The organism is Pseudomonas sp. SG20052 (assembly GCF_031766055.1).
Classification (GTDB): domain Bacteria; phylum Pseudomonadota; class Gammaproteobacteria; order Pseudomonadales; family Pseudomonadaceae; genus Aquipseudomonas; species Aquipseudomonas mandelii.
In genome coordinates, this window is sequence record NZ_CP134498.1 from 6009047 (window position 1) to 6065800 (window position 56754).

Annotated in this window: 55 protein-coding genes and 1 pseudogene (2 of these 56 only partly in view); 27 read left to right on the forward strand and 29 right to left on the reverse strand. The window is 60.3% G+C overall.

Features of this window, described 5'->3' with window-relative positions; genetic code table 11:
- On the forward strand, positions 1 to 1388 hold the 3' portion of the coding sequence (dxs, locus tag RHP74_RS27615) for a 1-deoxy-D-xylulose-5-phosphate synthase (protein WP_010467331.1). 511 nt of this gene lie to the left of the window's left edge; 1388 of the gene's 1899 nt are visible here — the last part of the coding sequence; the start codon falls outside the window, past its left edge; its stop codon occupies positions 1386 to 1388.
- A gap of 163 nt (positions 1389 to 1551) precedes the next feature.
- Positions 1552 to 3435: a TonB-dependent receptor domain-containing protein gene (locus RHP74_RS27620; RefSeq protein WP_311096741.1), complete on the forward strand. Its 1884-nt coding sequence runs from the start codon at positions 1552 to 1554 to the stop codon at positions 3433 to 3435.
- 105 nt (positions 3436 to 3540) lie between these two features.
- Here RHP74_RS27620 and RHP74_RS27625 read toward each other — a convergent pair whose 3' ends face one another.
- From RHP74_RS27625 to nrdR, 12 genes and pseudogenes are all read right to left on the reverse strand, one after another.
- Positions 3541 to 4341: a cobalamin-binding protein gene (locus tag RHP74_RS27625; protein ID WP_311096742.1), complete on the reverse strand. Its 801-nt coding sequence runs from the start codon at positions 4339 to 4341 to the stop codon at positions 3541 to 3543.
- On the reverse strand, positions 4341 to 4760 hold the full coding sequence (locus RHP74_RS27630) for an MFS transporter (protein WP_282411589.1): 420 nt from the start codon (positions 4758 to 4760) through the stop codon (positions 4341 to 4343). The genes RHP74_RS27625 and RHP74_RS27630 overlap by 1 nt, the downstream gene beginning before the upstream one ends.
- On the reverse strand, positions 4757 to 5374 hold the full coding sequence (gene ribA, locus RHP74_RS27635) for a GTP cyclohydrolase II (RefSeq protein WP_027924335.1): 618 nt from the start codon (positions 5372 to 5374) through the stop codon (positions 4757 to 4759). Before ribA ends, RHP74_RS27630 begins: the two co-directional genes overlap by 4 nt.
- A 251-nt stretch (positions 5375 to 5625) precedes the next feature.
- Entirely contained in the window at positions 5626 to 6363 is a 738-nt protein-coding gene (locus RHP74_RS27640) for a transporter substrate-binding domain-containing protein (RefSeq protein WP_311096743.1), read from the reverse strand.
- Positions 6364 to 6385: 22 nt separating this feature from the next.
- A complete protein-coding gene (locus RHP74_RS27645; protein ID WP_008033735.1) occupies positions 6386 to 6889 on the reverse strand; it encodes a phosphatidylglycerophosphatase A in 504 nt (167 codons plus the stop codon).
- On the reverse strand, positions 6886 to 7851 hold the full coding sequence (gene thiL, locus RHP74_RS27650) for a thiamine-phosphate kinase (protein WP_311096744.1): 966 nt from the start codon (positions 7849 to 7851) through the stop codon (positions 6886 to 6888). The genes RHP74_RS27645 and thiL overlap by 4 nt, the downstream gene beginning before the upstream one ends.
- A 21-nt stretch (positions 7852 to 7872) precedes the next feature.
- Positions 7873 to 8373 (reverse strand): transcription antitermination factor NusB, encoded by a 501-nt coding sequence (gene nusB / locus RHP74_RS27655; RefSeq protein ID WP_077749235.1) that lies wholly within the window; start codon positions 8371 to 8373, stop codon positions 7873 to 7875.
- Positions 8370 to 8846: a 6,7-dimethyl-8-ribityllumazine synthase gene (gene ribE, locus RHP74_RS27660; RefSeq protein ID WP_003185938.1), complete on the reverse strand. Its 477-nt coding sequence runs from the start codon at positions 8844 to 8846 to the stop codon at positions 8370 to 8372. The genes nusB and ribE overlap by 4 nt, the downstream gene beginning before the upstream one ends.
- Positions 8847 to 8937: 91 nt before the next feature.
- Positions 8938 to 10028 (reverse strand): annotated as a pseudogene (gene ribBA / locus RHP74_RS27665) (bifunctional 3,4-dihydroxy-2-butanone-4-phosphate synthase/GTP cyclohydrolase II).
- Positions 10029 to 10044: 16 nt separating this feature from the next.
- Positions 10045 to 10707: a riboflavin synthase gene (locus RHP74_RS27670; RefSeq protein ID WP_010467322.1), complete on the reverse strand. Its 663-nt coding sequence runs from the start codon at positions 10705 to 10707 to the stop codon at positions 10045 to 10047.
- A gap of 46 nt (positions 10708 to 10753) precedes the next feature.
- Entirely contained in the window at positions 10754 to 11887 is a 1134-nt protein-coding gene (gene ribD, locus RHP74_RS27675; RefSeq protein WP_311096745.1) for a bifunctional diaminohydroxyphosphoribosylaminopyrimidine deaminase/5-amino-6-(5-phosphoribosylamino)uracil reductase RibD, read from the reverse strand.
- Positions 11884 to 12348, reverse strand: a complete 465-nt coding sequence (gene nrdR / locus RHP74_RS27680) for a transcriptional regulator NrdR (RefSeq protein WP_003228656.1) — start codon at positions 12346 to 12348, stop codon at positions 11884 to 11886. The genes ribD and nrdR overlap by 4 nt, the downstream gene beginning before the upstream one ends.
- Positions 12349 to 12476: 128 nt before the next feature.
- On the opposite strand from nrdR, the gene RHP74_RS27685 reads away from it, so the two are divergent.
- The 3 genes from RHP74_RS27685 to trxA all read left to right on the forward strand — a co-directional run bounded on the left by RHP74_RS27685 (position 12477) and on the right by trxA (position 14653).
- Positions 12477 to 12941 carry a YbaY family lipoprotein gene (locus tag RHP74_RS27685; RefSeq protein WP_042932997.1) on the forward strand — a complete coding sequence of 155 codons (465 nt, stop codon included), beginning with the start codon at positions 12477 to 12479 and terminating at the stop codon, positions 12939 to 12941.
- The gene (locus RHP74_RS27690; protein WP_311096746.1) at positions 12938 to 13594 is read left to right on the forward strand and encodes a 50S ribosomal protein L11 methyltransferase; all 657 of its coding nucleotides are present in this window, start codon (positions 12938 to 12940) and stop codon (positions 13592 to 13594) included. The genes RHP74_RS27685 and RHP74_RS27690 overlap by 4 nt, the downstream gene beginning before the upstream one ends.
- Before the next feature lie 186 nt (positions 13595 to 13780).
- Positions 13781 to 14653, forward strand: a complete 873-nt coding sequence (gene trxA, locus RHP74_RS27695; protein ID WP_077749238.1) for a thioredoxin — start codon at positions 13781 to 13783, stop codon at positions 14651 to 14653.
- On the opposite strand, the gene RHP74_RS27700 is transcribed toward trxA, so the two are convergent.
- Complete coding sequence (locus RHP74_RS27700; protein ID WP_010467317.1) at positions 14650 to 14997, reverse strand: hypothetical protein; 348 nt, start codon at positions 14995 to 14997, stop codon at positions 14650 to 14652. The two genes, trxA and RHP74_RS27700, sit on opposite strands and share 4 nt — an antisense overlap.
- Positions 14998 to 15131: 134 nt before the next feature.
- Between RHP74_RS27700 and RHP74_RS27705 the strand changes: the two genes are divergently transcribed.
- The 5 genes from RHP74_RS27705 (at position 15132) to RHP74_RS27725 (ending at position 19297) form a co-directional block, all read left to right on the forward strand.
- The gene (locus tag RHP74_RS27705) at positions 15132 to 15710 is read left to right on the forward strand and encodes a DUF2796 domain-containing protein (RefSeq protein WP_077749239.1); all 579 of its coding nucleotides are present in this window, start codon (positions 15132 to 15134) and stop codon (positions 15708 to 15710) included.
- Between the two features lie 165 nt (positions 15711 to 15875).
- Positions 15876 to 16586, forward strand: coding sequence for an ABC transporter ATP-binding protein (locus tag RHP74_RS27710; protein WP_010467315.1), 711 nt, complete (start codon positions 15876 to 15878; stop codon positions 16584 to 16586).
- 1 nt (position 16587) lies between these two features.
- On the forward strand, positions 16588 to 17853 hold the full coding sequence (locus tag RHP74_RS27715) for an ABC transporter permease (protein WP_102593808.1): 1266 nt from the start codon (positions 16588 to 16590) through the stop codon (positions 17851 to 17853).
- Between the two features lie 11 nt (positions 17854 to 17864).
- Positions 17865 to 18377 carry a DUF3299 domain-containing protein gene (locus tag RHP74_RS27720; protein ID WP_042932995.1) on the forward strand — a complete coding sequence of 171 codons (513 nt, stop codon included), beginning with the start codon at positions 17865 to 17867 and terminating at the stop codon, positions 18375 to 18377.
- A 221-nt stretch (positions 18378 to 18598) separates the two neighbouring features.
- Positions 18599 to 19297: an OmpW family protein gene (locus RHP74_RS27725; RefSeq protein ID WP_010467312.1), complete on the forward strand. Its 699-nt coding sequence runs from the start codon at positions 18599 to 18601 to the stop codon at positions 19295 to 19297.
- A 75-nt stretch (positions 19298 to 19372) separates the two neighbouring features.
- Here the strand turns inward: RHP74_RS27725 and RHP74_RS27730 are convergent, their stop codons facing one another.
- Both RHP74_RS27730 and RHP74_RS27735 read right to left on the reverse strand, forming a co-directional pair.
- Positions 19373 to 20302, reverse strand: coding sequence for an NAD-dependent epimerase/dehydratase family protein (locus RHP74_RS27730; protein WP_010467311.1), 930 nt, complete (start codon positions 20300 to 20302; stop codon positions 19373 to 19375).
- On the reverse strand, positions 20295 to 21179 hold the full coding sequence (locus RHP74_RS27735; RefSeq protein ID WP_010467310.1) for a sugar nucleotide-binding protein: 885 nt from the start codon (positions 21177 to 21179) through the stop codon (positions 20295 to 20297). Before RHP74_RS27735 ends, RHP74_RS27730 begins: the two co-directional genes overlap by 8 nt.
- Before the next feature lie 308 nt (positions 21180 to 21487).
- Here RHP74_RS27735 and RHP74_RS27740 point away from each other — a divergent pair, with 308 nt between their 5' ends.
- Positions 21488 to 25813, forward strand: coding sequence for a DEAD/DEAH box helicase (locus RHP74_RS27740; protein ID WP_311096747.1), 4326 nt, complete (start codon positions 21488 to 21490; stop codon positions 25811 to 25813).
- Between the two features lie 97 nt (positions 25814 to 25910).
- Here the strand turns inward: RHP74_RS27740 and RHP74_RS27745 are convergent, their stop codons facing one another.
- Positions 25911 to 28028, reverse strand: coding sequence for a mechanosensitive ion channel domain-containing protein (locus RHP74_RS27745; RefSeq protein WP_311096748.1), 2118 nt, complete (start codon positions 28026 to 28028; stop codon positions 25911 to 25913).
- Positions 28029 to 28385: 357 nt separating this feature from the next.
- Between RHP74_RS27745 and RHP74_RS27750 the strand changes: the two genes are divergently transcribed.
- From RHP74_RS27750 to RHP74_RS27770, 5 genes are all read left to right on the forward strand, one after another.
- Positions 28386 to 29588 carry an MFS transporter gene (locus RHP74_RS27750; protein ID WP_145310013.1) on the forward strand — a complete coding sequence of 401 codons (1203 nt, stop codon included), beginning with the start codon at positions 28386 to 28388 and terminating at the stop codon, positions 29586 to 29588.
- Between the two features lie 124 nt (positions 29589 to 29712).
- Positions 29713 to 30639, forward strand: coding sequence for a DUF72 domain-containing protein (locus RHP74_RS27755; protein WP_010467306.1), 927 nt, complete (start codon positions 29713 to 29715; stop codon positions 30637 to 30639).
- Positions 30636 to 31433 (forward strand): endonuclease/exonuclease/phosphatase family protein, encoded by a 798-nt coding sequence (locus RHP74_RS27760; RefSeq protein WP_145310016.1) that lies wholly within the window; start codon positions 30636 to 30638, stop codon positions 31431 to 31433. Before RHP74_RS27755 ends, RHP74_RS27760 begins: the two co-directional genes overlap by 4 nt.
- Positions 31430 to 32725, forward strand: coding sequence for a cardiolipin synthase ClsB (gene clsB / locus RHP74_RS27765; protein ID WP_311096749.1), 1296 nt, complete (start codon positions 31430 to 31432; stop codon positions 32723 to 32725). The genes RHP74_RS27760 and clsB overlap by 4 nt, the downstream gene beginning before the upstream one ends.
- Positions 32712 to 33713 carry a lysylphosphatidylglycerol synthase domain-containing protein gene (locus RHP74_RS27770; RefSeq protein WP_311096750.1) on the forward strand — a complete coding sequence of 334 codons (1002 nt, stop codon included), beginning with the start codon at positions 32712 to 32714 and terminating at the stop codon, positions 33711 to 33713. Before clsB ends, RHP74_RS27770 begins: the two co-directional genes overlap by 14 nt.
- A gap of 65 nt (positions 33714 to 33778) precedes the next feature.
- On the opposite strand, the gene RHP74_RS27775 is transcribed toward RHP74_RS27770, so the two are convergent.
- The 3 genes from RHP74_RS27775 to RHP74_RS27785 all read right to left on the reverse strand — a co-directional run bounded on the left by RHP74_RS27775 (position 33779) and on the right by RHP74_RS27785 (position 36936).
- Positions 33779 to 34537, reverse strand: a complete 759-nt coding sequence (locus RHP74_RS27775; RefSeq protein WP_010467301.1) for a S9 family peptidase — start codon at positions 34535 to 34537, stop codon at positions 33779 to 33781.
- On the reverse strand, positions 34527 to 35636 hold the full coding sequence (locus RHP74_RS27780) for a DUF3182 family protein (RefSeq protein ID WP_311096751.1): 1110 nt from the start codon (positions 35634 to 35636) through the stop codon (positions 34527 to 34529). Before RHP74_RS27780 ends, RHP74_RS27775 begins: the two co-directional genes overlap by 11 nt.
- A gap of 304 nt (positions 35637 to 35940) precedes the next feature.
- Positions 35941 to 36936: a GlxA family transcriptional regulator gene (locus RHP74_RS27785; protein ID WP_311096752.1), complete on the reverse strand. Its 996-nt coding sequence runs from the start codon at positions 36934 to 36936 to the stop codon at positions 35941 to 35943.
- A 104-nt stretch (positions 36937 to 37040) separates the two neighbouring features.
- Here RHP74_RS27785 and RHP74_RS27790 point away from each other — a divergent pair, with 104 nt between their 5' ends.
- The 10 genes from RHP74_RS27790 (at position 37041) to RHP74_RS27835 (ending at position 46350) form a co-directional block, all read left to right on the forward strand.
- Positions 37041 to 37595, forward strand: coding sequence for a cysteine hydrolase family protein (locus RHP74_RS27790; RefSeq protein ID WP_311096753.1), 555 nt, complete (start codon positions 37041 to 37043; stop codon positions 37593 to 37595).
- Between the two features lie 282 nt (positions 37596 to 37877).
- Complete coding sequence (locus tag RHP74_RS27795; protein WP_010467297.1) at positions 37878 to 38459, forward strand: YjfI family protein; 582 nt, start codon at positions 37878 to 37880, stop codon at positions 38457 to 38459.
- A gap of 24 nt (positions 38460 to 38483) precedes the next feature.
- Complete coding sequence (locus RHP74_RS27800; RefSeq protein WP_010467296.1) at positions 38484 to 39182, forward strand: PspA/IM30 family protein; 699 nt, start codon at positions 38484 to 38486, stop codon at positions 39180 to 39182.
- Positions 39183 to 39342: 160 nt separating this feature from the next.
- A complete protein-coding gene (locus RHP74_RS27805) occupies positions 39343 to 39906 on the forward strand; it encodes a rhomboid family intramembrane serine protease (RefSeq protein ID WP_077749252.1) in 564 nt (187 codons plus the stop codon).
- A gap of 71 nt (positions 39907 to 39977) precedes the next feature.
- The gene (locus tag RHP74_RS27810; protein ID WP_145310028.1) at positions 39978 to 41012 is read left to right on the forward strand and encodes an ion channel; all 1035 of its coding nucleotides are present in this window, start codon (positions 39978 to 39980) and stop codon (positions 41010 to 41012) included.
- Positions 40999 to 41673, forward strand: a complete 675-nt coding sequence (locus tag RHP74_RS27815; RefSeq protein WP_311096754.1) for a DUF2491 family protein — start codon at positions 40999 to 41001, stop codon at positions 41671 to 41673. Before RHP74_RS27810 ends, RHP74_RS27815 begins: the two co-directional genes overlap by 14 nt.
- A gap of 15 nt (positions 41674 to 41688) precedes the next feature.
- On the forward strand, positions 41689 to 42117 hold the full coding sequence (locus RHP74_RS27820; RefSeq protein ID WP_010467290.1) for a DUF350 domain-containing protein: 429 nt from the start codon (positions 41689 to 41691) through the stop codon (positions 42115 to 42117).
- 18 nt (positions 42118 to 42135) lie between these two features.
- Positions 42136 to 42855, forward strand: a complete 720-nt coding sequence (locus tag RHP74_RS27825) for a DUF1190 domain-containing protein (protein WP_010467288.1) — start codon at positions 42136 to 42138, stop codon at positions 42853 to 42855.
- Positions 42856 to 42867: 12 nt separating this feature from the next.
- Positions 42868 to 44025 carry a glutathionylspermidine synthase family protein gene (locus tag RHP74_RS27830; RefSeq protein ID WP_311096755.1) on the forward strand — a complete coding sequence of 386 codons (1158 nt, stop codon included), beginning with the start codon at positions 42868 to 42870 and terminating at the stop codon, positions 44023 to 44025.
- A 120-nt stretch (positions 44026 to 44145) separates the two neighbouring features.
- The gene (locus tag RHP74_RS27835) at positions 44146 to 46350 is read left to right on the forward strand and encodes an OsmC domain/YcaO domain-containing protein (protein WP_010467284.1); all 2205 of its coding nucleotides are present in this window, start codon (positions 44146 to 44148) and stop codon (positions 46348 to 46350) included.
- A gap of 69 nt (positions 46351 to 46419) precedes the next feature.
- Here the strand turns inward: RHP74_RS27835 and RHP74_RS27840 are convergent, their stop codons facing one another.
- Together RHP74_RS27840 and RHP74_RS27845 are read right to left on the reverse strand one after the other, a co-directional pair.
- Positions 46420 to 46947, reverse strand: a complete 528-nt coding sequence (locus tag RHP74_RS27840; RefSeq protein ID WP_010467282.1) for a single-stranded DNA-binding protein — start codon at positions 46945 to 46947, stop codon at positions 46420 to 46422.
- 9 nt (positions 46948 to 46956) lie between these two features.
- The gene (locus RHP74_RS27845) at positions 46957 to 48354 is read right to left on the reverse strand and encodes an MFS transporter (RefSeq protein ID WP_010467280.1); all 1398 of its coding nucleotides are present in this window, start codon (positions 48352 to 48354) and stop codon (positions 46957 to 46959) included.
- Positions 48355 to 48545: 191 nt separating this feature from the next.
- On the opposite strand from RHP74_RS27845, the gene uvrA reads away from it, so the two are divergent.
- Positions 48546 to 51380: an excinuclease ABC subunit UvrA gene (gene uvrA / locus RHP74_RS27850; RefSeq protein ID WP_010467278.1), complete on the forward strand. Its 2835-nt coding sequence runs from the start codon at positions 48546 to 48548 to the stop codon at positions 51378 to 51380.
- A gap of 65 nt (positions 51381 to 51445) precedes the next feature.
- Here uvrA and bfr read toward each other — a convergent pair whose 3' ends face one another.
- From bfr to rpmJ, 8 genes are all read right to left on the reverse strand, one after another.
- Entirely contained in the window at positions 51446 to 51910 is a 465-nt protein-coding gene (bfr, locus tag RHP74_RS27855; protein WP_010467276.1) for a bacterioferritin, read from the reverse strand.
- 149 nt (positions 51911 to 52059) lie between these two features.
- A complete protein-coding gene (locus RHP74_RS27860; RefSeq protein WP_010467275.1) occupies positions 52060 to 53514 on the reverse strand; it encodes a catalase in 1455 nt (484 codons plus the stop codon).
- Positions 53515 to 53723: 209 nt separating this feature from the next.
- The gene (gene rplQ / locus RHP74_RS27865; RefSeq protein WP_008145500.1) at positions 53724 to 54110 is read right to left on the reverse strand and encodes a 50S ribosomal protein L17; all 387 of its coding nucleotides are present in this window, start codon (positions 54108 to 54110) and stop codon (positions 53724 to 53726) included.
- Positions 54111 to 54152: 42 nt separating this feature from the next.
- Positions 54153 to 55154 carry a DNA-directed RNA polymerase subunit alpha gene (locus RHP74_RS27870; protein ID WP_003176403.1) on the reverse strand — a complete coding sequence of 334 codons (1002 nt, stop codon included), beginning with the start codon at positions 55152 to 55154 and terminating at the stop codon, positions 54153 to 54155.
- 22 nt (positions 55155 to 55176) lie between these two features.
- Positions 55177 to 55797: a 30S ribosomal protein S4 gene (gene rpsD, locus RHP74_RS27875; protein WP_003210056.1), complete on the reverse strand. Its 621-nt coding sequence runs from the start codon at positions 55795 to 55797 to the stop codon at positions 55177 to 55179.
- Between the two features lie 18 nt (positions 55798 to 55815).
- Positions 55816 to 56205, reverse strand: coding sequence for a 30S ribosomal protein S11 (gene rpsK / locus RHP74_RS27880; protein WP_002555466.1), 390 nt, complete (start codon positions 56203 to 56205; stop codon positions 55816 to 55818).
- A gap of 30 nt (positions 56206 to 56235) precedes the next feature.
- The gene (gene rpsM, locus RHP74_RS27885; RefSeq protein ID WP_003186020.1) at positions 56236 to 56592 is read right to left on the reverse strand and encodes a 30S ribosomal protein S13; all 357 of its coding nucleotides are present in this window, start codon (positions 56590 to 56592) and stop codon (positions 56236 to 56238) included.
- Between the two features lie 130 nt (positions 56593 to 56722).
- Positions 56723 to 56754 carry the 3' end of a 50S ribosomal protein L36 gene (rpmJ, locus tag RHP74_RS27890; protein ID WP_002555468.1) on the reverse strand. It continues 85 nt past the right edge of the window, so only the last 32 of its 117 coding nucleotides appear in the window; its start codon lies off the right edge, out of view; its stop codon occupies positions 56723 to 56725.

The window sequence follows — 56754 nt, forward strand, 5'->3', positions numbered from 1 at the left end:
TGAACCATGCGCCGGAAGTGAACGCCAACATGCTGGTGATCCTCAACGACAACGACATGTCAATCTCGCGCAACGTCGGCGGGCTGTCGAACTACCTGGCGAAGATCCTTTCCAGCCGCACTTACGCGAGCATGCGTGAAGGCAGCAAAAAGGTCCTGTCGCGCCTGCCCGGTGCCTGGGAAATCGCCCGTCGCACCGAAGAATATGCCAAAGGCATGCTGGTTCCCGGCACGCTGTTCGAAGAGCTGGGCTGGAACTACATCGGCCCGATCGATGGCCACGACCTGCCGACCCTGATCGCCACCCTGCGCAACATGCGCGATCTGAAAGGCCCGCAGTTTCTGCACGTCGTCACCAAGAAAGGCAAAGGCTTCGCCCCGGCGGAAATCGACCCGATCGGTTACCACGCCATCACCAAGCTTGAGCCCGTTGATGCGCCGGCCGCTGCACCGAAGAAATCCGGTGGGCCGAAGTATTCCGGTGTGTTCGGCGAATGGCTATGCGACATGGCCGCCTCTGATCCGCGCTTGGTGGGCATCACCCCGGCGATGAAAGAAGGCTCCGACCTGGTGGCGTTCAGCGAGCGTTTCCCGCTGCGTTACTTCGACGTGGCGATTGCCGAGCAACACGCCGTGACCCTCGCCGCCGGCATGGCCTGCGAAGGCGCGAAACCTGTTGTGGCGATTTATTCGACCTTCCTGCAACGCGGTTACGATCAACTGATCCATGACGTCGCGGTACAAAACCTCGACGTGCTGTTCGCCATCGACCGCGCAGGGCTGGTGGGTGAAGACGGCCCGACCCATGCGGGCAGCTTCGACCTGTCGTTCCTGCGTTGCATCCCCGGCATGCTGGTGATGACCCCGAGCGACGAAAACGAATTGCGCAAAATGCTCACCACCGGTCACCTGTTCAACGGCCCGGCGGCGGTGCGTTATCCGCGCGGCACCGGCCCGAATGCAACGATCGAGAAAGACTTGCAACCGATTGAAATCGGCAAAGGCGTGGTTCGTCGCCAGGGCAGCAAAGTCGCCCTGCTGGTGTTCGGCGTGCAACTGGCCGAGGCGCTGAAAGTCGCCGAGACGCTGGATGCAACCGTGGTCGACATGCGTTTCGTCAAACCGCTGGATGAAGACCTGGTTCGCGACATTGCCGGCAGCCATGAGTTACTGGTGACGATCGAAGAGAACGCGATCATGGGCGGCGCCGGTGGCGCGGTCAGCGAGTTCCTGGCGCGTGAAAACATCCTCAAGTCGATGCTGCATCTGGGCTTGCCGGACAGTTACGTCGAGCACGCGAAGCCTGCGCAGATGCTGGCCGAGTGCGGGCTGGATGAGGCCGGGATCGAGGCTTCGGTTCGCCAGCGCCTGCAACTACTCAACATCTGAACAAATGCAAAACCCCTTGTGGGAGCGAGCCTGCTCGCGATAGCGGTCTGCCAGTCACCTCTTCTTTGACTGACACACCCTCATCGCGAGCAGGCTCGCTCCCACATTGGTTTTCTGTGCCTTTCAAAATTTGTGTTCGCTTTAAAGCGCCAACGGATTACCGATGAAACTCTCCCCCCTCGCCCTGACGCTGACCCTGCTGCCGGCCGGCCAACTCCTGGCCGACACCTTCGAGCGCGATCAAGCCCTGAAACTCCCTGAAGTGCTGATCAGCGCCAACCGTCAGGTCGAAGCGCGTAACGACAGCAGCGCTGCCAACACCGTTTTCACCCGCGACGACATCGACCGCCTGCAACCGGGCAGCGTCACGGACTTGCTGAGTCGTGTACCCGGCGTGCAAGTCGTGCAAACCGGCGGGCGCGGCAGTCTGCCGGGGATCTACATTCGCGGCACCCAGTCAGCGCAGAGCCTGGTGCTGGTGGACGGCCAACGCATCGGCAACTCAACCTCCGGCGACAGCAACCTGCAACACATCAACATCGACCAGGTCGAGCGCGTGGAAGTGCTGCGCGGCTCCCGTTCAGTGATTTATGGCAGTGATGCGATTGGCGGCGTGATCCAGATTTTCACTCGCCGTGGTGGCGAACAAGGCCTGCGACCACGTATACACATGGGGATTGGCAGCCATCAGACCTGGGAGCGCAGCCTCGGATTATCCGGTGGCGATGAGAAAACCCGCTTCAACCTCGGCGCCAGCCTCGATGAAACCGCCGGGATCAACCGCACCCACGAGTCCTATCCCAGCGACGGAGATCATGACGAATACCGCAACAAATCGGTCAGTCTGAGCCTGAGCCATGCCCTCACCGACGACATCGAAATCGGCGCCAACCTGCTGGATAACCGCGGCAAAAGCGAGTTCGACAATCCATTCGGGCGCTTTGACACGACGACCTTCGAATCGCTCCAGCAGCAGCCTTACAGCGACTTTGCCGTGAGCAGCATCAGCAGCTATGTCGATGCCCGGGTCAACGACATCTGGAAAACCCGCGTCGAATTCGGTCACAGCGAAAACCGCGAGAAGACCCTCGACAAACTCAGCGATGAACGCAGCGTGTTCAACACGTACCGTGATTCGGTGAACTGGCAGAACGACCTGACGCTCAATGAGCGCAACAGCCTGATTCTCGGCGCCGACTGGTACGAAGACCGGATCAACAGCAGCACCCCGTTCGACGAGGACAGCCGCTGGAACCGCGCAGCGTTTATCCAGCATCGCTACCAGGCGGACAGTTTCTCCACGGAACTGGGTCTGCGCCGGGACCAGAACCAGCAGTTTGGCGGCCAGAACAGCTGGAGCGGCACCTTCACCCTGCCGCTGAACCCGGACAACGACGTATTACTGACCTACAGCGAAGGTTTCCGCGCACCGACCTTCAATGACTTGTACTACCCGGACTTCAGCAACCCGGACCTCAAGCCTGAAACCTCGAAAAGCTACGAGCTGCAATGGCGCAGTCAGTTGACCGAGACCAGTCGTCTCGAAACTTCGCTTTATCGCACGGACCTTGAAGACGCGATTATTTTTGGCAGCAACTCACGGCCACAGAACGTGGCTTCGGCTCGGATCAACGGGTTCGAAGCGGCTCTGAAACAAGAACTGTTCGGCTGGCAGAGCAACCTCGGCGTGGCGATCATCGACCCAAGGGATCGCGACAGCGGCCATACCCTGGCCCGTCGTGCGCGGCGCACCTTGAGCCTGGACCTGGATCGTCAGTTCGACCGGTTCGGCCTCGGCGCCAGCTGGCAAGCGGTGAGCAGCAGCTATGACGACTTGAACAATCAACAGCCGTTGGGTGGCTATGCCCTGCTGGGGTTGCGCAGCAGCTGGGAATTGAATCGCGAGGTCAAGCTTGAGCTGAAAGTCGATAACCTGCTGGACAAGGGCTATAGCCGGGCGCTGTACACCCATGATGGCAGTCAGTATGGGTATCGCGAGGAAGGTCGGGCGTGGATGTTTGGGGTGACCTGGACGCCTGGACTCTGAATGGGCGGTGTTCGGGCGGGCCTCTTCGCGGGCAAGCCTCGCTCCTACAAGGATCACCCCGGACCTGTAGGAGCGAGGCTTGCCCGCGAAGGACGCACCTTGGTCTTAGCGGTCGGGCGCGATGACCTGGCAAAGTTTGGCCGTCGCCTCGATCATCTGCCCACTCGGCCGCTCCAGCCCCTTGTCCGTCACCAACAGCAACCGCCCCTGCGCCACCGCCGCCACCTGCGGCCAGGCTTTCCACGCCTCCAGCTGCGCCTGATCACTGGCCAGAATCACGTCGGGATTACGCTGCAACACCGCCTCGACGCTGACCTGCGGCGCCGGCAATGTCAGGTCGGCGAATACATTGCGCGCCCCGCACACCTCCAGCGCATCACTGATGATCTGCCCGCCGCCAACGGTGTACAGCGGCCGATCCCACACCTGATAAAACACCCGCAACGGTTGATCCCGGCGATATCGCTGGCGCAGCACATCCAGGCGCTGGCGTAATTGCGCGGCCAATGAAACGCCACGCTCAAGCCGACCGAGTTGCGTGGCAATTGCTTCGATCTGCGCAGTCAGTTGTTCGAGGTTGTGGGGTTCGGCGACATACGTAGGGATGTTCAGGCGCTTGAGTTGTTCACGCTGGGCCGGGCCAACGCTGCCGGGCCAGAGCAGAAGTAAATCGGGTTTCAGGCTGAGCAACTGCTCCATATCCAACTGGCCATAGCGGCCAACCGATGGAAGCCCGTTGAGTTCGGCAGGACGTTCACCGGCATCCAGCACGCCGACCAGAAGGTCCGCGGAGCCCAGTTCGACAACGATTTCAGACAGAGACGGCGCCAGGCTGACAACGCGCTCAACAGCGCAGGCCATGCCGCTGCCGGCCAGCAGCATCAGCGCCAGCCAGAAGCGATACATCAGCCGAGTTGACGCGGGATACGGTAGAGGTAGAACAGCACGGTGGTCGACAGCGCCAGCAGCACCAACGGCACCGCTTCAAGGCCGACGAACACCGCCAACGCGCCGATCCAGGCCGGCAGGCTCGCAACCAGCAACGCCGTGCGGCGCTTGGCGGCCAGGGCAATCCAGGCGGCGGGTTCTTCCGGGGTGTCGAGGGCTTTCTGGGTGGCGATCAATGCGTGCTTGTAGCCACCAAAAAACTTCAGGCTGACAAACATCGAGGCGACACCAGCGATGAAAAACGGCATCGCCAGCACCGGCAGGAGCGCCTCGCCCTGGCCGAACACGCCATTGATCACGAACAGGGGCAGCAGGGCCAGAGCCAGGTATTGCCACCAGTTGAAGGACAATCGCCGCCGTACTTGACCGCGCGTCACGCCCGGTCTGCCTCGCCCTGATGCTCGTTGCCCATCATGTGGTCGAGCTTGCTGGCCTTGGTGGCCAGGTAGAGTTTGTTGTGCGGGTTGTGACCGGTGTGCAGCGGCACACGCTCGGCGACCACGATGCCCATGTCGGTCAAGGCTTTGACCTTGCGCGGATTGTTGGTCATCAGGCGCAGGGATTTCACGCCCAGGTGCTCCAGCATCGGCAGGCACATGGCGTAGTCACGCTGGTCGGCGGCGAAGCCCAGACGCTCGTTGGCTTCAACGGTGTCGGCACCGCCATCCTGCAACTCATAGGCGCGGATCTTGTTCAGCAAGCCGATGCCACGACCTTCCTGACGCAGGTAAAGCAACACGCCACGGCCTTCACGAGCGATGGCCTGCAAGGCGGCCTCAAGCTGCGAGCCGCAGTCGCAACGCTGGCTGAACAAGGCGTCGCCGGTCAGGCATTCGGAGTGCAACCGACCCAGTACCGGGGCACCGTCGGCGAACTCACCCAGGCTCAGCACCACGTGCTCGCGTCCGTTCTCTTCGTCGAGAAAGCCGTGCATGGTGAATTGCGCAAAAGGCGTTGGCAGCTTGGAAGCGGCGACAAAAACGACAGGCACCGGTGTGCTCCTGATCAATGAGTACTGGAGTTTCGCAGAGGCGGCATTGTAACAGCAGGTTCCTACAGACGCTTAGGCTGAATTATGGGGCATAACGATCAAAAAGTTAGATCTCAGGTCCGTCCAAGCACCCTGTGGGAGTGAGCCTGCTCGCGATAGCAGTGTGTCGGAACACCGATCTTTAACAGATAGTCGCCATCGCGAGCAGGCTCACGCCCACAGGAAATCATCAGTGCCACAGGGACTTGTGTTCATTTCGAATCGAACGGATAGGGTTGTTTCCAGCGTTCGAAGATCGGTTTCAACCGGCCGCTTTTCACCAGCAACTCCATGCGCTCATCGAACAGCGCCATCAACGTCCGAGCCTTGGGCGTATCGGCGAAGCACAGGTACAGCGGCAATTCCGCGATGTGGGTACGACGAAACTGCGAAGGATCCTTGGCCCACTTGAGGACATAGTCGACTTCGGTCAGCGCATCGATGTAGTAGTCGGCGCGGTTGTGGGTCAGCATCGACAGAATCCCGGTGCGCCGGATGACTTCGTTATAGCGCTGCACGTTGGGCAGGTAATCCTGGTAGTCATAGCCGCGGACCCAGGCCAGTCGATAGTTGCCCAGCGTCTCCAGGGTCGGTGCCGGATTGCTTGCCAGGCCCAGGGCGTAGATGTGATCGGTATCGAAGTTCCAGCGCGGATAAAGCAGATCGCTGTTTTCGTTGCGGTAGGAGCCGACACAGGCATCCACTTCGCGGAGTTGCGCCAGGCCTACGGAGCGGGTGTAAGGCTCGGTGCGGATGTCCAGTTTGACACCGGCCGGCTCGAACACTTCCCGCAGCACGTCCCAACCCAGGCCATGACCGTCAGCGGCGGTGTAGTCTTCCCAGTCTTCGCTGGCCATATGAATCACGGACGGCGTCGTCGTGGCATCGCCCGCTCGGACGATCGAGCAAAACATGGCGAACACCATCACAACCCACCAGCGCCGAGCCATCCCTAGTCCCCTGTCTCGCCCGTCAGGCGAAAATCCACACCAGCCCTTGCATGGCCAACCACGCAAACACGCCTGCCAATACGTCATCGAGCATGATCCCGACGCCACCGTGCACATGCCGGTCGATCCAGTGAATCGGCCAGGGCTTGAGAATGTCGAAGAAGCGGAACACCAGGAACCCCGCCAGCAACCAGTACCAGCCTTCCGGTACCAGCCACAGGGTGATCCACATCCCGACCATTTCGTCCCAGACGATGCCTTCGTGATCGTGTACCCGCAAATCGTCGGCGACCTTGCCGCACAGCCAGAAGCCGAACAGCATGGTGATGCCGAGCATCAGCCAGTAACCCCAGTCGGGCAGCATCTGCCACAACGGGATAAAGGGTAGCGCAACTAACGAACCCCAGGTGCCCGGTGCCTTTGGCAAGGTGCCCGAGCCGAAGCCGAACGCCAGGAAATGCCAGGGATTGCGCCAGACCGAAGGCGGTACGAATTCCGCCGGGACCTGTTTGGGATGATCTGTCACGGTGTCTCCCGAAAATGTTGATAGCCCCGGGTTTGCGGGGTGATGTCCTGTCCATCGGCGTCCAGCAGTACCACGCCCTGCCCGGCCTCTACCCTCCCGATCACATGGATCGGCCAGCCGGCGGCCAGCAACGCGGGCAACTCGACGGACGGTAGGGTGAAGGCCAGCACGTAATCGTCCCCGCCGCTCAACGCTGCCGCTTCGGCGTCCGATTGGCCGAGGAAGGCCACTAAAGCGTTCGACAGCGGCAATCGGTCCCGTTCAACTTGAATGCCGACCTTCGACGCCAGGGCAATATGCCCGCAGTCAGCGAGCAGGCCGTCGGAGATATCCAGCGCCGACGTGGCTTTGCCGCGTAGCGCCTGGCCCAACGCCAGCTGCGGCCGCGGCGACCAGTAATGGGCCAGCAATGGATCAGCGATGGCGGCGTCAGCCGTCCGCTGCCCCAGCACCAGCGGCAAGGCACCCGCTGCATTACCCAACTCACCGCCCACGCAGAGCAAATCGCCGGGCTGCGCACCGCTGCGGGTCAACGCCTTGCCGGCCGGCACACGACCAAACACGGTCATGGTCAGGCTCAGCGGCCCCCGCGTGGTATCACCGCCCACCAGCGCCACGCCACAGTGCTGCGCCATGACGTTCAAACCACGGGCGTAAGCGTCCAGCCAATCGGCGGTCACCGTCGGCAAGGTCAGGGCAAGGGTAAAGGCAACGGGGGTGGCGCCCATGGCGGCCAGATCACTGACGGCCACAGCCAGCGAACGCTGACCGAGCAGAAAAGGGTCGCAAGGCTCTGCGAAATGCACGCCGGTAACCAGCGTGTCGGTGGAAATGGCCAACTGCTCCCCGGGGGGAAAAGCGAGCAAGGCGCAGTCATCACCGATCCCGAGGGCAACGCCTTCGCCGCCTTGCGCACAAGGCGCGGCGGCGAAGAAATTGCGGATCAGCTCAAACTCGCCCATGTGGCAGCTATCAAGCGCCGATTAGCGCTTGAACGCCTTCACTTCAGCTTCACGCAGACGCGGGGCCAGCTTGTCGAGTACGCCGTTGACGAATTTGTGGCCATCGGTGGAACCGAAGACTTTCGCCAGCTCGATACCTTCGTTGATCACAACGCGGTACGGCACGTCGACGCGCTTGAGCAGTTCCCAGGTCGACAGGCGCAGAACAGCCAGTTCAACCGGGTCCAGCTCTTCGATGGTGATGTCCAGGCACGGCGTCAGTGCAGCGTCGATTTCAGGCTTGTTGGCCGGAACGCCGTGCAGGATGTCGTGGAAGTATGCGGCATCGACATCGCTGAAATCGTTATCGACCCGAAACTGCGCTTCGATCTCGTTCAGCGACTGCTTGGCCATGTGCCATTGGTACAGCGCCTGGGTCGCGAGCTGACGGGCTTCGCGACGCTTGACGCTTTTCGATGGCTTGCCGGCATCCGCAGGCTTTGGATCGCGCGGGTTGAAACGATCACTTTCGTCGCTAATCACTTGGCCTCCAACTGCGCCAGCAGGCTGACCATTTCCAGAGCGGACAGGGCAGCTTCGGCGCCTTTGTTACCGGCCTTGGTGCCGGAACGTTCGATGGCTTGCTCGATGGAATCAACGGTCAGCACGCCAAATGCGACTGGAACGCCAAACTCCATGGACACCTGGGCCAGGCCCTTGGTGCATTCGCCCGCCACGTATTCGAAATGCGGAGTACCGCCACGAATGACCGCGCCCAGGGCGATGATTGCCGCGTACTCGCCCTTCTGAGCGACTTTCTGCGCAACCAGCGGGATTTCGAAGGCGCCAGGCGCGCGGATGATGGTGATGTCGCTTTCGCTCACGCCGTGGCGAACCAGGGCATCAACTGCACCGCTGACCAGGCTTTCAACGACGAAGCTGTTGAAACGGCCCACTACCAGAGCGTAGCGGCCTTTAGGGGCGATGAAGGTACCTTCGATGGTCTTCAGGGTCATTCGTTAGATCTCTTAAAGAGCCGGGACGCGTTTTCTACGCATCCCTCGGTGATGTGTTAGCCGCGAATCAAGGACTGGAAACAACCGGTCATTATTCGGAGGGCACGTATTCTACAACTTCCAGATCGAAACCGGATATCGCATTAAATTTCATTGGCGCAGACATCAAGCGCATTTTGCGTACGCCCAGGTCCCGGAGGATCTGCGAACCGGCACCGACGATGCTGTACGTGGTCGGTTTTTTCACGATGGCCTGATCCGCGGTTTCACGGATGTGCGCCAGCAATACGTCACCATCGAGCGGGTGACCGAGCAACAGCACCACGCCGCTGCCGGCCTCGGCCACCGCGGCCATGGCGGCGCGCAGGCTCCAGCGGCCCGGTTGCTTGACCATCAACAGGTCGCGCAGCGGGTCCATGTTGTGCACGCGAACCAGGGTCGGTTCTTCGGCGCACACGGTGCCCAGGGTCAGGGCCATGTGCACGTCACCTTCCACGGAATCACGATAGGTCACCAGGTTGAACTGGCCCAGTTCGCTGTCCAAAGGTTGCTCGGCAATCCGCTGAACGGTACGTTCGTGGATCATCCGGTAGTGAATCAGGTCGGCAATGGTGCCGATCTTGATGTTGTGTTCGGCCGCGAGGCTTCGAGCTCGGTGCGACGGGACATGGTGCCGTCGTCGTTCATCACTTCGCAGATCACGCCGCTTGGCTCGAAACCGGCCATGCGCGCCAGGTCGCACGCCGCTTCGGTGTGGCCAGCGCGGGCCAGGGTACCGCCGGCCTGGGCCATCAGCGGGAAAATGTGGCCGGGGCTGACGATGTCTTCAGCCTTGGCGTCTTTCGCCGCAGCCGCTTGCACGGTGCGTGCGCGGTCGGCAGCGGAAATACCGGTGGTCACGCCTTCGGCCGCTTCGATGGACACGGTGAACTTGGTGCCGAAGCCGGAACCGTTGCGCGGCGCCATCAAGGGCAGCTTGAGCAGCTCGCAACGCTCGCGGCTCATCGGCATGCAGATCAGGCCACGGGCGTGCTTGGCCATGAAGTTGATGTGTTCGGCCTTGCAGCACTCGGCGGCCATGATCAGGTCGCCTTCGTTCTCGCGGTCTTCGTCATCCATGAGGATGACCATCTTGCCTTGGCGGATGTCTTCAACCAGTTCTTCGATGCTATTGAGCGCCACAAGGCACCCCCTTGGGTCAGGATTTGAGGTAGCCGTTGGCGGCCAGAAAGCTTTCGGTGATGTTTCCAGAGGTTGGCTCTGCGGCCTTGTCGCCCAGCAACAGGCGCTCCAGATAACGTGCCAGCAAGTCAACTTCAAGGTTTACCCGGCGACCTGGCTGGTATGACGCCATGATGGTTTCGCTCAGGGTGTGCGGGATGATCGTCAGCATGAACTCGGCGCCATCGACCGCGTTCACGGTCAGGCTGGTGCCGTCGACGGTGATCGAACCTTTATGGGCAATGTACTTGGCCAGGTCCTTCGGCGCACGGATGCGGAATTCCACGGCGCGCGCATTCTCGGTACGGGAAACCACTTCACCCACGCCATCGACGTGACCGCTGACCAGGTGCCCGCCGAGGCGAGTGGTCGGGGTCAGGGCTTTTTCCAGGTTCACCGGGCTGCCGCTTTTCAGGTCGTTCATGGCGGTGCAGTCGAGGGTTTCGCGACTGACGTCCGCCGCAAAGCCGTTACCCGGCAGCTCAACCGCCGTCAGGCACACGCCGTTGACCGCGATGCTGTCGCCCAGTTTGACGTCGCTCAAATCGAGCTTGCCGGTTTCTACGTGGACCCGCACATCACCGCCTTTTGGGGTCAATGCACGAATACTGCCGATGGATTCGATGATGCCGGTAAACATGGAGTTCTCCTCGAGAACAGGGCCGTCGCGTGGCGCAGGCCGGGAATTATACGCTCGCCGCTGGCGCAGGAATGGCGATGACTCGCCAGTCATCGCCAACCGCGCGAATTTCGGTGATTTTGAGCTCAGGCGCATCCTTCATTTGCGCGATCGGCCAGTCCAGCAGCGGCCGAGCCGAGGAGCCGAGGAACTTGCCAGCGATGAAAATCTGGAATTCGTCCACCAGACCTTGCTGGGCAAAAGCCCCGGCCAGACGCGGGCCTGCCTCAACCAACACTTCGTTGACCCCGCGTGCAGCGAGTTCGACCAGCAACTTTCGCAGGTCGACCAAACCATCGTCGCCCGCCACGATCAGGCATTCCGGGCCGTTCGCGTACTGCTCTTCAATCGCCATACAGGTGGCGACCAATGCCGGCCCGGCCTTGAAAAACGGTGCATCCAGCGGCACTCGCAGACGGCCGTCGATCAGCACGCGCAGCGGCGGACGGCTCATGGCCTGGGCCGTTTGCTCGGCGTCCAGGCCCAGTTCATCGGCACGCACGGTCAAGCGGGCTTTGTCCGCCAGCACCGTGTCGGCGCCGGTCAGCACCACGCTGGCCTGCGCCCGCAGGCGTTGCACCGCCGAACGTGCGGCCGGGCCGGTGATCCATTGGCTCTCGCCGCTTTCCATCGCCGTGCGACCGTCCAGGCTCATGGCCAACTTGACCCGCACGAACGGCAAGCCGTGTTCCATGCGCTTCAGGAAGCCTTCATTAAGCTTGCGCGCCTCGCCTTCCAGCACGCCACTTTCGATGGCGATGCCGGCCTGGGCCAGGCGCTGCAGGCCGCGACCGGCCACCGACGGGTTCGGGTCCTGCATCGCTGCGACAACCCGGGCGAGGCCGGCATTCACCAGCGCATCGGCGCAAGGCGGCGTATGGCCGTGGTGGCTGCACGGTTCGAGGGTCACGTAAGCGGTGGCACCTCGCGCCTTGTCGCCTGCGGCACGCAGTGCGTGGACTTCAGCGTGGGGCTCGCCGGTGCGCACATGCCAGCCTTCGCCGACAATCTGCCCGTCACGCACGATCACGCAGCCAACGCGAGGGTTGGGGTGTGTCGTGTAATGGCCTTTGCGCGCCAGTTCCAGGGCGCGAGCCATGTAATGGGCGTCGAGGATGGCTTGTTCGGGGGACGTGGTCATTCTTTCACCGGCTCACGGGCCAGGCGATCGATCTCTTCACGGAACTCGTTGAGGTCCTGGAAGCGCCGATACACGGAGGCGAAACGAATGTAGGCGACTTCGTCGAGCTTTTGCAGCTCGGCCATCACCAGTTCACCGACCACGAGGGATTTGACCTCGCGCTCGCCGGTGGCGCGCAGTTTGTGTTTGATATGCACCAGCGACGATTCGAGGCGCTCGACACTCACCGGGCGCTTCTCCAGCGCACGCTGCATGCCCGCGCGAAGTTTTTCTTCATCGAAGGGCTGACGGCTACCGTCGGTTTTGATCAGGCGCGGCAACACCAGTTCGGCGGTCTCGAACGTCGTGAAACGCTCGCCGCAGGCCAGGCATTCACGCCGGCGGCGCACCTGTTCGCCCTCGGCGACCAGACGCGAGTCGATGACCTTGGTGTCGTTGGCACCGCAGAAGGGACAGTGCATGGTGGCAGGCAACAAAAAAAGGGAGGGCCATGGTAGCGCATCCCCGTGGCAAGACAAGACATAGGGTTTACGGTATACAGACTGGCTATAGAGCTTGATCCATGGATTTCACCTTGCTGGAGCCGCAAATGTCCCTAAGACCACTCGTATTGCTCAGTGTTTTCAGCCTGCTGGTGGCCTGCAGCAGCGATGCGCCCAAGCCCCAGCCGCCAACACCAGGGCCCGCCCCACAGGCCGCGCAGAAAAAAGCCAAGGAGTCCGCCAACCTCGGCCCGTTGCCCGCCTATCAGCGTGAACTGAGCGGCACCCTGCAAGGCATACCGGCCGGCGCCGAAGTTGAACTGGCGCTGCTGGTGATCGATGCCCAGGACCGCCCGCAACAATTGCTCGCCAGTTCGAGCCTGATCGGCACCAATCAGCTTCTGCCGTTTCACCTGCGCTTCAACCCGGAATCGTTCCCTGCCGGCGTTCGCGTTGAATTGCGCGGTCGCGCCAGCCAGTCCGGCCAGTTGATTTTGCACCTGCCTTCGCAGGTCATTACCCAGCCGACGACCCAGGCCTTGGGTCAGCTGCAATTCGTCAAAGCCCCATGATTGCACCGCTCGACCTGCAACGGGCGTTGGGTGAATTGCTCGGTGATGCGCAGCTTGTGCCTGTTGCGTTGCCCGATACCGAGCTGAAACTCTGGCTGATCGACGGCGATAACATGGACCGCGCGTTCAGCCCGGAAGAAACCCGGCGGATTCTGCATGAACCGCCCTACTGGAGTTTCTGCTGGGCCAGCGGCCTGGCGGTTGCCCGCTATCTCGCCGCATTCCCTGAATGGGTCGAAGGCAAGCGGGTGCTGGATTTCGGTGCTGGCTCCGGGGTGGCGGGGATTGCGGCAGTAAAGGCCGGCGCGCTGGAAGTGGTGGCCTGTGACCTCGACCCGCTGGCGATTGCCGCGTGTCGGGCGAATGCTGAACTCAATGGCGTACACCTCAACTACTCGACGGATTTTTTCGCCGAAGCGGATCGGTTTGATCTGATTCTGGTGGCCGACGTTTTGTATGACCGGGCGAATCTGCCGTTGCTTGATGAGTTTTTGAGCCGGGGCCATGAGGCGTTGGTGGCGGATTCGCGGGTAAGGGATTTCAGGCATCCGCTCTATCAACGTATCGAAATGCTGGAAGCGATGACCCTGCCTGATCTGGCCGAGCCTGAAGAGTTTCGGCATGTGAGCCTCTACCACGCGCGGCGCGGCTAAAAGCTTCGCGAGCAAGCTTCGCTCCTACAGGTTCGGCGTCGGTCTTCAAATCGGCGTGGGCCTGCAGGAACGAGCGGTGCGACGATCCGACTTGCCCGCGAAAGCGCCCTGTCAGACCGCCCACACTTTCAGCGATACCCTGCCAAGCCTTATAGTTGCCCCATTCACGCTTTTACGAGATCCCCCATGAGTCAGGAAACGCCGTACATCTTCGACGCCACGACCGCCGATTTCGACCAGTCGGTGATCGAGAACTCTTTCCACAAACCGGTGCTGGTGGATTTCTGGGCCGAATGGTGTGCGCCGTGCAAATCGCTGATGCCGCTGCTGCAAACCATTGCCGAGAGCTACCAGGGCGAATTGCTGCTGGCCAAGGTCAACTGCGATCTCGAACAGGACATCGTCGCCCGCTTCGGCATTCGCAGCCTGCCGACCGTGGTGTTGTTCAAGGACGGTCAGCCAGTGGACGGTTTTGCCGGTGCGCAGCCTGAGTCCGCCGTGCGGGCAATGCTTGAGCCTCATGTGCAAATGCCGCCCCCCGCAGCGGCCGATCCATTCGAACACGCCCAGGCCCTGTTCGACGACAGCCGTTTCGCCGATGCCGAAGCCGCGCTCAAAGTGCTGCTGGGCGAAGACAACACCAACGCTGCCGCCTTGATCCTCTACGCCCGCTGCCTGACGGAACGGGGCGAACTGGGCGAAGCGCAAACCGTGCTCGACGCAGTGAAAAGCGACGAGCACAAAGCAGCACTGGCCGGCGCCAAGGCGCAAATCCAGTTCCTTGGCCAAGCCAAGGATTTGCCGGATGCCGCAGACCTGAAAGCGCGCCTGGCGAAAAACCCGCAGGACGATGAAGCGGTGTATCAACTGGCGATCCAGCAACTGGCCCGCCAGCAGTACGACGCCGCGCTGGATGCGCTGCTGAAGCTGTTCGTCCGCAATCGAAGCTACAGCGAAGGCTTGCCGCACAAGACCTTGCTGCAGGTGTTCGAACTGCTGGGCAATGATCACCCGTTGGTGACCACCTACCGCCGCAAGTTGTTTGCTGCGCTTTATTAACCTGCATTGATCCAGCTATAGAGCGGCGTATCCCCGCCGCTCGACACCTTCACATCCGCGCAATGACGCAAACGCACCAGTAAGCGCTTGCCCGACGCCGCGCTGCCGGTCAGTCCTTCCAACTGATCCAGCAGATCCGGCCCGCTCAATTGCCCGGCCTTGCGCAGCAAATCCTTGGCGATTTGCCACAGCGCATCATCCTGATTCACCGGCTTGGCCGGGGCGTCACTGGCCTCAGGCTTGACCACCTGCAACTGCGCACCAAGCCGCGCCCAATCGCCGTCGTCCATCTCCAGCGTCAAATCCACCGGCCAGTCGCCGATGCTTCCGCGTATACGCAACATAAGTCTGCTCCTGCACATTTCTGACGAGCATGCTCCCATGTGACTTGCGCAACGCCAAGCAGACGGTCAAACTCCCCGCACTTTCGTTATAAGATTACATAACAAACTCTTCATTTTACTTTCGGAGACCCGCCATGCGCCGTCTGCTGCTCGCTCTGCCGTTCGCCCTGTTGCCGCTGACCGTCGCCCACGCGGCTGAAGAACATGATCATGACCATGAACACGGCAGCCTCAGCGCCCACGAACATGGCGTCGCTCGCCTGAATGCAGCGCTGGACGGTCAGACCCTGGAGCTGGAGCTGGAAAGCCCGGCGATGAACCTGGTGGGCTTCGAACACGCTGCCACCACAGACGCCGACAAGGCCAAAGTGGCCGCCGCTCGTGCGCAGCTTGAGAAACCGTTGGCACTGTTCAACCTGCCGAAAGCCGCCGGTTGCGTCGTGGCGACCCAGGAACTGGAAAGCCCGTTGTTCGGTGACAAGCCGGATGCTGATGACGATCACGATGCCAAAGACGAACATCATCACGACCACAGCGAAATCCACGCCCATTACCAATTCACCTGCTCAGCCCCGGGCGCGCTGAAAACCCTGGACCTGGCCAATATCTTCAACACTTTCCCAGCCACTCAGAAGATTCAGGTACAGCTGATCAGCCCGAGCGGGCAGCAAGGGGTTGAAGTGACGGCCAAGGCTGCCGCTCTCAAGTTCTGAATTCACCACCGACCCTGTAGGAGCGAGGCTTGCCCGCGAAGGCATTCTAATAGTCAACATCTCTGTTGAATGAGATGGCCTCTTCGCGGGCAAGCCTCGCTCCTACAGGGATCGGTGTTGGATGTGACATTGAGACAAGTACCCAAAACCCATGAAATCGGCGCTATGACCCAAGCACTCATCGAACTGTCCGACCTGGGCTTCAGCTGGCCCGGTCACCCGCCGCTGCTGGACATCCCGGCGTTTCGCCTGGAGCCCGGCGAAACCCTGTTCCTCAAAGGCCCCAGCGGTAGTGGCAAGACCACCCTGCTTGGCCTGCTTGGGGGCGTTCAGAAACCCGATCGCGGCAGCATCCGCCTGCTGGGCCAGGAGCTGACCGAACTCGGCGCCGGCGCGCGTGACCGCTTTCGCGTCGATCACACCGGCTATATCTTCCAGCAGTTCAACCTGCTGCCGTTTCTCTCGGTGCGCGAGAACGTCGAGTTACCCTGCCACTTTTCCAAACTGCGCGCCGAGCGGGCGAAACAGCGCCACGGCAGCGTCGACCAGGCCGCCGCCACTTTGCTGGCTCACTTGGGCCTGAAGGATGAAAGCCTCCTCAGCCGCCGCGCCGATTCGCTGTCCATCGGCCAGCAGCAACGGGTCGCCGCCGCGCGCGCGTTGATTGGTCAGCCGGAGCTGGTGATCGCCGACGAACCGACCTCGGCCCTGGACTACGACGCTCGCGAAAACTTCATTCGCCTGCTGTTCGCCGAATGCCGTGAAGCCGGCTCGAGTCTGTTGTTTGTCAGCCACGATCAAAGCCTCGCGCCGCTGTTCGATCGCCATCTGTCGCTGGCCGAACTCAATCGCGCCGCCACCCCGTTCGAGGTCTGAGATGTATTTGTTTCGTCTAGCCCTGGCCAGCCTGGCTAACCGCCGCTTTACCGCGATCCTCACCGCGTTCGCCATTGCCCTGTCGGTCTGCCTGCTGTTGGCCGTGGAACGGGTGCGCACCGAAGCCAAGGCCAGTTTCGCCAGCACCATCAGCGGCACCGACCTGATCGTCGGCGCGCGTTCCGGTTCGGTGAACCTGTTGCTGTACTCGGTGTTCCGCATCGGCAACGCCACCAACAACATTCGTTGGGACAGCTTCGAACACTTCGCCAACAACCCGAAAGTGAAGTGGGCGATCCCGATGTCCCTCGGCGATTCCCATCGCGGTTATCGCGTGATGGGCACCACCGAGGCGTACTTCGAGCACTACCAATACGGCCATCAACAGCACCTCGAAGTGGCCGATGGCCGCGCCTTCGCCAGCGATCCGTTCGAAGTGGTGCTCGGCGCCGAAGTGGCCGATGCGCTGCATTACAAACTCGGCGACAAACTGGTTCTGGCCCACGGCGTGGCAGTGATCAGCCTGGTCAAGCACGACGACAAACCGTTCACCGTAGTCGGCATTCTCAAACGCACCGGCACCCCGGTGGACCGCACGCTGCACATCAGCCTCGGCGGCATGGAAGCGATTCACGTCGACTGGCACAACGGCGTGCCGGCCCAGGGCAAAGGCCGGATCAGCGCCGATCAGGCACGCAACATGGACCTGACGCCACAAGCGATCACCGCCTTCATGCTCGGCCTCAACAGCAAGATTTCGACGTTCGCCGTGCAGCGCGAGATCAACGAATTCCGTGGCGAGCCGATGTTGGCGATCCTGCCCGGTGTGGCGCTGCAAGAGCTGTGGAGTTTGATGAGCACGGCGGAAAAAGCCTTGTTCGTGGTGTCGCTGTTTGTGGTGCTGACCGGTTTGATCGGCATGCTCACAGCGATTCTCACCAGCCTCAACGAACGACGGCGCGAGATGGCGATTCTGCGCTCGGTCGGCGCCCGGCCCTGGCACATTGCGACGTTGCTGGTGCTGGAGGCGTTTGCCTTGGCGCTGGCCGGCGTAATGGCCGGGCTGGGGCTTTTGTATGTGGGCATCGCCCTGGCCCAAGGCTATGTGCAAGCCAATTACGGTTTGTACCTGCCACTCGCCTGGCCCAGCGAGTATGAATGGACGCTGCTCGGTGGCATCCTGATCGCCGCGTTGCTGATGGGCAGCGTGCCGGCGTGGCGCGCGTATCGCCAATCCCTGGCCGATGGCCTGTCGATCCGACTATGAGGACGTTAATGATGCCCCGCGCTCTGCTTGCGCTGTTGATGCTGGTCGCCCTGCCGCTGTGGGCGGCCGAGCCGAAAGAGCTGACCTGGTCGGAAATGATCCCGCCGGACGCCGCACCGGAAGTGCCGAACATGACACCGCTGCACGACCTGTCGCAGATGAGCAGCGCGCTGGAATCGGCGCCCGCCGCCAGACAAGACATGCCCAATGCACCTGTGGTGAAAAACCTCGACGGGCAGAACATTCGCTTGCCGGGTTACATCGTGCCGCTGGAAGTGAGCGAGGAAGGTCGCACCACGGAGTTTTTGCTGGTGCCGTATTTCGGCGCCTGCATCCATGTGCCGCCACCGCCGTCGAACCAGATCGTGCACGTGAAAAGCGAAGTGGGCGTGAAGCTGGATGAGCTGTATCAGCCGTACTGGATCGAGGGCGCGTTGCAGGTCAAAGCGTCGACCAGCGAGTTGGCGGACGCGGGGTATCAGATGGAGGCGGACAAGATTTACGTGTATGAATTGCCGGAGTGAATCCGGCGATTCTGTATTGCTTGATCGATAGCTATCGCGAGCAGGCTTGCTACCACAGGGGATCACCAAATCTCTGTGGGAGCGAGCCTGCTCGCGATGAGGCCATCTGCCGCACAACAAAAACAAGGCCATCACTGTTTCATTGAGCTGAGTCAAAAGACCGTATCAGACGCCTCCGTACCATTGGACATCGAATATTTTTAACGTCCTTTGGAGCTCCTATGCACAAGTCCTTGCTCAGCGCTTCGCTGTTTGCCGTCGCGCTCGCAGCCCCGCTCGCTTACGCCCACGAAGCAGGTGACATCCTGGTTCGTGCCGGTGCAATCACCGTCAACCCGAAAGCCGACAGCTCCAGCGTCAAGGTCGATCAAGGCCCTCTGGCCGGCGCCGACCTGGGTGGCAAGGCGACCATGAGCAGCGACACGCAACTGGGTCTGAACTTCGCTTACATGATCGACAGCCACTGGGGGATCGAACTGCTCGCCGCCTCGCCATTCGAGCATGACGTGAAGATCAAAGGCACCGCCCTGGGCGCAGCCAACGGCAAACTCGGCACCCTGAAACACCTGCCGCCAACCCTGAGCGTTGTGTACTACCCACTGGACGCGAAGTCTGTATTCCAGCCATATGTCGGCGCCGGCATCAACTACACCTGGATCTACGACGAGCACGTCGGCAGCGAAGCACAAGCCAACGGCTTCAGCAATTTCAAGGCGGATAACTCTTGGGGCATGGCGTTTCAGGTTGGTGCTGACTACATGATCACCGACAACATCATGCTCAACGCCCAGGTGCGCTACATCGACATCGACACCACGGCGACCGTGGAAAACAACGCCGTGGCGCCGGGTACTCGTGCCAAGGTCGATGTGGACGTCGACCCGTTCATTTACATGGTTGGCCTGGGTTACAAGTTCTAAACCCACACACACAAAAAAGGCGCCTCGAAAGGCGCCTTTTTCATGATCGTTCCCACGCTCCGTGGTGGGAACGATCTATCGTCCCAACAACCGCGCCAAGCCAACATTCATCGGCGTCTGCTCAGGGTAGGTAAACCGCTCCAGCAACCGCCGATTGTTCGCTCGCGAGTGGCGGATGTCACCGGAACGTGCCGGGCCGTAACTCACCGGGGGCAATTGACCGACCACCACCTCCAGCGCCTCAAGCATTTGCTTGAGAGAAGTTGCCTGGTTCCAGCCAACATTGACCGCGCCGACTTCGACCTGCGGTTGCTCGATGGCTTGCACCAACAAATCCACCAAATCTTCAACGTAGACGAAATCGCGTGTCTGCTCGCCATCGCCAAACACGGTGATCGGCAGGCCTTTCTGCGCGCGCTCGCTGAAAATACTGATCACGCCGGAATACGGCGAGGATGGATCCTGACGCGGGCCGAAAATGTTGAAGAAGCGGAAAATCACCGGCTCCAGACCATGCTGGCGACGGTAGAAATCGAAGTAATACTCGCTGGCCAGTTTGTCCGACGCATACGGTGTCAATGGCGCCTTGGGCGTGTCTTCATCGATCGACTCGCCTTCGCCATTGTTGCCGTAGACCGCCGCGCTGGAGGCGTACAGCACTCGCTTGACGCCAGCCTGACGCATGGCTTCGCAGACATTCAGCGAGCCGATGAAATTGCTGCGGTGAGTCTTCACCGGATCGTCCACCGAGGCCTGCACTGACGCCACCGCGGCCAGATGCGCCACGGCGCTGCAACCGAGCATGGCCTGGGCCACCAGCGCAGCATCGGCGACGTCACCCACAACGAGTTCGACCTTGGGATTGTCCAGCGGCAGGTTGCTGCGTTTGCCGGTGGACAAGTCATCAAGAATTCGCACCGAATGGCCTTTGGCAAGCAAGGCATCGGTCAGGTGCGAGCCGATGAAACCGGCGCCGCCGGTGATTAAAACAGGGCCGTCAGCCATGGCGATAGAACCTATCCAGTAAGCCCGGGAGTGCCGCGCGCCAGGCGCGGGGCTTGATTCCGAAGGTGTGCAGTATTTTCTTGCAGGCCAGCACCGCGTGTTGCGGCTCTTCGGCGGCGTCCGGGCGCGCGGCGTGAGCCTGGGCGGTCGGCGCTTCGATGGCCAGCGGATGCAGGCTGCGGGCTTCGGTCAGGATCGCCTGCCCCAGCGCCAGCGGCGTGGTCGCCTCATGCCCGGCGTAATGATAGGTGCCCCACAGCGGCGCCGCACAATCGAGCTGCTTGAGTACCGAAATGATCACCCGCGCCGCGTCGTCGACCGGAGTCGGGTTGCCCCGGCGGTCGTCGGCCATCAGCAATTCTTCAGGCTGTTCGGCGCGACCGAGGAAGCGCCCGAGTGTGCCGTCGGGGCTGTCATCGAGCAGCCAGCCGAAACGCAACAGCACGTGTTGCGGGCAGGTAGCGCGCACGCTTTGTTCGATCCGCCACAAGGCCTGACCGCGCAAGCCCAATGGCACCGGTTCGTCTTTTTCGCTGTAGGCGGTCGCCCGGGAGCCGTCGAACACGCGATAGCTCGACGGTTGCAGCAGCACGATGTTGTGATGCTGGCACAGTTCGGCCAGACGCTCGATCGCCCGCTCCTGCCCGGCCAGACGCTGTTCGCTGACCGTCTCCGCCTGAAACCAGTCGAAGTAGTAGGCGAGATTGATCAACGCGTCCGGGCGGGTGTCGTCGAGCAGTTGCGTCAGGCTCGCGGCATCCCAGCCGTCTTGCGGTGGGCGGGGGGCGAGGAAACCGATGTCTTCCTCCGCACCGAGGCGAATCAGCGCCTGCCCAAGGGCATTTCCGCCGCCCAGTAACATAAGGCGCATTCGCATAGAGTCAGCAGGCCCAGTCTGATTGGAACGATGGCTTTATCGACAGCGCCCGTGGGCGATGTCGTTGATAGTTGCCGGAATCGTTGCATTTTGCGGGTTTAGTGCGCAACCGTCATCCGTAAAGTGTAGATCCCCGGGATTTGTGGTGCCTGTCCCGACCCCATCGCGAGCAAGCTCGCTCCCACAGGGGGCTGCGGCGCACACAAATCCAATGTGGGAGCGAGCCTGCTCGCGATGAGGCCATTGGAAACAATGAAGGTCTTGAGCGGTACTTGCATCTTCAGTCCCCCACCCGCATAAATTACCCAATGAATCTGCCCATCCCCACGGACGCGGCCCTGGCAGGCTTCCACCCCGCCGTCAGCGCCTGGTTCAGCAATACCTTCCCGACGGTCACCACCGCCCAGGCCCGGGCGTGGCCGTTGATCCGCCAGCATCGCTCGACCCTGATCGCCGCGCCCACCGGGTCCGGCAAAACCCTCACGGCCTTCCTCGCGGTCATTGACGACCTGGTCCATCGCGGCCTGGAAAATGAAGGCGGGTTGCCTGACGAAACCCTGGTGGTCTACGTCTCACCGCTCAAAGCCCTGTCCAACGACATCCAGATCAACCTGCAAAACCCGCTGGCCGGCATCACCGAGCAATTACGCGTCATGGGCCTGCCCGAATTGCAGATCAACACCGCCGTGCGCACCGGCGATACGCCGCAAAAAGACCGCTCGGCCATGCGCCGAACAGCGCCGCACATTCTGGTGACCACCCCGGAGTCCCTCTACGTGCTGCTTGGTTCCGATTCCGGCCGGCAGATGCTCGGTACCACGCGCACGGTGATCGTCGACGAAATCCACGCCATCGCCGCCAGCAAACGCGGCAGCCATCTGGCCTTGAGCCTCGAACGACTGCAGGCGCTGTGCGCGGTCCCGCTGATGCGGATAGGCCTGTCTGCCACGCAAAAACCCATCGAAGCCGTCTCGCGCTTCCTTGTGGGCCGTGACCGCGAGTGCGAAATCATCGACATCGGCCACGCCCGCCCACGGGATCTGGACATCGAAGTGCCGCCAGTGCCGTTGTCCGCCGTGATGGCCAACGATGTCTGGGAACGGGTCTACGACCGCCTCGCCGCCCTTGCCCGCGAACACCGCACCACGCTGATTTTCGTCAACACCCGACGCCTGGCCGAACGCTTGAGCCGGCACTTGAGCGAACGCCTCGGCAAGGAGGCCGTCGCCGCGCACCACGGCAGCCTGGCCAAGGAGTTCCGCCTCGACGCGGAACAGCGGCTCAAGCGCGGCGAGCTGCAAGTACTGATCGCCACGGCCTCGCTGGAACTGGGGATCGACATAGGCGACGTCGACCTGGTGTGCCAGATCGCCTCGCCGCGCTCGATTGCCGGTTTTCTGCAACGGGTCGGCCGCTCCGGGCACCAGGTCGGCGGCACGCCCAAGGGCCGTTTGTTCGCCACCACCCGCGATGACTTGATCGAATGCGCCGCCCTGCTCGACTGCGTGCGCCGTGGCGAACTCGACACCCTGCAGATTCCCAAGGTGCCGCTGGATGTCTTGGCGCAGCAGATCATCGCCGAAGTCAGCTGCCAGGAATGGCAGGAGCAGGCCTTACTGGAGATGTTCCGCAAAGCCTCGCCCTACGCCGACCTCGACGAAAAGCATTACCAGGCGCTGCTGAATATGCTCGCCGAGGGCTACAACGGTCGCCAGGGGATTCGCAGCGCCTACCTGCACCGCGACGCCGTGACCCGCACGTTGCGCGGTCGTCGGGGCAGCAAACTAACGGCGGTGACCAGCGGCGGAACGATTCCGGACAACGCCGATTACAGCGTGCTGCTGGAGCCCCAGGGGCTGAACATCGGCAGCGTCAACGAAGACTTTGCCGTGGAAAGCATCGCCGGGGATATCTTCCAGTTGGGCAATACGTCGTACCGGATCCTGCGCGTCGAAACCGGCAAGGTCCGGGTCGAAGATGCTCAGGGCCAGCCGCCGACCATTCCGTTCTGGCTTGGGGAAGCACCGGGACGCAGCGCTGAATTGTCATTCGCCGTCGCGCGCCTGCAAGCGCAGCTCGATGACCTGCTCGGCGCCACTCCGGGCGACTTGCAACCGGCCATCGACTGGCTGACCGACACCCTCGGCCTGAACCTCGCCAGCGCCGAGCAGTTGGTGGACTACCTGGCCCGCGCACGCCTGACATTGGGCGCCCTGCCCTCGCAAGACACGCTGCTGATGGAACGGTTTTTCGACGAATCCGGCGGCACACAATTGATCATCCACTCGCCGTTCGGCAGTCGCATCAACCGCGCCTGGGGCCTGGCCTTGCGCAAGCGGTTCTGCCGCACCTTCAACTTCGAATTGCAGGCCGCCGCCAGCGAAGACGCAATCGTGCTGTCGCTGTCCACCAGCCACAGCTTCGAACTCGACGACGTTTGGCGCTACGTTCACAGCAACACCGCCGAGCACCTGTTGATCCAGGCGATACTCGATGCGCCGCTGTTCGGCGTGCGCTGGCGCTGGAACGCCGGGGTCGCACTGGCGCTGCCGCGTTACACCGGAGGGCGCAAAGTCGCGCCGCAGATCCAGCGCATGAAAAGCGAAGACCTGATCGCCAGCGTGTTTCCCGATCAGATTGCCTGCGTGGAAAACCTCGCAGGTGAACGCGAAGTGCCCGAGCATCCGCTGGTGGAGCAAACCCTCGACGATTGCCTGCACGAGGCCATGGACAGCGAAGGCTGGCTGGCACTCTTGCGGCGTATGGAAAGCGGCGATGTCCGGCTGATCAGCCGCGATTTGCCGGCGCCCTCGCCGCTGGCAGCAGAAATCCTCAGCGCCCGCCCCTATACCTTTCTCGACGATGCGCCGCTGGAAGAACGCCGCACCCAAGCGGTGCTCAACCGACGCTGGACCGACCCGCAGTCCACCGACGACCTCGGTGCGCTGGATGCCGAAGCGATTCAAGCGGTGCGCGACGAAGCCTGGCCAGCCCCGACGGGCGTCGATGAAATGCACGAAGCCTTGATGAGCCTGGCGTGCATCACCGATGCCGAGGCACAGGCCAATGCGCATTGGCTCGACTGGCTCAACGTCCTCGCTGCAAGCGGTCGCACCAGCCGTTTGCAGCTCAATGCCGGGCAATCGCTGTGGTTGGCGTTGGAGCGTCTGACCTGCCTGCGGGCGATTTATCCACAGGCAGATTTGCTGCCTCCGCTGGAGGCGCTGCCGGGATTCGATGAGGTCTGGGAAACGGACGAAGCCGTGCTGGAAGTGATTCGCGCGCGGCTCAGTGCGTTTGGCCCACTGCCGTTGCAAGCGATTGCCGAACCTTTGGGATTGCCGGCCATTGAAGTCACCCAAGCGCTGGCGCAACTGGAGCGCGAAGGTTATGTGCTGCGTGGTCAATTCACCCCTGGCGCCATCGAGGACGAATGGTGTGAGCGGCACCTGCTCGCGCGGATTCATCGCTACACGGTCAAGCGTCTGCGGCGGGAAATCGAGCCGGTGGCGTTGCAGGATTTCATGCGCTTTCTGTTCGACTGGCAGCACTTGTCCGCCGCGACGCAAGGCCAGGGCAACGCGGTGCTGCCGGCCATCGTCGCGCAGTTCGAAGGCTATCCCGCTGCCGCTTCAGCCTGGGACAGCGACATTCTGCCGATGCGGATCAAAGGCTATTCGGCAAGTTGGCTGGACGACCTGTGCCGCAGCGGCAAGCTGGTCTGGACCCGCCTGACCGCGCGCAACAAGACGGCCGGCACGGCGTTGCGCAGTACACCGATTCTGCTGCTACCGCGCAGCCAGGTCGGGTTGTGGAGCAGCCTGACCGAGCAGACCCCGGTCAGCGAACTGTCGCCCAAGACGCAAAAGGCCTACGAAGCACTCAGCCAACATGGCGCGCTGTTTTTCGATGAGCTGATTCACGAGGCGCACCTGCTGCGCACCGAGCTGGAAATCGCCTTGCAGGAACTGGTCGGCGCCGGACTGGTGAACGCCGACAGTTTCGCCGGCCTGCGAGCGCTGATCACCCCGGCCAGCAAGCGACAGAACCGCAGCAGCCGACGTGGGCGTGGAGCGTTCGTCGGCGGGATGGACGATGCCGGGCGCTGGGCCTTGCTGCGACGTGGTCCTGCCGCGCCGGTTGTGGATAACAAGCGCCCGACGCCGACGCCGAGCGACACCCTGGAACACATCGCCATGACGTTGCTGAGACGCTACGGCGTGGTGTTCTGGCGCTTGCTGGAACGGGAAGCGGATTGGTTGCCGAGTTGGCGGGAATTGCTGCGCACATTCCATCGACTGGAGGCGCGGGGGGAGATTCGCGGTGGGCGCTTTGTCAGTGGCTTGGCCGGGGAGCAATTTGCGTTGCCTGAGGCCATTCCATTGCTGCGCGAAGTCCGGCGCCGGCCGCATGACGGGAGTTTGATCGCGGTGTGCGGGGTTGATCCGCTGAACCTTGCCGGGACGTTACTGCCCGGAGTGAAGGTGCCGGCGTTGGCGAGTAATCGATTGGTGTATCGGGATGGTCTTCCGGCTGCCGCCGAAATCGCTGGGAAGCAGGTTTTCTGGGTGGAGCTGGATCAGCAATCAGCTGCTGAATTACACAACAAGCTTATCCGCCACAATCCCCTGTAGGAGCGAGGCTTGCCCGCGAAGAACGAAGACACGGTTCTACTGATACACCGCGGTGCGCCCTTCGCGGGCAAGCCTCACTCCTACAAGGTTTGCGGTGTTATTGAGTACGCGGCTGATCCGGTAACAACACCGGCGAATTCTCCGGCGCCGGCCCGTCGTCTTCCTGCCCGGCCATCGCCTGCCTCGGCATCAAAACCTGCTGTGGATAAGTCTGCGCGAAATGCACGCACGGGCTGTTATCCACAAGCTTCTTCAACCGTTGGTTAAATGCCCGGCTCACCGTATATTGCCCACCCGACACCGTGCGGAACTGCGCCGTCAGCACCACGCCGTTGAGGTCCATTTTGTCGACGCCAAACACATCCAGCGGCCCTTGCAGGTTGTACTTGAGAAACGCGTCCTCTCGGATCGAATCCCCCGCCTCACGGATCAGTTCGATCGCTTTGTCGACATCGGTGTCGTAGGTGAACTGCACCGAGAAAAACGCATAGGCAAACTGCCGCGATTGGTTGGTGACGGCCTTGATCTGCCCGAACGGCACCGAGTGCACGAAACCCTTGCCGTCCCGCAGGCGCAAGGTGCGGATGGTCAGGCCTTCGACCGTCCCGGCATGGCCGGAGTCGAGCACCACCCAGTCGCCGATCGACAGCGTGTCTTCGATGATGATGAACAACCCGGTGATCACGTCCTGCACCAATTGCTGCGAACCAAAACCGATGGCCAGGCCGACCACCCCGGCACCCGCCAGCAACGGCGCAACGTTGATCCCAAGGTTGGCCATGGTGGTAATTGCGCAGATCACCACCAGGATGATTTTGATCGCGTTGCGCAGCAGCGGCAGAATGGTTTTGACCCGCGTACTCGGCTGCGTCGTGCGTTTGTTGACCGGCGGTTTCAGCGCTTCCTGGATCGCCGTATCGAGCACCACCCACAGCAACCAGGTCACCAGAAAGATCAGCCCCATGCTGCTCAACGAATCACTGATCGCCCGCCCTACCTTGTTTTGCTCGGCGAATTCGAACAGCGACACGCCCCAGATCCGCCCAAGGATTTCGATGAAAGCCACGGCCATGATGATTCGTAGCAGCGCATGCAGCAGACTGAGAAAACGCTCCTTGTAAGCGCTGCTGCGCTGGATCGCTTCAACCTGGCGCGACTTGAACATGTGCTGGAAAATCGTGCTGAGAAACACCGTGGCGATCAGCAGGATAGTGGTGAACAACGCACAGCGCAGCGCCTTCTGATTGTCATCGCCGACGCCGAGCAGGTTGATCGCCGAGACCATCACCATCAGCAGGATCGGCCAGTACCAGAGCCCGGAAAAGATCCGCAGGGATTCTTGCAGCGACGGCTGTTTGAGGCGCTGGGCCAAGGGCCGGTTACGGATCAGATGCGCCACCGGGCGCCTCAATCGAATCACCAATAAGCCGAAGATGATCGAGACGAAAAAACCGGTGAGCACGGCAGCGCTGCTGGTGATGTTGCCGCCCAGTTGCCGGGCGATCTGCGGGCTGGTCAGCGCATCGCTGAGCGCGGCAAGGAAACCGATCAGGAACAGCGGTCGTGGGCAGAAATCGCGGATGATCTGCACTGCCGTGCGCTTGTGGCCGGTGTTGAACATGACAATCACGCAGAGCAGCATCGAGGTCGAAAAAATGCCGCTGCTGGTGGCGTAGGCGAAACACAGCGCCAGCGCACGGCCCACCGAGGCAGGCAGGAAATGGCTGACGTAAAGGGTCAACGGCAAGCAGATCAGGGCCGGTAGCGTGTAAGGCAACACATAATTGAGCAGGTCCTGACTGCGCTGGCGAGTTCGCAGAAAGCGGCCCTGGATCAAGCGTTTGGCGAGTATCCCACCGAGCACGGTGAGCAAGGCAAAGCTGCCGAGCCAGACGCCGGACAACATCAGGAAGTCGCCAATCACGCTCCAGCCTGAACGGCTTGAGGGTCGATTGACCAGTTTGTCCACCTCATTCGCCGCCCGGTCCGCCCGCAGGCGCCAGGCATCGACCAGGTCTTCGTTGAGGTCGAGCTTGTCCTGAACGTCGTCGATGCTGGAGCTGATGGCCCCGAGCAGGCCGCCCTGGACCAACGGTTCAGGCGTAGCAGGCTCCTCGGCAGCGGCGGGAACACCCGGCAGCGTGACGGCTTCCAACTCGTTGCTGCCCAGAAACAGCAACGCCCCCAGCAGTATCGCGGTCTTGAACTTGAGCAAAACGGGAAGCTCCTTGGGAAGGGTCTGTAAGGAACCGATCGGGAAATGGCGGGCAAGTTCGGTTTTGCCCGCGAGATAACAGCCAGCAAGTTCCCCTGTGGCGAGGGAGCTTGCTCCCGCTGGGTTGCGAAGCGCCCCCCAAAAACCTGCAAACCTGGCTCCTCAGATACAGCGTGCGATATGGCATTTGCGACTGCTGCGCAGCCGAGCGGGAGCAAGCTCCCTCGCCACAGGGTTTCATTTGCCCGCGAGATATTTGACCTGCACGCAAATATCAAATGCCCACCCCTCTATTTTTCCGCACAACCCAAACCCCGACACTGCGCTCCATCAATCAAACCCACCGGAGTTGCAGTCATGCCCATTGCCTTGCTCGCGCTGACCCTCAGCGCCTTCGCCATCGGGACGACCGAGTTCGTCATCGTTGGCCTGTTACCCACCATCGGCGCCGACCTCGGCGTCAGTCTGCCGTCCGCCGGTCTGCTGGTCAGTCTCTACGCCTTGGGCGTCGCCATTGGCGCCCCGGTGCTGACCGCCCTCACCGGCAAAGTCCCGCGCAAATTGCTGCTGTTGTCGCTGATGGTGCTGTTCACCCTTGGCAACCTGCTGGCCTGGAAAGCCCCCAGCTACGAATCACTGATCCTGGCGCGGATCGTCACCGGCCTCGCCCACGGGGTGTTTTTCTCGATTGGTTCGACCATCGCCACCAGCCTGGTGCCAAAGGAAAAAGCCGCCAGTGCGATCGCTATCATGTTCACCGGCCTGACCGTGGCGCTGGTCACCGGCGTACCGCTGGGAACCTTCATCGGTCAGCATTTCGGCTGGCGTGAAACCTTCCTCGCCGTGTCCGCCTTGGGCGTGATCGCCTTTATCGGCAGCCTGCTCTACGTGCCGAAAAACATCGCCCACAGCAAACCGGCTTCGCTGTTGCAGCAATTGCAGGTGCTCAAGCAGCCACGTCTGCTGCTGGTGTACGCCATGACCGCGGTCGGTTACGGCGGCTCGTTCATCGCTTTTACCTTCCTGGCGCCGATTCTCCAGGACATCTCCGGCTTCAGCGCCAGCACGGTCAGCCTGGTGTTGCTGGTCTACGGCATCTCGGTGGCGGTCGGCAACATCTGGGGCGGCAAACTGGCGGACAAGCGCGGCCCGATCAGCGCCCTGAAAATCATCTTCGCCTTGCTCGCGGCGGTGCTGTTCGTGTTGACCTTTACCGCTGGCAACCCATGGCTGGCGCTGGCTACCGTGCTGGTCTGGGGCGCAGTCGCGTTCGGTAACGTGCCGGGGCTGCAAGTCTATGTGGTGCGTCAAGCCGAACATCACACCCCGCATGCGGTGGACGTGGCGTCGGGGCTGAACATCGCGGCCTTCAACCTTGGCATTGCCGGTGGCGCGTGGGGTGGCGGCTTGATCGTGGCTCACATGGGCCTGATCCATACCGCCTGGATTGGCGGGCTGGTGGTGTTGGCGGCCTTGGCGCTGACGGCGTGGAGTGGACGTCTTGACCGACTCGGCCCGGTCTACGCCGAAAGCACGACCCGCATCGTCGCCGGACACTAACCCCACAGAAGGTCGGTATGGTTTTCCGGAACGCACACCGTCCGTAGCCCCGTCGAAACTTTCTCGGTTGCCCCACGGTCATCAAAAGACAGAGGCAACCGAGGACCATTAGACGGGAGGCGACATGGCGGCGATTCACATTGGCATTTCAGGCTGGCGCTACACACCCTGGCGGGGAGGTTTCTACCCGAAGGGGCTGACCCAGAAGCGCGAATTGCAATTTGCGTCTCGGGCGGTCAACAGCATCGAAATCAATGGATCGTTTTACGCCCTGCAACGGCCTGAGCGTTACGCCCAGTGGTACGCCGAAACCCCGGCGGACTTCGTGTTCAGCGTCAAAGCCCCACGTTTCATCACCCACATCAAGCGTCTGCGGGACATTCATACACCGCTGGCGAATTTCTTTGCCTCCGGGATCCTGGAGCTGAAAGAGAAACTCGGCCCGATCCTCTGGCAGTTTCCGCCCAACTTCAAATTCGATGTCGAGTTGTTCGAAAGCTTCCTCAAGCAATTACCCCACGACACCCAGCAAGCAGCCGCCCTTGCCCGCCAGCACGATTCGCACCTGCACGGCCCCGCCAGCATGAAGGCGTACAAGAAAAAGCCCCTGCGCCACGCCGTTGAAATCAGAAACGAGAGCTTTATTGATCCAGCGTTCGTGCGCCTGCTCAAGCGCTACAACGTGGCCTTGGTTATCGCCGATACCGCCGGGAAATGGCCGTACCGCGAAGACGTCACCAGTGATTTCGTCTATCTGCGCCTGCACGGTGCCGAAGAACTCTACGCCAGCGGCTACACCCCTGAGGCGCTGGAACGCTGGGGCGAACGGATCGACGCCTGGAACCACGGCCAGCAACCGGCCGATCCGCAGCTGATTGCACCTGGGCAAAAGCCGAAAGCACGCAAGTCCCGGGAAGTGTTCTGCTATTTCGACAACGACATCAAAGTCCGCGCGCCTTTCGATGCGCGGCGTTTGCTTGAGCACTTCCACCTCGACAAAGACCTCGCCACCCGTCCCGGTGAACCGGTCGCCGAAGGAGTGCTGTCATGAGTATTTCCGAACCGGTCGGCAGTACCGACGAACAGCAACCCGTCATCACCGCCGTGCGCCGTTTCACCGTACTGACGGTCAACACCCACAAGGGGTTCACCGCGCTCAATCGGCGTTTCATCCTGCCGGAATTGCGCGAAGCGGTACGCAGTGTGTCTGCCGATGTGGTGTTTTTGCAGGAAGTCCACGGCACCCACGAAGACCATCCGCAGCGGTACGACAACTGGCCGACGATGCCGCAGTACGAATTCCTCGCCGACACCCTGTGGCCACAATTTGCCTATGGCCGCAACGCGGTCTACCCGGCGGGTGATCACGGTAATGCACTGCTGTCGAAGTTCCAGATCATTCGCCATGACAACCTCGACGTCTCGATCAGCGGCCATGAGAACCGCGGTATCCTGCATTGCGTGCTGCGCCTGCCGGGCGATGGCCGGGAAGTGCACGCCATCTGCGTGCATCTGGGGCTGCGTGAGAGCCACCGCACGGAACAACTGAAGTTACTGGCGCGACGGCTCGAAGACCTTCCGGTCGACGCCCCGGTGATTGTCGCCGGCGACTTCAACGATTGGCGCCAGCGTGCCGATGCGTTGCTCAAGCCCTGCGGCCTGCGCGAGGTGTTTGCCGAGCATCTCGGTAAACCGGCGCGCAGTTTTCCAGCGCGACTCCCAGCGCTACGCCTGGACCGCATCTATGTGCGCAACCTCAAGGCCAGCCGTCCGCAAGTGCTGGCGGCACGTCCCTGGTCACACCTTTCCGACCACGCACCGCTGTCGGTGGAGATCGAGCTATGAGCAGCGCCCCGATGGAAAAAGCCACCGTTGAACACGTGCCGACTACCCCGCCGGTGCGTGAGCCCGGCGTGGTCGACGTCGAATACGGCTGGCAGGGCAACAACTTCGTGGAAATGCTGGAAAACGGCGAAGCCTATTTCCCGCGGGTGTTTGAGGCCATGCGCCAGGCCAAGACTGAAATACTCCTGGAAACCTTCATTGTGTTCGAGGACAAGGTCGGCAACGAGCTGCAGCAAGTGCTGGTCGAAGCCGCGCAACGCGGTGTACGGGTCACCGTCAGCCTCGACGGGTTTGGCTGTGGCGAGTTGAGCAACGGCTATCTCGCAACGTTGAGCGAGGCCGGCGTTCGCCTGCAAATATTCGATCCGGCGCCCAAGCTTCTGGGGATCCGCACCAACTGGTTCCGACGTCTGCACCGCAAGATCGTGGTGGTGGACGGCACGATTGCGTTCATCGGCGGGATCAACTTTTCCGCCGACCATCTGGCCGATTTCGGCCCCGAGGCCAAGCAGGATTACTCGGTTGAAGTGCAAGGCCCGGCGGTGGCCGATATCCACCACTTCGCGCTGCTGCAATGTGGCCGCCCGGCCCGCGCCAAATACTGGTGGCAACGCCGCCGGCAGCGACGCTCGGAACTGGCCTTCAGCGACCACGACGGCCAGGTTCGCCTGGTGTACCGCGACAACGGTGACCACCGGACGGATATCGAAGAGGTTTACCTTCAGGTGCTGCGAAGCGCCCAGCGCCGGGTCGTGATCGCCAACGCCTATTTCTTTCCGGGCTATCGCTTGCTGCGCGAAATCCGCAACGCTGCGCGCCGGGGCGTCGACGTGCGCCTGATTCTGCAGGGGCAGCCGGACATGATGGTGGCCAAACTGGCTGCGCGCATGACCTACGACTATTTGCTCAAGTCGGGCGTGCAGATCTTTGAATATTGCGAACGCCCGCTGCACGGCAAAGTCGCGCTGGTGGATGAGGACTGGAGCACCGTCGGCTCAAGCAATCTCGACCCGTTAAGCCTGTCGATGAACCTGGAAGCCAACGTGTTGATCCGCGACCGAGCCTTCAACCAAGATCTGTTCGAACGGCTTGAGGTGCTGAGCAATAACCACTGCAAAGCCATGTCAGCGGACACGTCGCCGCGCGGAAGGATCTGGCACATGACCGTCGGCTTTCTGGTGTTTCACTTCCTGCGTCACTTCCCGGCATGGGCCGGTTGGCTGCCTGCGCATAAACCACGCCTGAAACCCTTCACCCATCCGGCCGGGAGTGACCACCATGAACCGCGTTGAAGCGCACTCGGCACCTCAAGACGGCAGCACAACACCTGTCCCGGAAAAGAAGACGCGCTGGAGCCGCTGGAAAAAACCGCTGACGATGCTGTTTTTCCTGGCGCTGATCGTGCTGTTGACGATGCTTGCCCAGCGCATCGAATGGGACGAAGTATTCCACACCCTGGCCAATTTCAAGGTGCGCACGCTGATCATTGCGTCCGGCCTGACGCTGGTGAGTTTTCTGGTGTATGCCTGTTTTGATCTGATCGGCCGCACCTACATCCGCCAAGACCTGACCTGGAAGCAGATCCTGCCGGTGGGGATCATCAGCTATGCCTTCAACCTGAACCTGAGCGCGTGGGTCGGCGGGGTTGCCATGCGTTATCGCCTGTATTCGCGGCTAGGGGTGAGCAAAAGCAACATCGCGAAAATCCTCGGGCTGAGCCTGGCGACCAACTGGTTCGGCTACATGGTGATTGCGGGCGCCGTGTTCAGCAGCGGACTGGTCAGAATGCCGCCGGGCTGGAAGTTGAGCAGCGGTGCCTTGCAAGTTGTAGGCGTGTTATTGCTCCTGGTGAGCGCGGGATATCTGGCGGCGTGCCAGTTCTCCAAACGTCGGGAATGGACGATACGCGGGGTGGAAATCAACCTGCCGTCCTTGCGCATGGCGATGCTGCAACTGGCTCTCGGAGCGCTGAACTGGTCGCTGATGGCGGCGGTGATCTTCACGTTGCTGCCGAGCAAGCTGGATTACCCATTGGTGCTGGGCGTGTTGCTGATCAGTGCGATTGCCGGGGTGATCACGCACATTCCGGCCGGGTTGGGTGTGTTGGAGGCGGTGTTTGTGGCACTGCTGCAACATGAAGCGTCGCGGGGGAGCCTGGTGGCGGGGTTGCTGGCTTATCGGGCGATCTATTTCATCTTGCCGTTGCTGATTACGTTGGTGATGTATCTGGTGGTGGAGGCCAAGGCGAAGTCGCTGCGGATTGCCAAGAAACCTTCCTGAGATTGTTGGGGAGGCGGATGACGCTTTCGCGGGCAAGCCTTCGAAAGCGTCCGCAAACCCACCACTCATTTCGACTGAATAATGCTCAACCGCTCACCCACGACCATCTCGGTAATCCAGTCCACCAGGATCGAGGTGTAGGCCTGTTGCGACACCGGCTCGCTCAACGCATGGTCGGCGCCGTCAATGATCCGGTGCGTCAGCGAATGCGTCTGCTGACACGCAGCGCGGTAGCTCATGATCGTCGCGTGAGGCACATAGTCGTCGGTCTCGGACTCCACGAGCAGCACATCCCCGGTGAATTGCGAGCACGCATGCAGCGCACGATTGCTGTCGGCGCGTACCAGCGTGTTGCGGTAATCGCGCAAATCAGCCTTGTCCAGTTCACGCTTGGGCGTATGCCATTGATCGTCGCGATACAGCGCCGGCACCCGCAGCGCCAGCCAGCGCACCGGGCGCAATGAAGTCAGTATCGAGGCCAGATAACCGCCATAACTGGTGCCGACCACCGCAATGGCGGAGGTGTCGAGCGCCGGGTGGGCGAGCAAGCGGTCGTATGCCGCCAGCAGGTCGCGCAGGTTGTCTTCGCGCGTTACGCGAGTAAGCGGGATGCCGGTGCCGCCGGTGTGCCCGCGCAAGTCGAACGTCAGGCACACGCATCCCAGACCGGCGATGCCTTTGGCCCGCTCCAGGTCCCGCTCCTGGCTGCCGCCCCAACCGTGCACAAACAACACGCCGGGGACTTTCGATTTGGGGCTCAGAAAGGTCCCGCTCATCTGTTCATCGTCGATGTCGATCTGAATGGTTTCGCTTCTAGCCGTCATAGGATTTGACCGTCACGTACTTGAGAAGAAAGTCACTGTTTTCCGCGGGCCCGCGATACACCTCAATGGCGTCCGGCGGCAGCGGTTGGTCGATGTAGGTTTCCACTGAAGACACGCGAATCGCGCGCATCCCCGGGTTGTTGACGAAGCTCTGCAACGCGGCCACTTCGGCGCTGCTGGCACCGCCCATGCGCCAGGACTGTTCGAGCACGCCGCTGCGCTGTTTGCCACTGCTGTCCAGGCCTTGGGCGATGTCATAGTTGCGGCGCGAGGCGTAAAAACCGGGATAGGCCTCGTCCGCGGCGCTGTCGAACACTTGCGCTTGCCGGATCGCCAGTTGCACATCGTCAGGCAGGTCCAGTTTCAGCAGGTCTTCGTAATACCCCTGCACCACCAGCAGATTGGAACCTCCATAAACCTGCTCGCCCTGACCGTCTTCGGTCAAGTATTGATCACCGCAATAACTCAGCACCTTATCGCCGATAAAACTCTGGCCAACACTGTGGGTGACGACGTTGTCGAGATCCTGTTCAAGCACCACGCCTTCGCTGAACAGTGCCCTGGCATCGGGGCGAGCCAGAACGGCGTCGAACTGGTCGAGGCTTTTGATCACTTCCTGCCCACGTCCGGCGCAGGCATGAATCGGCTTGATGCGGATCGGGCCGGTGTAAAGCAAATGCTCTGCGGCCGGCCGCGCATCGTCGAGCGAGAACACGCTGAGGCCATCGAGCACGACGTTGCGCACACGTTCGGAAAACAACGGAGACCAGCCTTGCGGGGCGTGCGCATGTTTATTGCGCAACCCGTGGCTGATGGCTTTGGTGCAGATGAAATCGTGGTCGACATAACCGCCCCACAGATCCTCCGGCCCCGTGACGCCCATTGCCCGGGCGGCAGCGACGCCGACCAGGGTCTGGGTCGGCAAGAGATAAAGATCTCGACCGTTGTGAAGTCCGGGATCGTAGCTGCCACCGAACTTGAGCCCCAGGATGTGCGCCAGCCAACGGGCCAGCGCGTGATTGGTGTCGACTTCGTGCTGGGGCGCCTCGGGGAGGACCGAGTGGGCGACTACCAGTTTCTTGCGGTTTGTTGGGGTCATGCGTCCCCCTTCAATCGGCTTTTGATGAATGTAGTTGAAGGGGTGCAGAGATCAAGCCATTGAGGGTTGGATAGAAACGGGTTTCTAATCAGGCAGTTGCTGTGAAGGTGATGGCACTGAGCCTGTTTTATTCTGCACGAAGGGTTTCTCTACCCCTGCATTTTGCACGATCCAGGCCTTGCACTGAGCCAATGCGGGAGAGAGCCTGCTCGCGAATTCGGCGTGGGTCAGCCTGCATCTAAGTCACTGACATTGCGCCTTCGCGAGCAGGCTCGCTCCCACATTTGGCTTGGCGGTGATCTGGCTACCGCGTGACAGCTGCACCCGGCGTCACGCCAAACCGCGCCCGGTAATCACTTGGCGCCAGCCCGGTGATTTTCTTGAAGGTCGCGCGAAACGCACTGGGGTCTTGATAACCCACGGTCCACGCAATGTGATCGATGGTGCCGTTGGTGAATTCAAGCATTTCCCGAGCCTTGCCGACCCGCAGATGCTGGCAGTACTCGGTGGGTTTCAACCCGGTCGCTGCACGGAAACGGCGCAGGAACGTGCGCTCTTCCAGCCCCGCCCGCTCGGCCATCGCCGTCAGCGATACATCGGTGGCCCCGGTGCTTTGCAGCCAGTGCTGAACCTTGAGAATCGAAGCATCCCCGTGGCTGAGAATCGGTGAAAAATTGCTGCCGCACTCACTCGCGCTGTCGCTGTGTTCCACCACCAGAAAACGCGCGGTGCCGGTGGCAATGCTCGGGCCAAGCAGGCGGTCGACCAGGCGCAATCCCAACTCGGACCAGGCCATCAACCCGGCGGTGGTGATCAGGTCGCCGTCGTCGACGATAGGGGTATCGGCCTTGAGCTTGATGGCCGGGTAACGCTCGGCGAAGGTTTTGGCCGAGGTCCAGTGAGTGGTGGCGCTGCGGCCGTCGAGCAAGCCGCTTTCCGCCAGTAGAATCGAGCCCACGCAGACGCCGCCGAGGGTCGCGCCCCGGGCGTGTTGCTGACGCATCCAGTGGATCAACGCCTGCGGTGCCTGACCTTCGGAAAATCCGGCAATCGATGGCGGAATCAACACCGCCACCAAGGCGCGGTCGGGCCCGGGATGACTGTCGTACACCCGCTCGGGCGCCTGCTCGCCATCAACTTGCCAATGGCTGACCCGCAGCAGCGGCAATTGCGCAGCCTGATGCTCGGCGGCAATCCGGTTCGCCACCCCGAACAGGTCCGTCAACCCGTGCACCGCCGCCATCTGCGCGCCGGGATAAATCAGCACGCCGAGTTCGACGATTGCCCTTTCTGCGTCCATTGTCAGTTTTCCCCCTTCTATTGTCGGTGCGGCCAATCCTCGGAAGGCCTGCCACAGACAATACTTCTTTCCACGCCCAACCCACACATCTCGAGGAATCAGGCATGGCCAAGCAAGCACTCATCGTAGTCGATATCCAAAACGACTACTTCCCTCAAGGCAAGTGGCCGCTGGTCGGCGCCGACGCTGCCGCCGACAACGCCGCCCGTCTGCTCAAAGCGTTTCGCGACGCGGGTGATTCGGTGGTGCACATCCGCCACGAATTCACCTCCGAAGAAGCCCCCTTCTTCACCCCGGGTTCCGAAGGCGCGAAGCTGCACCCCAAAGTTCTGAACCGTGCCGAAGAGCCGGTGGTGCTCAAGCACTTCGTCAACTCGTTTCGTGAAACCGAACTGAAATCGATCCTCGACGAGCAAGGCATCAAGGAATTGGTGGTTGTTGGCAGCATGAGCCACATGTGTGTGGACGGCATCACCCGCGCCGCCGCGGACTTTGGCTACACCGTCACGGTGATCCACGACGCCTGCGCCTCACGCGATCTGGAATTCAACGGCGTTGCGGTGCCCGCCGCCCACGTTCACGCCGCCTTCATGTCGGCCCTGGGTTTCGCCTATGCGAGCGTGATTTCCACTGATGAATTCCTGGCGGCTAACCACTAACCACATAACGTATTGATCAAATTCCAAAAAGGGCCCGCCGCGTTTTAGCGCTGCGGGCCTTTTTCATGGAGCGGAAAATGTATGACAAAAAATCTCACGCGTGAGCTATTGAGCGTGGCAAAAATTGCCTGTAGTGTTTCTCACGCGTGAGTTTTTCACAACGAGGTCAGCCCCATGAAAAGCAGCTCTCCATCGAGTCCTCCCACAGGGCCCGATACCGATTCGGCAAGCCGCAAGGGAGAGCGCTCCAAACCGTCCGCGAAAAAACCATCGAGCTTTTACATGAAGCAGATGCGCGCGGGCCTGGGTGCCGCCGGTTATGTGAAACACGAGACTTGGGTGCTTCCCGAAAACCGAAGCCTGCTCAAGCAGATGGAGAAACAGCTTCGCCAACCGATTCTGGCTGGCTCATTCATGTCGGAGAATTACATGAGCGCAGGTACAAACTGGAACATCGACCGCCTCTTCAGCGCCCTTCAAGCCCTGGACGAAGTGGTTTCAAACGACATCACGCTTTCTCTCGTTCAAGGCTCCGAGTCCAGCATCAAGCTGGAAATGAACGACTTCGGTGGCTTGCCGATTTACATCGCGGTGGTGGGCGAACAGATCATCGTCGACACCGTTCTGGTCGACATCGAGTCCATCAATGACGTACCGGCCTTCAATGACGCCGTGCTGCGCAGCCGGGAGATGTTCCCGCTGTCCTCGATCGGTATCGAGTCCATGCCGAACGGGCAGATTGTCTACAACATGTTCGGCGCTCTGAGCTCCGACTCCAGCCTGACGAACATCGTGACCGAGGTCAAAACCCTGGTCGACAACGTCCAGCGCGCCAGCGAAGCCTTCGAACGTTTCTTCAATTAATTATTCGGGAACAGGAAATATCCAATGACTCAGTCCATCTGGAGCAAATTGTTCACCGCGCTGCGTGGCGGTGCCAACGAAGTCGGCGAATCGATCGTCGACCAACAGGCCCTGCGCATCCTCGATCAGGAAATTCGCGATGCGGACAGCGCCCTGGCCAACGCCAAGCGTGAGCTCGTCACCATCATGGCCAAGCACAAACTGTCGGCTGACCGCGTCAGCGAGTACAACGCCAAGATCAAGGACCTGGAATCCAAGGCTCTGGCCGCCATCCAGGCCAACCGTGAAGACCTGGCCCTGGAAGTGGCCGAAGCCATTTCGACCCTGACCAACGAGCTGGACGTCGAGCAAAAGCAGGCCACCGAGTTTGGTGGTTACGCTGAAAACATGCGCAAAGACATCACCAAGGCTGAAAGCCGCATCAAAAGCCTGCGCCAGCAAGTGGACATGGCCAAGGCGCGCGAAAGCGTACAGAAAGCCCAGGTCAGCGCTTCGATTGCCAGTGGCGGCGCCAACGGCAAGCTGGAAACCGCCGTCGGTACGCTGAACCGTTTGCAGGCCAAGCAGCAGCAACGTGCCGCTGAACTGGAAGCCCAGGACCAATTGGCCGATGCGTCGACGGGCACTGACCTGGAACGCAAACTGCGCGATGCCGGCATCACCCCGGACGCAGGCAGCGCCAATGCGATCCTGGAGCGCCTGAAGCAAAAATCGGCCGAATAACCGACTCTCGAGTCGAACGCATAACCTGTGGGAACTAGCCTGCTAGCGATTGCGGTTTGTCAGAAAACATTGATGTCGACTGACACTCCCCCTTCACGAGCAGGCTCGCTCCCACATGGAATGCGCTGAACTGACAGACATTCAACTGTCGAGGTCAAGGATGGATGCCCTGAAGGGTTTCAAGACAATCGCAGGCCTGGCGCTCTTCATGGTCGCGTTGCAACTGTTCAACGTCGCGACCGGCTACAGCCTCATGGCCTTCGGTTTGATCCCGAGAACCGTGCACGGTCTGCTCGGCATCATCACCTCGCCTTTCCTGCACGCTTCCTTTGCGCACCTGAGCGCGAACCTGATTGCCTTTTTGATTCTGGGTACCCTGGTCATCATCGAAGGACTCAACCGGTTCATTGCGGTCAGCGCGATCATTATTCTGCTGGGCGGCGCGCTGGTCTGGCTGTTCGGCTTTGCCGGCGTACACATCGGCGCCAGCGGCTGGGTGTTCGGACTGTGGGCATACCTCTTGTCCCGCGCCTGGTTCCACAGGAGCTGGGGCAACCTGATAACAGCCGGCGTCGTGGCCCTGCTCTACGGCGGTCTGATTTTTGGCTTCCTGCCTCGCCAGGGTGTTTCCTTCGAAGGCCATCTGTTTGGTGCACTCGCCGGATTTATTGCAGCCAAGGTACTTTTCTCGGCGCCGCGCAACAGGTTTAATGCCGCCGGTTGAACGCACTTGCGCAGTCAGACGCCGAGGCGATGACGTCGCAAGGAACAAGTACCCACGGAGTCAGGGACGAAATGTCGATTTTCCTTTTATTGCGCATGTATGCCTCGTCCCTCTTCCACCGTTTCGGCTGGGCAGGCCTGGTCATTGCCTTGGGCGTACACCTGATCACGGCGTATCTGGGCCTGGTGTTACTGGGCGAACAACACCTCACCGCGCCCGCCACGTTTACTTACTTCTATCTGACCACCACACTCACCGTCGGTTATGGCGATCTCGCGCCGCAGACAGCGGCGGGACGGATATTCGTGGCCACCTGGGTCATGCTCGGGGGCATTGCGCTGCTGACGGCAGCCATCGGCAAAACCACCAGCAGCGTCATCGATGCATGGAGAAAAGGCATGAAGGGCAAAGGCGATTTCACCGGCAAGGTCGGCCATACGGTTCTCATCGGCTGGGAAGGCGCGTCCAGCGAACGGGTCATTGAGTTGTTGCTCCAGGACGAAACCTCGAACGACAACCTGATCGTCATTTGCGATTGCACCCTTGAAGAAAACCCGATGCCGGGCAAAGCGAGCTTCATCAAAGGTGAAAGCCTGTCCTCCGTGGCCTTGTTGCTGCGCGCGGGCGTTCCCGGTGCCGAGCGCGTTCTGGTGCGAACCCATTCAGACGACCTGACCCTGGCCACCGTGCTGGCGGTCAATCAACTGCAGCCTGTCGGGCATGTGGTCGCCCACTTCAATGACAGTGAAATCGCTGCGCTCGCCAGCGCCTACGCGCCCAGCCTGGAATGCACTTCCAGCATGGCCATCGAGATGTTGGTGCGCGCCTCGCAGGATCCGGGCTCGTCAGTGGTCATCAATGAACTGCTGTGCGTGGGCCAGGGCGCCACTCAATACCTGATGAAACTGCCCGAGGCCTTTGAAGCGACGTTTGGCGATCTGTACACACGGATGAAAGAACATCACAACGCCACGCTCATCGGCTATCGCGCCAAAGGCGCCCGACAACCGTCGATCAACCCGCCCGGCGCCACACGCGTTGAGGGCGGCGAGCTCTTCTACATCGCCTCCACTCGCCTCAAGGAAATCTCCAATGGGATGGTTTAAACAGTTGATGGGGCTTGAGGCCCCGAACGCGACGACAGAGTCGAAATGGACCGCCAGCGAATCCCCGCCCGTCACCGGTCCGCTGGGCCTGGCATTGGGTAAGGGCGTGATGTTCGACACCACCCTGAAATTGTTGCTCGACGGCAACACCACGGTGACCATCCCGGGTTCGCAGCAGATCTGGAGCAACGGCACCGTCGATCTCGGGCAGTCGACCTGGCTGTCACGCTACTACATGAACGACGAAGACTACTGGCTGCAGGTGCATACCACCGGCGAAATCGCCGGACAGGTTGAGTCGGTCATCCTGTTCAATTACCTCAGTTACATCACCATCAGCAGTGAAGCGGAGTTGCGCCGATTGGCCGGTCCGCAAAGCCTGATCGGGCTGCCGACCTACACCCACAACGGCGTCGAATACACCCGCGAATGGGGCACCGAGAATGGCCAGACAGAATTGGTAGGGCTGAGCGAACAGCTGAAAAACCCGGAGGACTCCTACGGCATCGAGCACCGTTCGATGCTGTACGCCCGCGAAACCGGCCTGACCGACCGCCGGGAATTCCTGCTGTTTTCCGTCGAGGAAGACGCCGAAGGCACCATCAGCTTGAGCACGTCGCAGGGCATTTCGCTGTACACAACCGACCTGAATACGTTCTAAAAAAGGAAGCAGTCCATGCTAGAAGCACTCTCTATCTCCTTGAACAAAGCCGCCGTGTTCGGGTTTGTTTCGTACATCCTCGGCGCCGCGGTATTGTTCGCACTGTTCCAGTTCATCTACACCCGCATCACCCCGCACAAGGAATTCGAACTGATCCGGTCCGGCAACGTAGCCGCTGCGATCGCCCTCGGCGGGGCCATCATCGGTTTCGCCATTCCGGCGAGCAACGTGATTGCGTACTCGATCAGCATCCTCGACTTCGTTGTCTGGGCGGTCATTGCAGCCCTCGTTCAATTGCTGGCATTTCTGGTGACCAGCCTGGTGCTCAAAGGCACCTCCGAGCGCATCAAGAAAGGTGAAATCGCGGCGGGCATCTACGTGGCAGCCGTGGCCATCAGCGTCGGCATGTTGAACGCCGCGTGCATGACTCCTTCCCAGAACTGATTGCGCCCGGAGATCCCGATGAAACGAAGCAAGTACGTTCAGCTTTCGCTGGCAGCGTCGGTCGCCATGGCGATATCAGGCTGCGGGCCGACGGAAAAAACCTACGCGGTGCAGAAGAAGTACAACTTCCAGTCCGTTCAGCAGTGTGCCGATGAAAAGCTCCCGGTGGACGTGTGCTCGGACGCCTACATGACGGCCATGGCCGAGCATCGCCGCATTGCGCCGGTGTACGACAGCCAGGCCGATTGCGATGCCGACTTCGTCGCCGACTGGTGCCAACAGGATTCCGCCGGCAAGTTCATCCCCAAGCTCGGCGGCTTCGAACTGACCGCTGATGGCCAGGTGACGCAATCCCAGGTGGACGCGGCCAAGGCTCAATTACCCGCCTCGGAAGCGGCGAACACGGGTGGCTCGGGCTTCTCCACCAGCAGCCTGCTGACCGGCCTGCTGATCGGCAACATGCTGAGCAGCAACCGCAACAGTTACTACTCCGAGCCGGTCTACCGCTATCGCGATGACCGCGGCAGCTACTCGAACTCGACGCTCAGCCAGCGGATTGCCAAGGGCTCGACGTTCACCAAGTCCAATCAGGCAAGGTACGGCAGCAGCAACTACGCCGACTCGGTTCGCTCTTCTACCAGCAAGCCGGTCTCCGTTGCCTCGTCCACCTCCCGTGGCGGCTTCGGCAGCAAGGCCAGCGCACGCAGCGGCTGGGGCGGCGGCGGATCGAGCAGTTAAGGAAACCTGGCCATGAAGAAGATCCATTGCGCAGAGCGTCCTGACTGGAAACAGACCGCCGAGAATCTCGGCTTTCTGTTCCACACCATCGACAACGAACCCTACTGGGATGAGAGCGCGTATTACCAGTTCTCGCTCAAGCAGATCGAGAACGATCTCGAAGACCCGAGCACCGAGATCCATGGGATGTGCATGGACCTGGTGGCCCGCGTGGTTCAGAGCGAGGAGTTGCTGGAGCGCCTGAGCATTCCCGCGCCATTCTTCGACATGGTGCGCACCTCATGGCTCGAAGGTCACCCGCACCTGTACGGGCGCATGGATTTCTCCTACAACGGCACCGGGCCCGCCAAGTTGCTGGAACTCAATTACGACACGCCGACCAGCCTGTATGAGGCGGCGGCGTTTCAGTGGGGCTGGCTGGAGCAATGCATCGAACGCGGCTTGCTGCCCAAGCATGCCGACCAGTTCAACAGCATCGACACCAAACTGCATCAGGCCTTCGCTCAATTGCAGCTCAAGCAACCCTTCTATTTTGCCTCGATGAAAGACTCGGTCGAAGACAAGGGCACTACCGACTACCTGCGGCTGGTGGCGGAAAAGGTCGGCATCGAATCACGCCACATCGATATCGAAGACATCGGCCTGACCAGTGACGGACGTTTCGTCGACCTCGAAGATCGCTGGATCCCTCACCTGTTCAAGCTGCACGCCTGGGAGTTCATCTTCCACGAGCCCTTCGGTGCAGCGATTGCCCAGAGTGATACGCAATTTTTCGAACCGGCCTGGAAATCCATCATCTCCAACAAAGGCATCCTGCCGCTGTTGTGGGAATTCAACAAAGGTCACCCGAACCTGCTCGCGGCGCACCTGGATACCGAGCCGGGCAAAGCCGTACCAAAAGGCTGGGTGCGCAAGCCGTTCTTCTCCCGGGAAGGTGCCAATATCGAGCTGCAAACTGCTGACGGCCTGATCGTGAAAGAGGACGGCCCCTACACCGATGCACCGTTTATCCTTCAGGAGTTCGCGCCGCTTCCGCAGTTCGGCGACAGCTTTACGTTGATTGGCTCCTGGGTAATCGGCGATCAGGCGGCGGGGATCGGTGTACGTGAGGACAACAGCTTGATCACCAAGGATTCGAGCCGGTTCTTGCCGCATCTGATACTCGACTGACCGCTCCATCGCCCACTAAAAAGGCCCGGTGAGGACATATCGACAGACGCCCGCAAGACTTATGGCTGAAATGCCGGATAATGGCGGCCATTCGTTTAGCCGTTATTCTGGTAATCCCCCATGGAAATCAAGGTCAACTTTCTCGACAACCTTCGACTTGAAGCCAAGTTCGACGACTTCACGGTGGTGGCCGATCAACCTATCCGCTACAAAGGCGATGGCTCGGCGCCGGGTCCGTTCGACTACTTCCTGGCGTCGTCGGCGCTATGTGCGGCGTATTTCGTGAAGTTGTACTGCGACACTCGCAGTATTCCCACCGAAAACATCCGCCTGTCGCAGAACAACATTGTTGATCCGGAAAACCGCTACAACCAGATTTTCAAGATCCAGGTCGAGTTGCCCGCGGACATCTCCGACAAGGACCGCCAAGGCATCCTGCGTTCCATCGACCGTTGCACCGTGAAAAAAGTGGTGCAAGCCGGGCCTGAGTTTGTGATCGAAGAGGTGGAAAACCTCGACGCCGATGCCCAGGCGTTGCTGATGCCTGCTTCTACCTCAGAGGCGAGCACCTATATCGCGGGCAAGGATCTGCCGCTGGAGCAGACCATCGCCAATATGTCGGCCATTCTGGCGGACCTGGGCATGAAGATTGAAATCGCCTCGTGGCGCAATATCGTGCCCAACGTGTGGTCGCTGCATATCCGCGATGCGCACTCGCCGATGTGTTTTACCAACGGCAAGGGCGCAACCAAGGAAGGCGCGCTGGCGTCGGCGTTGGGCGAGTTTATCGAGCGACTCAACTGCAACTTCTTCTACAACGACCAGTTCTGGGGCGAAGAGATCGCCAACGCGCCGTTTGTGCATTACCCGGACGAACGCTGGTTCAAGCCTGGCCGTAAAGATGAACTGCCGAGCGAAATACTCGACGCGCACTGCCTGAAGATTTACAACCGCGACGGCGAGTTGCGTGGTTCCCACCTGATCGACACCAACTCGGGCAATGAAGAACGCGGCATCTGCGCGCTGCCCTACGTGCGCCAATCGGACGGCGAAGTGGTGTATTTCCCGTCCAACCTGATTGAAAACCTGTTCCTGAGCAACGGTATGAGTGCCGGTAACACGCTGGCCGAAGCCCAGGTGCAGTGCCTGTCGGAGATCTTCGAGCGCGCGGTAAAACGCGAAATCATCGAAGGTGAATTTGCCCTGCCGGATGTGCCCGCCGATGTGCTGGCGAAGTACCCGGGAATACAGGCCGGTATTCAGGCGCTGGAAGAGCAAGGGTTCCCCGTATTGGTGAAGGATGCGTCCCTGGGGGGGGAATTCCCGGTGATGTGCGTCACGTTGATGAACCCGCGTACCGGCGGCGTGTTCGCCTCGTTCGGCGCTCACCCGAGCCTGGAAGTGGCGCTGGAACGCAGCCTGACCGAATTGCTCCAGGGCCGTAGCTTCGAAGGCCTCAACGACTTGCCCCAGCCGACGTTTGAAGGTCATGCGGTGACCGAGCCGAATAACTTCGTCGAGCACTTCATCGATTCCAGCGGCGTGGTGTCGTGGCGCTTCTTCAGTTCCAAGTCGGACTACGAATTCGTGGAGTGGGACTTCTCCGGCCAGGGTGAAAACTCGAATGCCGAGGAAGCCGCGACCTTGTTCGGCATTCTCGAAGGCATGGGCAAGGAAGTGTACATGGCGGTCTACGAGCATATCGGCGCGACGGCATGCCGCATCCTGGTCCCGGACTATTCGGAAATCTATCCCGTGGACGACCTGATTTGGGACAACACCAACAAAGCGCTGTTCTTCCGCGCCGATATCCTGAACCTGCATCGCCTGGACGACGAAGAACTGCAAGCGCTGGCTGAGCGCCTGGTGGAAAGTGAGCTGGACGACTACACCGACATCACCTCCCTGATCGGCATCGAGTTTGACGACAATACCGCTTGGGGTCAGCTGACAATCCTGGAGTTGAAACTGCTGATTTATCTCGCCTTGCAGCAATTTGAAGAGGCCAAAGAGGCGGTGGAGATGTTTCTGCAGTACAACGACAACACGGTCGAGCGCGGCTTGTTCTACCAAGCTGTCAATGCGGTGCTGGAGATGAAGCTGGACGAAGACCTGGAGCTGGAAGACTACGAGGCCAATTTCCGTCGGATGTTTGGTAACGAACGGATGGATGCAGTGATCGGCTCGGTGGACGGCAGTGTACGCTTCCATGGTTTGACGCCGACCAGCACCAAACTGGAGGGGCTCGACAGGCACCTGCGGTTGATCGAAAGCTACAAGAAACTGCACTCGGCACGGGCCAATGTGACCACGTTGGCCGGTTAACAGCGGCAACAAAAAAGCGAAGCCATATGGCTTCGCTTTTTTTTGTCTACGGTTCTGAAAAGCTGCGGATCAGAACGGGATATCGTCATCAAAGCTGTCGAAATCCGGAGCCGGTTGTGGCGCTGCCTGCTGTGGAGGCGGAGCCTGACGCGACTGCTGCGGTGCTGACTGCTGCGGGCGCGGAGCCTGCTGGCGTGGAGCCGGGGCGGACTGCTGGTAGTTATTGCCCCCGCCTTGTTGGTCGCCCTGCTGTGGACGGCCACCGAGCAGTTGCATGGTGCCTTGCATGTCGACCACGATTTCGGTGGTGTAACGCTTGATACCGTCTTTTTCCCACTCGCGGGTCTGCAGCTTGCCTTCGATGTAGACCTGCGAACCTTTACGCAGGTATTCACCGGCGATCTCGGCCACCTTGCCGAACATCGAAACACGGTGCCATTCAGTCTTCTCGACCTTCTGACCGGTTTGCTTGTCGGTCCACTGTTCGCTGGTCGCCAGACTCAGGTTGGTCACGGCGTTACCGTTAGGCAAGTAGCGAACTTCGGGATCCTGGCCGCAAGTGCCGACCAATATGACTTTGTTAACCCCACGGGCCATAACGTTCTCCTAGGCTACGCACGCTGCCCCGGCCGGGTTGTTCACCAGGCGCTCAAGGGTGGTGCGATCCAATAGTTCTGTGTCCAATTTGATGTAAATCGCCGCTTCATCAGCAACGATTACCGCATCTGTTACCCCTACGACGGCCTTCAGGCGGTCAACCAACCCCGCTTCGCGGATCGCCTCGGGCGACAGCGGCAAGCGCAGACTCGTCACGTAGGGAGGTTCACGCATGGTAACAGCAAAGGCCAGCCAAAGTGCAGCCAGGCCGGCGCATCCGAGGAATACGACCGACAAACCGCCGTGCTGGAACATCCAGCCGCCGAGGATCCCCCCCAGCGCCGAACCGAGGAACTGGCTGGTGGAATAAACCCCCATCGCCGTGCCTTTGCCGCCCGCCGGTGAAACCTTGCTGATCAGCGACGGCAACGAAGCTTCCAGCAAGTTGAACGCGGTAAAGAACACCACCGTCCCGATCACCAGAGCCCGCAGGCTGTCGCCGAACTGCCAGAAGAATAGCTCAGTGAGCATCAGCGTCAGCACTGCGCCCAATAAAACTCGTTTCATTTTGCGTTTCTTCTCGCCGTAGATAATGAACGGGATCATGGCGAAGAAGGAGATCAGCAGCGCGGTGAGGTAGACCCACCAGTGCTGCTCTTTGGGCAGCCCGGCTTTTTGCACCAGAGCCAGGGGCAATGCAACGAAGCTCGACATCAACATCGCGTGCAACACAAAAATGCCAAGGTCCAGGCGCAGCAGGTCCGGGTGCTTTAGCGTCGGCATCAGCGCCGAACGGGCGACGCCGGACTCACGGTGCTGCAACGGTCCGGTGGAACGCGGCACCATGAACATGACGATCACGATGCCGAACAGCGCCATGCCGCCCGTGGCGAGGAACAACCCCGACAGGCCGAAGGCGCGGGTCAACAGCGGCCCGACAACCATGGCCACTGCGAAGGACAGACCAATCGTCATGCCGATCATGGCCATGGCTTTGGTCCGGTGCTGCTCGCGGGTCAGGTCTGAAAGCAACGCCATCACTGCGGCGGAAATAGCCCCGGCGCCTTGCAGGATGCGTCCGGCGATGACGCCCCAGATCGAATCGGCATTGGCTGCCAGCACGCTACCGAGGGCGAAGATGATCAGCCCGAGGTAAATCACCGGACGACGGCCGATGCGGTCGGAAATGAAGCCGAAAGGAATCTGAAAGATTGCCTGGGTCAGGCCGTAAGCGCCAATCGCCAGTCCGATGAGGGCCGGGGTCGCTCCTGCCAGATCCATCCCATAGGTCGCCAGTACCGGCAACACCATGAACATGCCAAGCATACGGAAGGCGAACACAAGGGCCAGCCCGCTTGCTGCGCGGGTCTCACTGCCACTCATGCGTTCGCTGTGGGGATCGTGCATGGAAAAACCTCATGTGAACCGGCGGCGATTCTACCAGTCCCATCGATTGACGGGGTATATCGCGACGCTTTGACGCGCTCCGCTGACAGACTCTTCATGTAAGACACAACTCCGCTCGTTTGATAGTGTGCATCCATCCAGTATTTGGCCGTATACTCCTACGTTTTCGACGCCCGCCAAGCGAGGCCACTTTGGACAAGATCCTGATTCGTGGGGCCCGAACCCACAACCTGAAGAACATCGACCTGACCCTGCCACGGGACAAACTGATCGTCATCACCGGCCTGTCCGGATCCGGCAAATCGTCCCTGGCGTTTGACACGCTGTATGCCGAAGGCCAACGCCGCTATGTCGAATCACTGTCGGCCTATGCCCGGCAGTTTTTGTCGATGATGGAAAAGCCTGACGTCGACACCATCGAAGGTTTGTCGCCAGCCATTTCCATCGAACAGAAATCGACCTCGCATAACCCGCGCTCGACGGTCGGCACCATCACCGAAATCTACGACTACCTGCGCCTGCTGTACGCACGCGTGGGTATTCCACGTTGCCCGGATCACGACATTCCGCTGGAAGCGCAAACCGTCAGCCAGATGGTCGACCTGGTCCTCGCGCAACCGGAGGGCAGCAAGCTGATGCTGCTGGCCCCGGTGATTCGCGAGCGCAAAGGCGAACACCTTTCGGTCTTCGAAGAACTGCGCGCCCAGGGCTTTGTCCGGGCCCGGGTCAACGGCAGGATCTGCGAACTGGATGAGCTGCCGAAGCTGGATAAGCAAAAGAAGCACTCGATTGATGTAATAGTCGACCGCTTCAAGGTCCGCGCCGATCTGCAGCAGCGCCTGGCCGAGTCGTTCGAAACCGCGCTGAAACTGGCGGACGGGATCGCACTGGTCGCGCCGATGGACGACGAGCCCGGCGAAGAGATCATCTTCTCCGCGCGCTTCGCCTGCCCGATTTGCGGCCATGCGATCAGCGAGCTGGAACCCAAGCTGTTCTCCTTCAACAACCCTGCCGGCGCTTGCCCGACCTGCGATGGTCTGGGGGTCAAGCAGTTCTTCGACATCAAGCGTCTGGTGAATGGCGAGTTGACGCTGGCCGAGGGCGCTATTCGCGGCTGGGACAGGCGCAACGTCTATTACTTCCAGATGCTCGGGTCGCTGGCTTCGCACTACAAGTTCAGCCTGGAAGTGCCGTTCAACGACCTTTCGGCGGATCAGCAGAAATTCATTCTGCATGGCAGCGGTTCGCAAAACGTCGACTTCAAGTACCTGAACGACCGCGGCGATATCGTCAAACGCTCGCACCCGTTCGAAGGCATCGTGCCGAACCTGGAACGCCGCTATCGCGAAACCGAGTCGGCTTCAGTGCGTGAAGAGCTGGCCAAGTTCCTCAGCACCCAGCCCTGCCCGGATTGCCGTGGCACGCGCTTGCGTCGAGAGGCGCGGCACGTCTGGGTGGGCGAGAAGACGCTGCCGGCGGTGACCAATCTGCCGATTGGCGATGCTTGCGAGTATTTCGGCATACTGAAGCTCACGGGCCGTCGCGGTGAAATTGCCGACAAGATTCTCAAGGAAATCCGCGAGCGCCTGCAGTTCCTGGTCAACGTAGGCCTCGACTATCTTTCGCTGGATCGCAGCGCCGACACGTTGTCCGGCGGTGAAGCTCAGCGGATTCGCCTGGCCAGCCAGATTGGCGCCGGCCTGGTGGGGGTTCTGTACATCCTCGATGAGCCGTCGATCGGTCTGCATCAACGTGATAACGATCGGTTGCTCGGCACACTCAAGCACCTGCGCGACATCGGCAACACGGTGATCGTGGTCGAGCATGACGAAGACGCTATTCGCCTGGCCGACTACGTGGTGGACATCGGGCCGGGCGCGGGGGTCCACGGTGGGCATATTGTTGCCGAAGGGACGCCGGCCGAAGTGATGGCGCATCCTGATTCGTTGACCGGCAAGTACCTGTCGGGTCGAGTAAAGATTGCCGTTCCAGCCAAACGCACACCGCGCAACAAGAAGTTGTCACTGTCGCTCAAGGGCGCTCGCGGTAACAACTTGCGCAATGTCGACCTGGACATTCCGATAGGTCTGTTGACGTGCGTGACCGGTGTGTCCGGCTCGGGCAAATCGACGCTGATCAACAATACGCTGTTTCCCTTGAGCGCTACGGCACTCAACGGTGCAACGACGCTTGAGGCGGCCGCCCACGACAGCATCAAGGGACTGGAGCATCTGGATAAGGTCGTCGATATCGACCAGAGCCCTATCGGCCGAACGCCGCGCTCCAATCCGGCGACCTACACCGGGCTGTTCACGCCGATTCGCGAACTGTTCGCCGGCGTACCGGAATCACGCTCACGCGGTTATGGTCCGGGACGCTTCTCCTTCAACGTGAAGGGCGGACGCTGCGAAGCGTGTCAGGGCGATGGCCTGATCAAGGTGGAAATGCACTTCCTGCCGGACATCTATGTCCCGTGCGACGTCTGCAAGAGTAAGCGTTACAACCGCGAGACACTGGAAATCAAGTACAAAGGCAAGAGCATCCACGAAACCCTCGAGATGACCATCGAGGAAGCGCGGGTGTTCTTTGACGCGGTTCCTGCGCTAGCGCGCAAGCTTCAGACATTGATGGACGTAGGTCTGTCCTACATCAAGCTGGGGCAATCGGCGACGACGTTGTCGGGCGGTGAAGCCCAAAGGGTGAAGCTCTCCCGTGAACTGTCCAAGCGCGATACCGGCAAGACGCTGTACATCCTCGACGAACCAACCACCGGCTTGCACTTCGCGGATATTCAGCAATTGCTCGACGTACTGCATCGACTGCGCGACCACGGCAACACTGTGGTGGTGATCGAGCACAACCTGGACGTGATCAAGACCGCCGACTGGTTGGTGGACCTGGGGCCGGAAGGCGGCTCCAAGGGCGGCCAGATCATTGCGGTTGGTACCCCGGAGGAAGTGTCCGAGATGAAGCAATCTCACACCGGCTTCTACCTCAAGCCGCTGCTGGCTCGCGACAAGGCCTGAATCGGGCCCACGAAAAAGCCCCTGTCACTTCATCGGTGACAGGGGCTTTTTTGTATAGGGAGCAATCAGGCGTGAGATTGCAGGTAGTTCTCAAGACCGATCAACTTGATCAGACCCATCTGCTTTTCAAGCCAGTAGGTGTGGTCTTCTTCAGTGTCATGCAATTGAACCCGCAGCATCTCGCGGCTGACATAGTCCTGGTGTTGCTCGCAGAGTTTGATGCCCTTGCAGAGCGCGGCGCGGACTTTATATTCAAGTCGCAGGTCAGCGGCGAGCATGTCCGGCACAGTGGTGCCTACATCAAGGTCGTCCGGACGCATGCGCGGCGTGCCTTCGAGCATCAGAATCCGACGCATCAGGGCATCAGCGTGCCCGGCCTCTTCTTCCATCTCGTGGTTGATGCGTTCGTAGAGCTTGGTGAAACCCCAGTCCTCATACATCCGCGAATGGACGAAATACTGATCACGCGCCGCCAGTTCGCCGGTCAGCAACGTGTTGAGGTAATCGATTACGTCTGGGTGCCCTTGCATCGCCCTACATCTCCCTGCATGAAAGTCTGTAGTTTGAACCAAGGCGACTGTTTGGTCACTCCGTTTACGCGATAAAAGCGAAGATATTCTGAGAAAAGTGGTTCAAATAACGCAAAAACCGCCCAAATGAGGGCGGTTCTGCTTCTCGTTTAGACTTCGTTAAGCTGTACACCCAACGCCCTTGCAATTGCTTCTCCATACGCCGGATCGGCCTTGAAGAAGTGCTGCAATTGACGATCAATCACATCACCGGAAACGCCGGCCATGGCTCCGGCAATGTTGTTGGTCAGCAGCGCTTTCTGCTCGTCACTCATGAGTCGGAACAGAGCACCTGCATGGCTGTAGTAGTCGGAGTCTTCACGATGATCGTAACGATCAGCGGCACCGCTCAATGCCAACGGTGGCTCAGCGTAGCGAGGCGCTTGTTTCGGCGAATCGACGTAGCTGTTCGGCTCATAGTTAGGTGCTGCACCGCCATTGCTGCCGAATGCCATCGAACCATCACGCTGATAGCTATTCACCGGGCTGCGGGGCGCATTCACCGGTAGTTGCTGATGATTGGTGCCAATGCGGTAGCGGTGCGCGTCGGCATAAGCGAACACGCGGCCCTGGAGCATGCGGTCCGGAGAAAGACCAACGCCCGGGACCATGTTGCTCGGGCCGAATGCCGCTTGCTCGACTTCGGCAAAGTAGTTTTGCGGATTGCGATTGAGCTCCAGCTCGCCGACTTCGATCAGCGGAAACTCTTTCTGCGACCAGGTTTTGGTCACATCGAACGGGTTCTCATAGTGCGCCGCGGCCTGAGCCTCGGTCATGATCTGAATGCACACACGCCATTTCGGGAAGTCACCGCGCTCAATCGCCCCGAACAGGTCACGCTGCGCGTAATCCGGATCGGTACCGGCCAAACGTGCCGCTTCTGCAGGCGCCAGGTTTTTGATGCCTTGCTGAGTCTTGTAGTGCCACTTCACCCAGTGCCGCTCGCCATTGGCGTTGATCAAGCTGTAGGTGTGGCTACCAAAGCCGTGCATGTGACGATAGCCGTCAGGAATGCCACGGTCGGAGAACAGAATAGTGACCTGGTGCAGCGCCTCAGGCGAGTGCGACCAGAAGTCCCACATCATCTGCGCACTTTTCAGATTGCTCTGCGGCAGACGCTTTTGGGTGTGGATAAAGTCCGGAAATTTCAACGGATCACGGATGAAGAACACGGGCGTGTTGTTGCCGACGATATCCCAGTTACCTTCCTCGGTGTAGAACTTCAGGGCAAAGCCACGCGGATCGCGCTCGGTATCGGCCGAACCCCGTTCGCCGCCAACCGTAGAAAAGCGCAGGAACGTCGGAGTTTGTTTGCCGACCGATTCAAACAGTTTGGCGCTGGTGTACGGGGTGATGTCGCGAGTGACAGTAAACGTGCCGTAAGCACCCGAGCCCTTGGCGTGTACACGGCGCTCAGGGATGTTCTCGCGATTGAAGTGGGCAAGCTTTTCGATCAGGTGAAAGTCGTCGAGCAGCAGCGGGCCACGAGGGCCGGCGGAACGGGAATTCTGGTTGTCGGCGACAGGAGCGCCACTGGCGGTGGTCAGCGTTTTATTTTGACTCATGCGATCTCTTCCTCTGTCAGTCTTTAACTGCCGGCTAATCGGCTGAGGGGGAGTATTGATCAGGAACGTTACAGCTACAAATTCATTGCGTTGCGACTATCGATAGAAAATTACTAATTACCTTTCTATTCATGCATTGATGGCAATGCTTTTCGAGCGCGCACAAAAAACCGGGCACTAGGCCCGGTTCTTCGTTTCAGACTGACGTCTTACTCAGCGGATACAGCTTCACCACCGGCAGGACGATCAACCAACTCGACATACGCCATAGGCGCGTTGTCGCCAGTGCGGAAACCGCACTTGAGGATGCGCAGGTAGCCACCCTCACGGGTAGCGTAACGCTTGCCCAGGTCGTTGAAGAGCTTACCAACGATAGCTTTCGAACGAGTACGGTCGAAAGCCAGACGGCGGTTAGCCAGGCTGTCTGTCTTGGCCAAAGTGATCAGCGGCTCAGCAACGCGACGCAGTTCTTTAGCTTTTGGCAGTGTAGTTTTGATCAGCTCGTGCTCGAACAGCGACACCGCCATGTTTTGAAACATGGCCTTGCGGTGCGAGCTGGTGCGGCTCAGGTGACGACCACTTTTACGATGACGCATGGTTCATTCCTTACCAAACACAACGTTCGGTGATTACGACGATCAGGCAGTCGCCTTGTCGTCCTTCTTAAGACTTGCAGGCGGCCAGTTGTCGAGGCGCATGCCGAGGGACAGACCGCGGGAGGCCAGAACGTCCTTGATTTCAGTCAAGGATTTCTTGCCAAGGTTCGGAGTCTTCAACAGCTCTACTTCGGTACGCTGAATCAGGTCACCGATGTAGTAGATGTTTTCCGCCTTAAGGCAGTTAGCCGAACGTACAGTCAGTTCCAGATCGTCAACCGGGCGAAGCAGGATCGGATCGATCTCGTCTTCCTGCTCGATAACCACTGGCTCACTGTCACCTTTGAGGTCGACGAACGCAGCCAGCTGCTGTTGCAGAATGGTTGCAGCGCGGCGGATAGCCTCTTCAGGATCCAGGGTACCGTTGGTTTCCAGATCAATAACCAGCTTGTCCAGGTTAGTACGCTGCTCGACACGGGCGTTTTCCACCACGTATGCGATACGGCGAACCGGGCTGAACGAAGAGTCAAGCTGCAAGCGACCGATGCTGCGGCTTTCGTCTTCATCGCTCTGACGCGAGTCTGCCGGTTCATAACCACGACCACGAGCTACGGTGAGCTTCATGTTCAGGGCGCCGTTAGACGCCAGGTTAGCGATTACGTGATCGGGGTTAACGATCTCGACATCATGATCCAGCTGAATATCGGCAGCGGTAACCACCCCCGAACCCTTCTTCGACAAGGTCAGCGTAACTTCGTCACGACCGTGCAGCTTGATAGCCAGACCTTTAAGGTTCAACAGGATTTCAATTACGTCTTCCTGTACGCCTTCGATGGCGCTGTACTCATGGAGCACACCGTCAATCTCGGCCTCGACTACTGCACAGCCGGGCATTGAGGACAACAGGATGCGTCGCAGCGCGTTGCCCAGGGTGTGGCCGAAACCACGCTCGAGAGGCTCGAGAGTGATCTTGGCGCGGGTTGGACTGACAACCTGCACATCAATATGGCGGGGTGTCAGGAACTCATTTACCGAAATCTGCATGGATGCACCTATTTTCTAGCCCTTACTTGGAGTAGAGCTCGACAATCAGGCTTTCGTTGATGTCGGCGGACAGATCACTGCGAGCAGGAACGTTCTTGAAAACGCCCGACTTCTTCTCAGTGTCTACTTCTACCCATTCTACGCGGCCACGTTGGGCACACAGATCGAGAGCTTGGACAATGCGAAGTTGGTTCTTTGCTTTCTCGCGAATCGCGACCACGTCACCAGCACGAACCTGGTAGGACGGTACGTTTACGGTCTGACCGTTAACGCTGACGGATTTGTGCGATACCAGCTGACGGGATTCGGCACGAGTAGAGCCAAAACCCATACGGTATACAACGTTGTCCAGACGGCATTCGAGCAGTTGCAGCAGGTTTTCACCGGTTGCACCTTTCTTGCCAGCAGCTTCTTTGTAGTAGCCGCTGAATTGACGCTCGAGAACGCCGTAGATACGACGGACCTTCTGCTTTTCACGCAGTTGGGTGCCGTAATCGGACTGGCGACCGCGGCGTTGGCCGTGGATACCAGGTGCTGCTTCGATGTTGCACTTCGATTCGATCGCGCGCACGCCGCTCTTCAGAAAGAGATCGGTGCCTTCGCGACGAGCGAGTTTGCATTTTGGACCAATGTAACGAGCCATTCTTTACAATCTCCTGGATTACACGCGGCGCTTCTTCGGCGGACGGCACCCGTTGTGCGGGATTGGCGTCACGTCGGTGATGCTGGCGATCTTGTAGCCACAGCCGTTCAAAGCGCGGACTGCAGATTCACGACCTGGGCCTGGACCTTTGACGTTAACGTCGAGGTTTTTCAGACCGTATTCCAGCGCAGCTTGACCAGCACGTTCAGCAGCTACTTGAGCAGCAAACGGGGTGGACTTGCGGGAACCGCGGAAACCCGAACCACCGGAGGTAGCCCAGGAAAGAGCGTTGCCTTGACGGTCGGTGATGGTCACGATTGTGTTGTTAAAAGATGCATGGATGTGGGCGATGCCATCAACCACTGTCTTTTTAACTTTTTTACGAGGACGAGCAGCAGGTTTAGCCATGATTAATTTCCTGTCGATTCGCTGGGGCGATTACTTGCGGATCGGCTTACGCGGACCTTTACGGGTACGCGCGTTAGTCTTGGTACGCTGACCGCGCACTGGAAGACCACGACGATGACGCAGACCGCGATAGCAACCGAGGTCCATCAAACGCTTGATTTTCATGTTGATTTCGCGACGCAGGTCACCTTCAGTGGTGAACTTCGCCACTTCGCCACGCAGCTGTTCAATCTGCTCGTCGCTCAGATCCTTGATCTTTGCGGCTGGGTTTACCCCAGTCACTGCACAGATCTTCTGCGCAGTAGTGCGACCAACACCATAGATGTAGGTCAGCGAGATAACAGTATGCTTGTTATCTGGAATGTTAACGCCTGCAATACGGGCCATTCAGTGGGACTCCAATTGACAGCTACCTACGCCCCGGAAGCCAAGAAATAGGGCGCGAGATAATATCGCTGTAATAACAAATAATCAACCCGGTAGCGCACTAGCTACCGGGCTTGAAGCACAATCACACTCAGCCTTGGCGCTGTTTGTGACGCGGTTCCG

Excerpts from the sequence above, each read along its gene's own strand:
- RHP74_RS27620 (WP_311096741.1), top strand. The coding sequence starts at position 1,552 with ATGAAACTCTCCCCCCTCGCCCTGACGCTGACCCTGCTGCCGGCCGGC.
- RHP74_RS27625 (WP_311096742.1), bottom strand. The coding sequence starts at position 4,341 with ATGTATCGCTTCTGGCTGGCGCTGATGCTGCTGGCCGGCAGCGGCATG.
- RHP74_RS27640 (WP_311096743.1), bottom strand. The coding sequence starts at position 6,363 with ATGGCTCGGCGCTGGTGGGTTGTGATGGTGTTCGCCATGTTTTGCTCG.
- thiL (WP_311096744.1), bottom strand. The coding sequence starts at position 7,851 with ATGGGCGAGTTTGAGCTGATCCGCAATTTCTTCGCCGCCGCGCCTTGT.
- ribE (WP_003185938.1), bottom strand. The coding sequence starts at position 8,846 with ATGACCCTGAAGACCATCGAAGGTACCTTCATCGCCCCTAAAGGCCGC.
- RHP74_RS27670 (WP_010467322.1), bottom strand. The coding sequence starts at position 10,707 with ATGTTTACCGGCATCATCGAATCCATCGGCAGTATTCGTGCATTGACC.
- ribD (WP_311096745.1), bottom strand. The coding sequence starts at position 11,887 with ATGACCACGTCCCCCGAACAAGCCATCCTCGACGCCCATTACATGGCT.
- nrdR (WP_003228656.1), bottom strand. The coding sequence starts at position 12,348 with ATGCACTGTCCCTTCTGCGGTGCCAACGACACCAAGGTCATCGACTCG.
- RHP74_RS27685 (WP_042932997.1), top strand. The coding sequence starts at position 12,477 with ATGTCCCTAAGACCACTCGTATTGCTCAGTGTTTTCAGCCTGCTGGTG.
- RHP74_RS27690 (WP_311096746.1), top strand. The coding sequence starts at position 12,938 with ATGATTGCACCGCTCGACCTGCAACGGGCGTTGGGTGAATTGCTCGGT.
- trxA (WP_077749238.1), top strand. The coding sequence starts at position 13,781 with ATGAGTCAGGAAACGCCGTACATCTTCGACGCCACGACCGCCGATTTC.
- RHP74_RS27700 (WP_010467317.1), bottom strand. The coding sequence starts at position 14,997 with ATGTTGCGTATACGCGGAAGCATCGGCGACTGGCCGGTGGATTTGACG.
- RHP74_RS27705 (WP_077749239.1), top strand. The coding sequence starts at position 15,132 with ATGCGCCGTCTGCTGCTCGCTCTGCCGTTCGCCCTGTTGCCGCTGACC.
- RHP74_RS27710 (WP_010467315.1), top strand. The coding sequence starts at position 15,876 with ATGACCCAAGCACTCATCGAACTGTCCGACCTGGGCTTCAGCTGGCCC.
- RHP74_RS27715 (WP_102593808.1), top strand. The coding sequence starts at position 16,588 with ATGTATTTGTTTCGTCTAGCCCTGGCCAGCCTGGCTAACCGCCGCTTT.
- RHP74_RS27720 (WP_042932995.1), top strand. The coding sequence starts at position 17,865 with ATGCCCCGCGCTCTGCTTGCGCTGTTGATGCTGGTCGCCCTGCCGCTG.
- RHP74_RS27725 (WP_010467312.1), top strand. The coding sequence starts at position 18,599 with ATGCACAAGTCCTTGCTCAGCGCTTCGCTGTTTGCCGTCGCGCTCGCA.
- RHP74_RS27730 (WP_010467311.1), bottom strand. The coding sequence starts at position 20,302 with ATGGCTGACGGCCCTGTTTTAATCACCGGCGGCGCCGGTTTCATCGGC.
- RHP74_RS27735 (WP_010467310.1), bottom strand. The coding sequence starts at position 21,179 with ATGCGAATGCGCCTTATGTTACTGGGCGGCGGAAATGCCCTTGGGCAG.
- RHP74_RS27740 (WP_311096747.1), top strand. The coding sequence starts at position 21,488 with ATGAATCTGCCCATCCCCACGGACGCGGCCCTGGCAGGCTTCCACCCC.
- RHP74_RS27750 (WP_145310013.1), top strand. The coding sequence starts at position 28,386 with ATGCCCATTGCCTTGCTCGCGCTGACCCTCAGCGCCTTCGCCATCGGG.
- RHP74_RS27755 (WP_010467306.1), top strand. The coding sequence starts at position 29,713 with ATGGCGGCGATTCACATTGGCATTTCAGGCTGGCGCTACACACCCTGG.
- RHP74_RS27760 (WP_145310016.1), top strand. The coding sequence starts at position 30,636 with ATGAGTATTTCCGAACCGGTCGGCAGTACCGACGAACAGCAACCCGTC.
- clsB (WP_311096749.1), top strand. The coding sequence starts at position 31,430 with ATGAGCAGCGCCCCGATGGAAAAAGCCACCGTTGAACACGTGCCGACT.
- RHP74_RS27770 (WP_311096750.1), top strand. The coding sequence starts at position 32,712 with ATGAACCGCGTTGAAGCGCACTCGGCACCTCAAGACGGCAGCACAACA.
- RHP74_RS27775 (WP_010467301.1), bottom strand. The coding sequence starts at position 34,537 with ATGACGGCTAGAAGCGAAACCATTCAGATCGACATCGACGATGAACAG.
- RHP74_RS27780 (WP_311096751.1), bottom strand. The coding sequence starts at position 35,636 with ATGACCCCAACAAACCGCAAGAAACTGGTAGTCGCCCACTCGGTCCTC.
- RHP74_RS27785 (WP_311096752.1), bottom strand. The coding sequence starts at position 36,936 with ATGGACGCAGAAAGGGCAATCGTCGAACTCGGCGTGCTGATTTATCCC.
- RHP74_RS27790 (WP_311096753.1), top strand. The coding sequence starts at position 37,041 with ATGGCCAAGCAAGCACTCATCGTAGTCGATATCCAAAACGACTACTTC.
- RHP74_RS27795 (WP_010467297.1), top strand. The coding sequence starts at position 37,878 with ATGAAGCAGATGCGCGCGGGCCTGGGTGCCGCCGGTTATGTGAAACAC.
- RHP74_RS27800 (WP_010467296.1), top strand. The coding sequence starts at position 38,484 with ATGACTCAGTCCATCTGGAGCAAATTGTTCACCGCGCTGCGTGGCGGT.
- RHP74_RS27805 (WP_077749252.1), top strand. The coding sequence starts at position 39,343 with ATGGATGCCCTGAAGGGTTTCAAGACAATCGCAGGCCTGGCGCTCTTC.
- RHP74_RS27810 (WP_145310028.1), top strand. The coding sequence starts at position 39,978 with ATGTCGATTTTCCTTTTATTGCGCATGTATGCCTCGTCCCTCTTCCAC.
- RHP74_RS27815 (WP_311096754.1), top strand. The coding sequence starts at position 40,999 with ATGGGATGGTTTAAACAGTTGATGGGGCTTGAGGCCCCGAACGCGACG.
- RHP74_RS27820 (WP_010467290.1), top strand. The coding sequence starts at position 41,689 with ATGCTAGAAGCACTCTCTATCTCCTTGAACAAAGCCGCCGTGTTCGGG.
- RHP74_RS27825 (WP_010467288.1), top strand. The coding sequence starts at position 42,136 with ATGAAACGAAGCAAGTACGTTCAGCTTTCGCTGGCAGCGTCGGTCGCC.
- RHP74_RS27830 (WP_311096755.1), top strand. The coding sequence starts at position 42,868 with ATGAAGAAGATCCATTGCGCAGAGCGTCCTGACTGGAAACAGACCGCC.
- RHP74_RS27835 (WP_010467284.1), top strand. The coding sequence starts at position 44,146 with ATGGAAATCAAGGTCAACTTTCTCGACAACCTTCGACTTGAAGCCAAG.
- RHP74_RS27840 (WP_010467282.1), bottom strand. The coding sequence starts at position 46,947 with ATGGCCCGTGGGGTTAACAAAGTCATATTGGTCGGCACTTGCGGCCAG.
- RHP74_RS27845 (WP_010467280.1), bottom strand. The coding sequence starts at position 48,354 with ATGCACGATCCCCACAGCGAACGCATGAGTGGCAGTGAGACCCGCGCA.
- bfr (WP_010467276.1), bottom strand. The coding sequence starts at position 51,910 with ATGCAAGGGCACCCAGACGTAATCGATTACCTCAACACGTTGCTGACC.
- RHP74_RS27860 (WP_010467275.1), bottom strand. The coding sequence starts at position 53,514 with ATGAGTCAAAATAAAACGCTGACCACCGCCAGTGGCGCTCCTGTCGCC.
- rplQ (WP_008145500.1), bottom strand. The coding sequence starts at position 54,110 with ATGCGTCATCGTAAAAGTGGTCGTCACCTGAGCCGCACCAGCTCGCAC.
- RHP74_RS27870 (WP_003176403.1), bottom strand. The coding sequence starts at position 55,154 with ATGCAGATTTCGGTAAATGAGTTCCTGACACCCCGCCATATTGATGTG.
- rpsD (WP_003210056.1), bottom strand. The coding sequence starts at position 55,797 with ATGGCTCGTTACATTGGTCCAAAATGCAAACTCGCTCGTCGCGAAGGC.
- rpsK (WP_002555466.1), bottom strand. The coding sequence starts at position 56,205 with ATGGCTAAACCTGCTGCTCGTCCTCGTAAAAAAGTTAAAAAGACAGTG.
- rpsM (WP_003186020.1), bottom strand. The coding sequence starts at position 56,592 with ATGGCCCGTATTGCAGGCGTTAACATTCCAGATAACAAGCATACTGTT.